Source organism: Streptomyces sp. NPDC001315 (assembly GCF_042896175.1).
In the GTDB taxonomy this organism is placed as follows: Bacteria; Actinomycetota; Actinomycetes; order Streptomycetales; family Streptomycetaceae; genus Streptomyces.
Window position 1 is genome coordinate 227,781 of the sequence record NZ_JBIAWZ010000005.1, and the last position, 55,575, is coordinate 283,355.

52 protein-coding genes and 1 pseudogene (2 of these 53 running past the window's edge) are annotated in these 55,575 nt (G+C 70.4%); 29 read left to right on the top strand and 24 right to left on the bottom strand.

Annotated elements, in window-relative coordinates; translation table 11 throughout:
* On the bottom strand, positions 1–192 hold the 5' portion of the coding sequence (locus tag ACFY16_RS17115; RefSeq protein ID WP_390647927.1) for a LacI family DNA-binding transcriptional regulator. It extends 846 nt beyond the left edge of the window; 192 of the gene's 1,038 nt are visible here — the first part of the coding sequence; its start codon is at positions 190–192; its stop codon lies off the left edge, out of view.
* 198 nt (positions 193–390) lie between these two features.
* Positions 391–1,458, bottom strand: a complete 1,068-nt coding sequence (gene ligD, locus ACFY16_RS17120; protein WP_390647928.1) for a non-homologous end-joining DNA ligase — start codon at positions 1,456–1,458, stop codon at positions 391–393.
* Positions 1,459–1,531: 73 nt separating this feature from the next.
* Here ligD and ACFY16_RS17125 point away from each other — a divergent pair, with 73 nt between their 5' ends.
* Positions 1,532–2,602 (top strand): ATP-dependent DNA ligase, encoded by a 1,071-nt coding sequence (locus ACFY16_RS17125; protein WP_390647929.1) that lies wholly within the window; start codon positions 1,532–1,534, stop codon positions 2,600–2,602.
* 36 nt (positions 2,603–2,638) lie between these two features.
* Here the strand turns inward: ACFY16_RS17125 and ACFY16_RS17130 are convergent, their stop codons facing one another.
* Complete coding sequence (locus ACFY16_RS17130; protein ID WP_390647930.1) at positions 2,639–3,829, bottom strand: zinc-dependent alcohol dehydrogenase; 1,191 nt, start codon at positions 3,827–3,829, stop codon at positions 2,639–2,641.
* A 242-nt stretch (positions 3,830–4,071) separates the two neighbouring features.
* Between ACFY16_RS17130 and ACFY16_RS17135 the strand changes: the two genes are divergently transcribed.
* On the top strand, positions 4,072–5,076 hold the full coding sequence (locus tag ACFY16_RS17135) for a DUF3048 domain-containing protein (RefSeq protein ID WP_390647931.1): 1,005 nt from the start codon (positions 4,072–4,074) through the stop codon (positions 5,074–5,076).
* Here ACFY16_RS17135 and ACFY16_RS17140 read toward each other — a convergent pair whose 3' ends face one another.
* Entirely contained in the window at positions 5,077–5,541 is a 465-nt protein-coding gene (locus ACFY16_RS17140) for a MarR family winged helix-turn-helix transcriptional regulator (protein WP_390647932.1), read from the bottom strand.
* 226 nt (positions 5,542–5,767) lie between these two features.
* Here ACFY16_RS17140 and ACFY16_RS17145 point away from each other — a divergent pair, with 226 nt between their 5' ends.
* The 8 genes from ACFY16_RS17145 to ACFY16_RS17180 all read left to right on the top strand — a co-directional run bounded on the left by ACFY16_RS17145 (position 5,768) and on the right by ACFY16_RS17180 (position 13,079).
* Positions 5,768–6,523 (top strand): CoA transferase subunit A, encoded by a 756-nt coding sequence (locus ACFY16_RS17145; protein ID WP_390647933.1) that lies wholly within the window; start codon positions 5,768–5,770, stop codon positions 6,521–6,523.
* Positions 6,523–7,167 (top strand): CoA transferase subunit B, encoded by a 645-nt coding sequence (locus ACFY16_RS17150; protein WP_390647934.1) that lies wholly within the window; start codon positions 6,523–6,525, stop codon positions 7,165–7,167. Before ACFY16_RS17145 ends, ACFY16_RS17150 begins: the two co-directional genes overlap by 1 nt.
* On the top strand, positions 7,164–8,366 hold the full coding sequence (locus ACFY16_RS17155) for a thiolase family protein (RefSeq protein WP_390647935.1): 1,203 nt from the start codon (positions 7,164–7,166) through the stop codon (positions 8,364–8,366). Before ACFY16_RS17150 ends, ACFY16_RS17155 begins: the two co-directional genes overlap by 4 nt.
* A 19-nt stretch (positions 8,367–8,385) precedes the next feature.
* Positions 8,386–9,159, top strand: coding sequence for a protocatechuate 3,4-dioxygenase subunit beta (gene pcaH, locus ACFY16_RS17160; protein ID WP_390647936.1), 774 nt, complete (start codon positions 8,386–8,388; stop codon positions 9,157–9,159).
* A 6-nt stretch (positions 9,160–9,165) separates the two neighbouring features.
* The gene (gene pcaG / locus ACFY16_RS17165; protein WP_390647937.1) at positions 9,166–9,771 is read left to right on the top strand and encodes a protocatechuate 3,4-dioxygenase subunit alpha; all 606 of its coding nucleotides are present in this window, start codon (positions 9,166–9,168) and stop codon (positions 9,769–9,771) included.
* Positions 9,768–11,099 (top strand): 3-carboxy-cis,cis-muconate cycloisomerase, encoded by a 1,332-nt coding sequence (gene pcaB, locus ACFY16_RS17170; protein WP_390647938.1) that lies wholly within the window; start codon positions 9,768–9,770, stop codon positions 11,097–11,099. Before pcaG ends, pcaB begins: the two co-directional genes overlap by 4 nt.
* Positions 11,096–12,223, top strand: coding sequence for a 3-oxoadipate enol-lactonase (pcaD, locus tag ACFY16_RS17175; protein ID WP_390647939.1), 1,128 nt, complete (start codon positions 11,096–11,098; stop codon positions 12,221–12,223). The genes pcaB and pcaD overlap by 4 nt, the downstream gene beginning before the upstream one ends.
* A gap of 64 nt (positions 12,224–12,287) precedes the next feature.
* A complete protein-coding gene (locus ACFY16_RS17180) occupies positions 12,288–13,079 on the top strand; it encodes an SDR family NAD(P)-dependent oxidoreductase (protein WP_390647940.1) in 792 nt (263 codons plus the stop codon).
* A gap of 12 nt (positions 13,080–13,091) precedes the next feature.
* Here the strand turns inward: ACFY16_RS17180 and ACFY16_RS17185 are convergent, their stop codons facing one another.
* Complete coding sequence (locus ACFY16_RS17185) at positions 13,092–15,773, bottom strand: ATP-binding protein (RefSeq protein WP_390647941.1); 2,682 nt, start codon at positions 15,771–15,773, stop codon at positions 13,092–13,094.
* A 352-nt stretch (positions 15,774–16,125) separates the two neighbouring features.
* On the opposite strand from ACFY16_RS17185, the gene ACFY16_RS17190 reads away from it, so the two are divergent.
* The gene (locus tag ACFY16_RS17190; RefSeq protein ID WP_390647942.1) at positions 16,126–17,169 is read left to right on the top strand and encodes a DUF2510 domain-containing protein; all 1,044 of its coding nucleotides are present in this window, start codon (positions 16,126–16,128) and stop codon (positions 17,167–17,169) included.
* A gap of 153 nt (positions 17,170–17,322) precedes the next feature.
* Here the strand turns inward: ACFY16_RS17190 and ACFY16_RS17195 are convergent, their stop codons facing one another.
* Positions 17,323–17,937, bottom strand: a complete 615-nt coding sequence (locus tag ACFY16_RS17195) for a TetR/AcrR family transcriptional regulator C-terminal ligand-binding domain-containing protein (RefSeq protein ID WP_390647943.1) — start codon at positions 17,935–17,937, stop codon at positions 17,323–17,325.
* Between the two features lie 224 nt (positions 17,938–18,161).
* On the opposite strand from ACFY16_RS17195, the gene ACFY16_RS17200 reads away from it, so the two are divergent.
* Positions 18,162–18,959, top strand: coding sequence for a phosphatase PAP2 family protein (locus ACFY16_RS17200; RefSeq protein ID WP_390647944.1), 798 nt, complete (start codon positions 18,162–18,164; stop codon positions 18,957–18,959).
* The gene (locus tag ACFY16_RS17205; protein ID WP_390647945.1) at positions 18,956–19,909 is read left to right on the top strand and encodes a hypothetical protein; all 954 of its coding nucleotides are present in this window, start codon (positions 18,956–18,958) and stop codon (positions 19,907–19,909) included. Before ACFY16_RS17200 ends, ACFY16_RS17205 begins: the two co-directional genes overlap by 4 nt.
* Before the next feature lie 277 nt (positions 19,910–20,186).
* Here the strand turns inward: ACFY16_RS17205 and ACFY16_RS17210 are convergent, their stop codons facing one another.
* Both ACFY16_RS17210 and ACFY16_RS17215 read right to left on the bottom strand, forming a co-directional pair.
* Positions 20,187–21,023: a phospholipid scramblase-related protein gene (locus ACFY16_RS17210; RefSeq protein WP_390647946.1), complete on the bottom strand. Its 837-nt coding sequence runs from the start codon at positions 21,021–21,023 to the stop codon at positions 20,187–20,189.
* A gap of 76 nt (positions 21,024–21,099) precedes the next feature.
* The gene (locus tag ACFY16_RS17215; protein WP_390647947.1) at positions 21,100–23,154 is read right to left on the bottom strand and encodes a phosphocholine-specific phospholipase C; all 2,055 of its coding nucleotides are present in this window, start codon (positions 23,152–23,154) and stop codon (positions 21,100–21,102) included.
* A gap of 660 nt (positions 23,155–23,814) precedes the next feature.
* Between ACFY16_RS17215 and ACFY16_RS17220 the strand changes: the two genes are divergently transcribed.
* Positions 23,815–24,276, top strand: a complete 462-nt coding sequence (locus ACFY16_RS17220) for a cyclic nucleotide-binding domain-containing protein (RefSeq protein ID WP_390647948.1) — start codon at positions 23,815–23,817, stop codon at positions 24,274–24,276.
* A 157-nt stretch (positions 24,277–24,433) separates the two neighbouring features.
* On the opposite strand, the gene ACFY16_RS17225 is transcribed toward ACFY16_RS17220, so the two are convergent.
* The 3 genes from ACFY16_RS17225 to ACFY16_RS17235 all read right to left on the bottom strand — a co-directional run bounded on the left by ACFY16_RS17225 (position 24,434) and on the right by ACFY16_RS17235 (position 27,640).
* Positions 24,434–25,036: a hypothetical protein gene (locus ACFY16_RS17225; RefSeq protein WP_390647949.1), complete on the bottom strand. Its 603-nt coding sequence runs from the start codon at positions 25,034–25,036 to the stop codon at positions 24,434–24,436.
* 45 nt (positions 25,037–25,081) lie between these two features.
* Positions 25,082–25,786: a CBS domain-containing protein gene (locus ACFY16_RS17230; protein ID WP_390647950.1), complete on the bottom strand. Its 705-nt coding sequence runs from the start codon at positions 25,784–25,786 to the stop codon at positions 25,082–25,084.
* A 135-nt stretch (positions 25,787–25,921) separates the two neighbouring features.
* Positions 25,922–27,640 carry a GAF domain-containing protein gene (locus ACFY16_RS17235; protein WP_390647951.1) on the bottom strand — a complete coding sequence of 573 codons (1,719 nt, stop codon included), beginning with the start codon at positions 27,638–27,640 and terminating at the stop codon, positions 25,922–25,924.
* 426 nt (positions 27,641–28,066) lie between these two features.
* On the opposite strand from ACFY16_RS17235, the gene ACFY16_RS17240 reads away from it, so the two are divergent.
* Entirely contained in the window at positions 28,067–28,789 is a 723-nt protein-coding gene (locus ACFY16_RS17240) for a response regulator (protein ID WP_390647952.1), read from the top strand.
* 399 nt (positions 28,790–29,188) lie between these two features.
* On the opposite strand, the gene ACFY16_RS17245 is transcribed toward ACFY16_RS17240, so the two are convergent.
* Complete coding sequence (locus ACFY16_RS17245) at positions 29,189–30,127, bottom strand: pyridoxamine 5'-phosphate oxidase (protein WP_390647953.1); 939 nt, start codon at positions 30,125–30,127, stop codon at positions 29,189–29,191.
* Positions 30,124–30,762 carry a hemerythrin domain-containing protein gene (locus ACFY16_RS17250; protein ID WP_390647954.1) on the bottom strand — a complete coding sequence of 213 codons (639 nt, stop codon included), beginning with the start codon at positions 30,760–30,762 and terminating at the stop codon, positions 30,124–30,126. Before ACFY16_RS17250 ends, ACFY16_RS17245 begins: the two co-directional genes overlap by 4 nt.
* Positions 30,763–30,952: 190 nt before the next feature.
* Between ACFY16_RS17250 and ACFY16_RS17255 the strand changes: the two genes are divergently transcribed.
* The 6 genes from ACFY16_RS17255 to ACFY16_RS17280 all read left to right on the top strand — a co-directional run bounded on the left by ACFY16_RS17255 (position 30,953) and on the right by ACFY16_RS17280 (position 39,152).
* The gene (locus ACFY16_RS17255; RefSeq protein WP_390647955.1) at positions 30,953–34,297 is read left to right on the top strand and encodes a BTAD domain-containing putative transcriptional regulator; all 3,345 of its coding nucleotides are present in this window, start codon (positions 30,953–30,955) and stop codon (positions 34,295–34,297) included.
* Between the two features lie 613 nt (positions 34,298–34,910).
* The gene (locus ACFY16_RS17260; RefSeq protein WP_390647956.1) at positions 34,911–36,386 is read left to right on the top strand and encodes a MarR family transcriptional regulator; all 1,476 of its coding nucleotides are present in this window, start codon (positions 34,911–34,913) and stop codon (positions 36,384–36,386) included.
* Entirely contained in the window at positions 36,383–36,955 is a 573-nt protein-coding gene (locus ACFY16_RS17265; protein WP_382095688.1) for a helix-turn-helix domain-containing protein, read from the top strand. Before ACFY16_RS17260 ends, ACFY16_RS17265 begins: the two co-directional genes overlap by 4 nt.
* Before the next feature lie 161 nt (positions 36,956–37,116).
* Entirely contained in the window at positions 37,117–37,833 is a 717-nt protein-coding gene (locus tag ACFY16_RS17270; protein WP_390647957.1) for a ParA family protein, read from the top strand.
* On the top strand, positions 37,830–38,714 hold the full coding sequence (locus ACFY16_RS17275; protein ID WP_382095682.1) for a hypothetical protein: 885 nt from the start codon (positions 37,830–37,832) through the stop codon (positions 38,712–38,714). Before ACFY16_RS17270 ends, ACFY16_RS17275 begins: the two co-directional genes overlap by 4 nt.
* 165 nt (positions 38,715–38,879) lie before the next feature.
* The gene (locus ACFY16_RS17280; RefSeq protein WP_351613292.1) at positions 38,880–39,152 is read left to right on the top strand and encodes a hypothetical protein; all 273 of its coding nucleotides are present in this window, start codon (positions 38,880–38,882) and stop codon (positions 39,150–39,152) included.
* A 20-nt stretch (positions 39,153–39,172) separates the two neighbouring features.
* On the opposite strand, the gene ACFY16_RS17285 is transcribed toward ACFY16_RS17280, so the two are convergent.
* The 3 genes from ACFY16_RS17285 to ACFY16_RS17295 all read right to left on the bottom strand — a co-directional run bounded on the left by ACFY16_RS17285 (position 39,173) and on the right by ACFY16_RS17295 (position 41,998).
* Entirely contained in the window at positions 39,173–40,033 is an 861-nt protein-coding gene (locus tag ACFY16_RS17285; protein ID WP_390647958.1) for a tetratricopeptide repeat protein, read from the bottom strand.
* A 108-nt stretch (positions 40,034–40,141) separates the two neighbouring features.
* Positions 40,142–40,606: a MarR family winged helix-turn-helix transcriptional regulator gene (locus ACFY16_RS17290; protein ID WP_382146372.1), complete on the bottom strand. Its 465-nt coding sequence runs from the start codon at positions 40,604–40,606 to the stop codon at positions 40,142–40,144.
* Between the two features lie 165 nt (positions 40,607–40,771).
* Positions 40,772–41,998, bottom strand: a complete 1,227-nt coding sequence (locus ACFY16_RS17295; RefSeq protein ID WP_390647959.1) for an acyl-CoA dehydrogenase family protein — start codon at positions 41,996–41,998, stop codon at positions 40,772–40,774.
* A gap of 63 nt (positions 41,999–42,061) precedes the next feature.
* On the opposite strand from ACFY16_RS17295, the gene ACFY16_RS17300 reads away from it, so the two are divergent.
* Complete coding sequence (locus ACFY16_RS17300) at positions 42,062–42,889, top strand: SDR family oxidoreductase (RefSeq protein WP_390647960.1); 828 nt, start codon at positions 42,062–42,064, stop codon at positions 42,887–42,889.
* A gap of 11 nt (positions 42,890–42,900) precedes the next feature.
* Here ACFY16_RS17300 and ACFY16_RS17305 read toward each other — a convergent pair whose 3' ends face one another.
* The 3 genes from ACFY16_RS17305 to ACFY16_RS17315 all read right to left on the bottom strand — a co-directional run bounded on the left by ACFY16_RS17305 (position 42,901) and on the right by ACFY16_RS17315 (position 46,278).
* On the bottom strand, positions 42,901–43,068 hold the full coding sequence (locus ACFY16_RS17305; protein ID WP_390647961.1) for a hypothetical protein: 168 nt from the start codon (positions 43,066–43,068) through the stop codon (positions 42,901–42,903).
* Between the two features lie 371 nt (positions 43,069–43,439).
* Complete coding sequence (lpdA, locus tag ACFY16_RS17310; protein WP_390647962.1) at positions 43,440–44,852, bottom strand: dihydrolipoyl dehydrogenase; 1,413 nt, start codon at positions 44,850–44,852, stop codon at positions 43,440–43,442.
* Between the two features lie 184 nt (positions 44,853–45,036).
* Positions 45,037–46,278 carry a saccharopine dehydrogenase NADP-binding domain-containing protein gene (locus ACFY16_RS17315; RefSeq protein ID WP_390647963.1) on the bottom strand — a complete coding sequence of 414 codons (1,242 nt, stop codon included), beginning with the start codon at positions 46,276–46,278 and terminating at the stop codon, positions 45,037–45,039.
* Between the two features lie 33 nt (positions 46,279–46,311).
* Here ACFY16_RS17315 and ACFY16_RS17320 point away from each other — a divergent pair, with 33 nt between their 5' ends.
* Entirely contained in the window at positions 46,312–46,941 is a 630-nt protein-coding gene (locus ACFY16_RS17320) for a TetR/AcrR family transcriptional regulator (protein ID WP_388315802.1), read from the top strand.
* Between the two features lie 65 nt (positions 46,942–47,006).
* Here the strand turns inward: ACFY16_RS17320 and ACFY16_RS17325 are convergent, their stop codons facing one another.
* From ACFY16_RS17325 to ACFY16_RS17335, 3 genes are all read right to left on the bottom strand, one after another.
* The gene (locus ACFY16_RS17325; RefSeq protein WP_390647964.1) at positions 47,007–48,068 is read right to left on the bottom strand and encodes an LLM class flavin-dependent oxidoreductase; all 1,062 of its coding nucleotides are present in this window, start codon (positions 48,066–48,068) and stop codon (positions 47,007–47,009) included.
* Positions 48,068–48,601 carry an SRPBCC family protein gene (locus ACFY16_RS17330; RefSeq protein WP_390647965.1) on the bottom strand — a complete coding sequence of 178 codons (534 nt, stop codon included), beginning with the start codon at positions 48,599–48,601 and terminating at the stop codon, positions 48,068–48,070. The genes ACFY16_RS17325 and ACFY16_RS17330 overlap by 1 nt, the downstream gene beginning before the upstream one ends.
* Positions 48,602–48,708: 107 nt before the next feature.
* Positions 48,709–49,206, bottom strand: coding sequence for a winged helix-turn-helix transcriptional regulator (locus tag ACFY16_RS17335; protein WP_390647966.1), 498 nt, complete (start codon positions 49,204–49,206; stop codon positions 48,709–48,711).
* A 107-nt stretch (positions 49,207–49,313) separates the two neighbouring features.
* Here ACFY16_RS17335 and ACFY16_RS17340 point away from each other — a divergent pair, with 107 nt between their 5' ends.
* Positions 49,314–50,210: a short-chain dehydrogenase/reductase gene (locus ACFY16_RS17340; protein ID WP_382095649.1), complete on the top strand. Its 897-nt coding sequence runs from the start codon at positions 49,314–49,316 to the stop codon at positions 50,208–50,210.
* A gap of 38 nt (positions 50,211–50,248) precedes the next feature.
* On the opposite strand, the gene ACFY16_RS17345 is transcribed toward ACFY16_RS17340, so the two are convergent.
* Positions 50,249–50,932 (bottom strand): TetR/AcrR family transcriptional regulator, encoded by a 684-nt coding sequence (locus ACFY16_RS17345; RefSeq protein ID WP_388871039.1) that lies wholly within the window; start codon positions 50,930–50,932, stop codon positions 50,249–50,251.
* Between the two features lie 260 nt (positions 50,933–51,192).
* Here ACFY16_RS17345 and ACFY16_RS17350 point away from each other — a divergent pair, with 260 nt between their 5' ends.
* From ACFY16_RS17350 to ACFY16_RS17370, 5 genes and pseudogenes are all read left to right on the top strand, one after another.
* Positions 51,193–52,161, top strand: coding sequence for an enoyl-CoA hydratase/isomerase family protein (locus ACFY16_RS17350; protein WP_382278918.1), 969 nt, complete (start codon positions 51,193–51,195; stop codon positions 52,159–52,161).
* Between the two features lie 6 nt (positions 52,162–52,167).
* Positions 52,168–53,091 carry an alpha/beta fold hydrolase gene (locus ACFY16_RS17355; RefSeq protein WP_316783493.1) on the top strand — a complete coding sequence of 308 codons (924 nt, stop codon included), beginning with the start codon at positions 52,168–52,170 and terminating at the stop codon, positions 53,089–53,091.
* 35 nt (positions 53,092–53,126) lie between these two features.
* Positions 53,127–54,602, top strand: a complete 1,476-nt coding sequence (locus tag ACFY16_RS17360) for a class I adenylate-forming enzyme family protein (protein WP_390647967.1) — start codon at positions 53,127–53,129, stop codon at positions 54,600–54,602.
* A 28-nt stretch (positions 54,603–54,630) separates the two neighbouring features.
* Positions 54,631–55,107 (top strand): annotated as a pseudogene (locus ACFY16_RS17365) (MFS transporter); the annotation flags it as partial.
* Positions 55,108–55,135: 28 nt separating this feature from the next.
* Positions 55,136–55,384: a CGNR zinc finger domain-containing protein gene (locus ACFY16_RS17370; RefSeq protein WP_390647968.1), complete on the top strand. Its 249-nt coding sequence runs from the start codon at positions 55,136–55,138 to the stop codon at positions 55,382–55,384.
* Between the two features lie 71 nt (positions 55,385–55,455).
* Here ACFY16_RS17370 and ACFY16_RS17375 read toward each other — a convergent pair whose 3' ends face one another.
* Positions 55,456–55,575 carry the 3' portion of a helix-turn-helix domain-containing protein gene (locus ACFY16_RS17375; protein WP_316783501.1) on the bottom strand. It continues 390 nt past the right edge of the window, so the window shows 120 of its 510 coding nt (coding positions 391–510); the start codon falls outside the window, past its right edge; it ends in the stop codon at positions 55,456–55,458.

The window sequence follows — 55,575 nt, forward strand, 5'->3', positions numbered from 1 at the left end:
CCGTTTGGTCACCAGGCTGCGGGCGGCCTGATTGGGGACGTACCCGAGTTCCTCCACCGCCCGCCGGACCCGCTCGACGAGGGGCTCCCGCACTCCGTCACCGCCGTTGACCACACGGGAGACGGTTGCCCGGGACACACCGGCCCGCGCGGCCACGGCCTCCAGCGTGGGACGGGCGGCTGACTCGGTCACTTCGGGGCTCCTCACCAGCGGTTGCGGATCAGGATAGTCCCGGCGCGGGGCGTTCGTGAGAGCGCTCTCGTGCCCTCGGAATCCGATTCCGCGGGGCGTCGAGGGCGGTTTGCCGGGGCGTCACCGAGCAGCAGTCGTCACCGAGCGGCAATCACATGTGGGTGCCCCCTGGCACCCACCCGACGCGGTCGTCCCCGGTCAACGGGCGCGGTCCGGCGGAGAGGGCGGCTGCTCCTCGCTTCCGGCCCGGCTCGGCTCCTCCCGCCTGGCCCGGCTCGGCTGTACCCGCTTGGGCTCTCCCGGCATCTTGGGGTACTCCGGCGGATACGGCAGGTCGGCGAGCCCGTGGTCGCGTTCGTCCCTCGCCGCCAGGTCGAGCAGCGCTTCGAGGGAGAAGGCATGGTCGTCCATGTCGGCGTGGACATCGCCGAGTTCGGCGAAGCGGGCGGGCATCGTCGCGAGGTCGAAGTCCAGGGGGTGCGCGTCGCCGACCTCCTCCCAGCGCAGGGGGGCGGAGACGGGAGCGTGCGGGCGGGGCCGTACGGAGTAGGCGGAGGCGATCGTGCGGTCCCGGGCCGTCTGGTTGTAGTCCAGAAAGATACGTTCGCCCCTTTCCTCCTTCCACCACTTGATCGTCACCCGGTCGGGCATCCGGCGTTCCATCTCCCGGCCTACGGCGATCGCGGCCCGTCTGACCTGGGTGAACGTCCAGCGCGGTGCGATGGGGACGAAAACGTGCAGGCCACGGCCTCCGGAGGTCTTGGGCCAGCCGCGCAGACCGCCGAAGTCGTCGAGGACGGCGCGCAGTTCGTGGGCGGCGCGGACGGCGTCGTCGTAGTCGGTGCCGGGCTGCGGGTCGAGGTCGATGCGGAGTTCGTCGGGGCGGTCGACGTCGTCGCGGCGCACCGGCCAGGGGTGGAAGGTGAGGGTGCCGTACTGGGCGGCCCACAGGACGGCGGCCTCCTCGGTGGGGCACATCTCGTCGGCACTGCGGCCGCTGGGGAAGGTGATGTGGGCGGTCGGGATCCAGTCGGGCATGTTCTTGGGCGCCCGCTTCTGGAAGAAGGACTCGCCGGTCACACCGTCGGGGTAGCGCTCCAGGGTGGTGGGGCGGTCGCGCAGGGCGCGCAGGATGCCGGGGGCGACGGCCCGGTAGTACTGGGCGAGGTCCAGCTTGGTGAAGCCGCGCTCCGGGAAGAAGACCTTGCCGGGACTGGACAGCCGTACGGTCCGGCCGCCCGCCTCCAGTTCCACCGCGTCACCCATGCGGCCACGGTAGGCCCGCCGCCCAGCCCTCGCATACCGGGCATGGCATGAGGGATGCGCGCAGAATCGGAGCATGGATCTGCCCGTCATGCCGCCCGTGAAGCCGATGCTCGCCAAGTCGGTGGCGAGGATCCCGCCGGACATGCAGTACGAGGCGAAGTGGGACGGCTTCCGGGCGATCGTGTTCCGCGACGGGGCCGAGGTCGAGGTCGGCAGCCGTACCGGCAAGCCACTGACCAGGTACTTTCCCGAGCTGGTGACGGCGCTGCGGGAGCGGCTGCCCGAGCGGTGTGTGCTGGACGGGGAGATCGTGATCGCGCGCGAGGGGCGGCTCGACTTCGACGCGCTCACCGAGCGCATCCATCCGGCCGCCTCGCGCGTGCGGACACTCGCCGAACGCACCCCCGCGTCCTTCGTCGCCTTCGACCTGCTGGCACTCGCGGACGAGTCGCTGCTCGACGTGCCGCTGAGCGACCGGCGGGCGCTGCTGACCCGGGCGTTGACCGGAGTGACGGCGCCCGTGCACCTGGCCCCGGCCACCACGGACATCGAGGTGGCGCAGGAGTGGTTCGAGCAGTACGAGGGGGCCGGCCTGGACGGCGTCATCGCCAAGCCGCTCACGCTGCGCTATCTCCAGGACGAGCGGGCGATGTTCAAGATCAAGCACGAGCGTACGGCGGACGTCGTCGTCGCCGGTTACCGCTTCCACAAGAGCGGTCCCGTCGTGGGCTCGCTGCTGCTGGGCCTGTACGACGACCGGGGCGCGCTCCAGCACGTCGGCGTGTCCGCCGCCTTCGCCATGAAACGGCGCGCCGAGCTGGTGGCGGAGCTGGAGCCGCTGCGCATGGCGGACGCCGAGGAGCATCCGTGGGCGGCCTGGTCGGACGAGGCCGCCCACGAGACGGCTCGGCTGCCGGGCGCGCCCAGCCGCTGGTCGGGCAAGAAGGACCTGTCCTGGGTGCCGCTGCGGCCGGAGCGGGTGGCCGAGGTGGCGTACGACCACATGGAGAACGGGGCGCGCTTCCGGCACACGGCCCGCTTCCGGCGCTGGCGCCCGGACCGGACGCCGGAGAGCTGCACGTACGCGCAGCTGGAGGAGCCGGTGCGCTACGACCTCGGCGAGATCCTCGGGCCCCGGCCCTGAGCGGTCAGGGCCCTGGAAGGTCAGGGACCCGGGCGGTCAGGGCTGCATGAGGATCTTGACGGCACCGTCCTGTTTGCGCTGGAACATCTCGTACGCGTGCGGTGCCTCGCTCAGTGGCAGCCGGTGGGTGGCGAAGTCGTCGACGCCGAGCGGGTCCTCGTCCGTCAGGTAGGGCATGATCTCGTCGCTCCAGCGGCGCACGTTGGCCTGGCCCATCCTGAGCTGGATCTGCTTGTCGAACAGCGTGATCATCGGGACCGGGTCGGCCGTGCCGCCGTACACGCCCACGATCGAGATCGTGCCCCCACGACGCACCAGTTCGATGGCGGTGTGGAAGGCCGCGAGCCGGTCCACGCTGAAGCGTTCCGCGAGCGGGCCGCTCAGTTTGCGGGGCAGCAGGGCCGAGGCCCGCTGAGTGAGCCGGGCGGCCGCGCTGCCGTGGGCCTCCGTGCCGACCGCGTCGATGACGGCGTCGGGGCCACGGCCGTCGGTCTCGTCGCGGATCGCGGTGAGGAGTTCCTTCTCGCTGTCGAAGTCCCTGAGGTCGAACGTCGCCACGCCCCTCTCCCGCGCCCGGCGCAGCCGCTCCGTGACGAGGTCCACCCCGAACACCTGCCCGGCGCCGCGCACCTGGGCGACGCGGCAGGCCATGTCGCCGATGGGGCCGAGCCCGAGCACGGCGACGCTGGCGCCCTGTTTGAGGTCGGCGTAGGCGACCGCCTGCCAGGCGGTGGGCAGGACGTCGGACAGATAGACGAACCGGTCGTCGGGCGGCCCCTCCGGGAGCTTGATCGGGCCGAACTGCGCCTGCGGCACCCGCAGGTACTCGGCCTGGGCGCCCGGCACCGCGCCGTACAGGCGGGTGTAGCCGAACAGGGCGGCGCCCATGCCCTCGCCGGTGACCTGCGTGGTCTCGCACTGGGTGGGCAGTCCGTCGAGGCACATCCAGCAGTTGCCGCAGGCGATCTGGAACGGCACCACGACCCGGTCGCCTGCCATCAGGTCCGGCACCCCGGCGCCCACTTCCTCGACGATGCCCATGGGCTCATGACCGAGGATGTCACCCGGTGTCATGAACGGCGTGAGGACCTCGTAGAGGTGCAGGTCGGAGCCGCACAGCCCGGTCGAGGTGATGCGGATGACGGCGTCCGTCGGTTCCTGGATCGTCGGGTCGGGCACGTTCTCCACGCGCACATCCCGCTTGCCCTGCCACGTCACTGCCTTCATCGTGCCGCGCTCCCTTCTGGCCGCTGTGCGTCCGCCTGGCGGTGGCGCCCGGGTACCCGGGTGCCCCGCGCCGAACCACGGGCGGCCCGACGCGCGTGCTCCGGACCGAGGGACCCGAGCGACGCGCGAGGCCTGGACCGAGAAACCCGAGCGACGCATGCAATCAGAACCGAGCGAGTACGGGCATCAATGAACTAATAAGCGCACAATCGATGGCACAGGACTGGGTGGCGAGGGTGGGCATGGGCAGACGAAGAACGCGCACGCGGCGCGCCGCGACGGCAGCGGCGCTGCTGGTCGCCACGGTGACGGTCTCCCTGGCGGCGGGCTGCACGACATCGCACCGCCCGCCCGACGACGGACGGGGCCACCCACAGCAACCGACACAGAACCCGTCGAGCCGACCCGGCCACCCCACCCAGCCGCACAGCGGCAACGGGTCGGTGCTCGCGGTGAAGATCGACAATGTGGGCGCGGCCCGGCCGCAGACGGGCCTGGACTCCGCGGACGTCGTGTACGTCGAGCAGGTCGAGGGCGGGTTGAGCCGGCTGATGGCCGTGTACGCGACCAAGCTGCCGGAGGTCGTCGGTCCGGTGCGCAGCGTCCGCGAGTCCGACCTGGAGCTGCTGGGGCAGTTCCACCGGCCGACGCTCGCGTTCTCCGGTGCGCAGGGCAAGTTGCTGCCGTTGATCGACGACGCGCCGCTGCGCGCCGCACCGCCCGACGAGGTGTCCGGCGCCTACTTCCGCGGCGCCGACCACCTCGCACCCCACAACCTCTACCTACGGCCGGGCAGGCTGATGCCCTCCACACCGGGTACGGACGCGCTGACCACCGGCTTCCACTACGGCGCCGCACCCGCGGGCGGGCAGCCGCGCACCACGCGCACCGTCCACTACCCCGCGGCCCGCTTCACCTTCACCTGGTCGGGGGACCGGCACCGCTGGCTGGTCGCCCAGGACGGGACACCGACGGTGACGAGCGACGGGAAGCCGGTGGCACCCGCGACGGTCGTCGTGCAGTACGTGAAGATCCACAAGTCCGCCTACCACGACGTGCTCGGCAACTACACGCCGTACACCGAGACGGTGGGTTCCGGGAAGGCGGAGGTCCTGCGCGACGGGCGGGCCTACGACGTCCGCTGGGAGCGGGCGGCGGCCACCGACGGTACCGAGTTCACGACCGCGAGCGGCTCGCCGGTGAACTTCGCGCAGGGCCAGGTGTGGGTGGTGTTCGCCCAGGCGTGATCAGTTCTGGGCGGCCAGGGGTTCCGCGGGGTTGCGCAGCCCCTCGGCCGCGTCCGCGACCCGGCGGATCAGGTCGAAGAACAGCGTCTGCTCCTCGGCGGAGAGCGGTGCCAGGAAGACCTGGTTCATCCGTGCCGTGCGCACGGTCAGCTTGCGGTGGGTGCGCAGGCCGTCCTCCGTCAGGCGCAGCAGGGAGCGGCGGCCGTCCTGCGGGTCGCGGACCTTGTCCAGCAGTCCGCGCCGGCCGAGCCGGCTGATCACCTCGGCGATGGTGGACCGGTCCAGCCCCACCCGCTCCCCCACCGTGCGCTGGTCGAGGCCCGGCTCGGCGACGAGCGCGTTGAGGACCGCGAACTGCGGCGAGGTGATCTCCTCCGAGACCATCGTGTTCCACAGCAGGTAGTGCGCCTGCTGCAGCCGCCGGGCCAGGTGCCCGGGGTGGCTGCTGAGGTCCACCGCGGCCATGTGCGCTCCTGTGGTCGTATACGTGCCTGCGTATTCGTTGGTGCACTGAACAATACCCGCCCGAGGCGCGGGCTGTCTCCAGGCGGAGGGGCGCGCTGACCTCCGGGTTAACCGAGGTCTTGACGCCCGAGCTCGCCGATGGCAGCGTGAGGGCAAGCTCGCAGAAATACTCAGTGTGCTGACTAATTCGTCGGTCGCTGCGCTTGGAAGAGATGGGGCTTCTCGGATGGACAAGGTGGTCGCCACGGCCCTGGAGGCGGTGGCCGACGTGCCCGACGGCGCGTCGCTGGCAGTGGGCGGCTTCGGCCTGAGCGGTGTGCCGAACGTGCTGATCCAGGCGTTGTACGAGCGCGGGGTCGGTGCGCTGTCGGTCGTCTCCAACAACTGCGGGGCGATGGAGTCCGGGCTGGCCGTCCTCCTCGCCGCCGGCCGGATCGGCCGCGTGACCGGCTCCTACATCGGGGCGAACAAGGAGTTCGCCCGGCAGTACCTGGCCGGGGAACTGGAGGTGGAGATGATCCCGCAGGGCACGCTGGCCGAGCGGCTGCGGGCCGGCGGCGCCGGGATCCCCGCCTTCTACACCCCCGCGGGCGTCGGAACCCAGGTCGCCGAGGGCGGACTGCCGTGGCGCTACGACGGCTCCGGCGGGGTGGCGCTGGCGTCGCCGCCGAAGGAGGTCCGCGAGTTCGACGGCACCGAGTACGTGCTGGAGCGCAGTATCCGCACGGACTTCGCACTGGTCAGGGCCGCGAGGGGCGACCGGCACGGCAATCTCGTCTTCAACAAGTCCTCCCGCAACTTCAACCCCTTGGCCGCGATGGCCGGAAGGGTGACGATCGCCGAGGTCGAGGAACTCGTCGAGCCCGGCGAGATCGGCCCGGACGCGGTGCACCTGCCGGGCATCTTCGTGCAGCGGGTGGTGGCGCTGACCTCGGAGCAGGCGGCGGACAAGAAGATCGAGAATCGGACGGTGACCTCCTGATGGCCTGGACACGAGAGCAGATGGCCGCGCGTGCCGCACGCGAACTCGAGGACGGACAGTACGTCAATCTCGGCATCGGTCTGCCGACGCTGATCCCCAACTACCTCCCGCCGGGCGTCGAGGTGGTCCTGGAGTCGGAGAACGGCATCCTGGGCACCGGCCCCTACCCCACCGAGGACCAGGTCGACCCGGACCTGATCAACGCCGGCAAGGAGACCGTCACGGTCCTGCCCGGCGCCTCCTTCTTCGACTCGGCACTGTCCTTCGGGATGATCCGCGGCGGGCACATCGACGTCGCGGTGCTCGGCGCCATGCAGGTGTCCGCGAAGGGGGATCTGGCGAACTGGGCGATCCCCGGCAAGATGATCACCGGGATCGGCGGGGCGATGGACCTGGTGCACGGCGCCCGCACCGTCATCGTCGTGATGACCCACACCGCCAAGGACGGCGCGCCCAAGATCCTCGAGGAGTGCGCGCTGCCGCTGACCGGCAAGGCGTGCGTGAACCGGATCATCACCGACCTCGGCGTCCTCGACGTGACCGACGACGGCCTGGTGCTCGTCGAGTGCGCACCCGGCGTGAGCGTCGACGACATCACCGCCCGCACCGACGCCGAGCTGACCGTAGCGGAGGACCTCCGATGAAGAACGTCTACATCGTCGACGCCGTACGCACACCGGTCGGCCGCTACAGCGGCTCCCTGGCCGCCGTCCGGCCGGACGACCTGGCCGCGCACGCGATCCGGGAACTGCTCGCCCGTACCCCGGAGTTGGACCCGTCCCGGATCGAGGACGTGTACTTCGGCAACGCCAACGGAGCCGGCGAGGAGAACCGCAACGTCGGTCGCATGGCCGCGCTCCTGGCCGGACTGCCCACCTCGGTGCCCGGCGTGACGGTCAACCGGTTGTGTGCCTCCGGCCTGGAGGCGGTCATCCAGGCCGCCCGCGCGATCGCCGTGGGCGACGCCTCCATCGCGCTGGCCGGTGGGGTGGAGTCGATGACCCGCGCCCCCTACGTGCTGCCCAAGAGCGACAGGCCCTTCCCGGCCGGGCACACCGAGCTGTACTCGACCACGCTGGGCTGGCGCATGGTCAACCCGAAGATGGATCCGCAGTGGACGATCCCGCTGGGCGAGAGCGCGGAGCTGATCGCCGACAAGCACAAGATCAGCCGTGAGCAGCAGGACGAGTTCGCGCTGAGCAGCCACCGCAAGGCGGCGCAGGCGCAGGCCGAGGGCCTGTTCAACGGTGAGATCGCGCCCGTGGCGATCCCGCAGCGCAAGGGCGACCCGGTCGTCTTCGGCGCCGACGAATGCGTACGACCGGACGCCTCCCTTCAGGCGATGGCGAAGCTCAAGCCGTCCTTCCGTACGGAGAACGGCACGGTCACCGCGGGCAACGCGTCCCCGCTCAACGACGGCGCCGCCGCCCTGCTGCTGGTCGACGAGGAGGGCCTGAAGGCCACCGGCCGCGAGCCGCTGGCACGCGTCAGCGCCACCGGTGTCTCCGCGATCGACCCGCAGTACTTCGGACTCGCCCCCGTCGAGGCGGTCAACCGGGCGCTGGCCAAGGCGGGCAAGGAATTCGGTGACCTGTCGGTGCTCGAACTGAACGAGGCGTTCGCCGCCCAGGTCCTCGGCTGTGTGGCCGAGTGGCCCGAGTTCGACCCGGCCGTCCTCAACCCCCAGGGCGGCGCCATCGCCCTCGGCCACCCCCTCGGCGCCTCCGGGGCCCGCCTCGCCGGCACCGTCGCCCACCAGCTCGCCCGCAAGGGCAGCGGCACCGGCGTCGCCACCCTCTGCATCGGCGTCGGCCAGGGCCTCGCCCTCGTCCTCGAACGCTAAGGAAACACCAGGAACCCCCATGGCTCTCACTCAGCAGGACATCGACCAGGAGATCGCGGCCGAGCACGCCGCGTACGAGAAGCGGGTCGCCGACGGCGCGCCCGTCGAGCACCACCCGCGACGCGACTACGCCCCCTACCGTTCCTCGGTGCTGCGCCACCCCCAGCAGCCGCCGGTCGCCATCGACGTCGCCAAGGACCCGGAGCTGGTGGAGCTGTCCTCCCCCGCGTTCGGCGAGCGCGACATCACCGAGATCGACAACGACCTCACCCGGCACCACCGGGGCGAGCCGATCGGCGAGCGGATCACCGTCTCCGGCCGGCTGCTCGACCGCGACGGGCGCCCGGTGCGCGGCCAGCTGGTGGAGATCTGGCAGGCGAACTCGGCCGGCCGCTACGCCCACCAGCGCGAGCAGCACGACGCCCCGCTGGACCCCAACTTCACCGGCGTGGGCCGCACCCTCACCGACGACTCGGGCTTCTACCGATTCACCACCATCCAGCCTGGCCCGTACCCGTGGCGCAACCACGTCAACGCCTGGCGCCCGGCCCACATCCACTTCTCGGTGTTCGGCTCGGCGTTCACGCAGCGCCTGGTGACGCAGATGTACTTCCCGAACGACCCGCTCTTCCCGTACGACCCGATCCTTCAGTCCGTGACGGACGACGCCGCCCGGCAGCGCCTGGTCGCCACCTACGACCACAGCCTGTCCGTGCCGGAGTTCTCGCTCGGCTACCACTGGGACATGGTCCTCGACGGACCGAACGCCACCTGGATCGAAGAGGGACGCTGACCCGCCATGACGAAGATCGACACGAGCAGGCCGGAGAGCGTCCTGCCCACCCCCTCGCACACCGTCGGCCCGTTCTACGGGTACGCCCTGCCCTTCCCCGGCGGCGGTGACATCGCACCCGTCGGCCACCCCGACACGATCACCCTCCAGGGGTACGTGTACGACGGCGAGGGCAAGCCGCTGCCCGACGCCTTCGTGGAGCTGTGGGGACCCGACCCGGACGGCAATCTGCCGCAGGTGGACGGCTCGATCCGGCGCGATCCCTCGACCGGCGGCTACCTGGGCCGCAACGGCGTGGAGTTCACCGGCTGGGGCCGCATCCAGACCGACGCCAACGGACACTGGTACGCGCGCACCCTGCGCCCCGGTGCGCGCGGGCGCAGCGCGCCGTACCTCAGCGTGTGCGTCTTCGCGCGCGGACTCCTCGTGCACCTCTTCACCCGGGTCTACCTGCCGGGCGACGAGGCGGCACTCGCGGCCGACCCGCTGCTGGCGCGGCTGGACGCGAAGCGCCGCGACACGCTGATCGCCCGGGACGGAGGCGACGGCACGTACCGTTTCGACATCCGCCTTCAGGGCGAAGGCGAGACGGTCTTCCTGGAGTTCCAGTGACACCTGCCGAACCCGACACCGGCCTGCTCGCCCCCGGGTGGGCAGGCTCCCCCGCCGCATCCGCGACCGGCGACACCGCCTATCTGCGGGCGCTGCTGGACGCGGAGGCCGCGCTGACCCGCGCGCAGGCCGCGCTGGGGCTGGCCCCGGCCACGGCGGCGACGGCGGTGACCGAGGCGGCCGACGGCGCCGAATTCGACGTACGGGCCCTGGCGTCGCGCGCCCGCTCCGGCGGGAACCCGGTCATCCCGCTGGTCGCCGACCTGACGAAGGCGGTCGGCAAGGAGTTCGGCCCGTACGTCCACCGGGGTGCGACCAGCCAGGACATCATGGACACGGCGACGATGCTCGTCGCCGTGCGGACGCTCGGCCCGGTCCTCGCCGACCTCGCCCGCACGGAGCGGGCGCTGGCCGAGCTGGCCGCCGCTCACCGCGACACCGCGATGCCGGGGCGGACGCTCACCCAGCACGCCGTGCCGACGACGTTCGGGCTGAAGGCAGCCGGCTGGCGGTCCCTGGTGCTCGACGCCCGGGACCGGCTGACCGTCGTACGGGACGGACTGCCCGCCCAACTCGGGGGTGCCGCAGGAACGTTGGCGGCCTTCTCGGTGTACGGCGCCGACGACGCCCTCGCCCTGCCGGCGGCCTACGCCCGTGAACTCGGGCTCAGGGAACCGCTGTTGCCCTGGCACACACTCCGCACCCCGATCGCCGACCTCGCCGGCGGGCTGGCCTTCGCGGCCGGGGCGCTCGGCAAGGTGGCCACGGACATGCTCACCCTCGCCCGCACCGAGATCGGTGAGGTCGCCGAGGGCAGCGGCGGGGGGTCGTCGGCCATGCCGCACAAGGCGAACCCCGTACGGTCCACGCTGATCGCCGCGGCGGCCCGCCGGGCGCCGCAGCTCGCGGCCACGCTGTACGGGTCGCTGGTCGCTGAGGACGAGCGGCCGGCCGGCGCCTGGCACGCCGAGTGGGAGCCGCTGCGGGAGCTGCTGCGGCTCGTCGGAGGTGCCGCCCGCGACGCCGCCGAACTGACGGAGGGGCTGCGGGTGCGCCCGGACGTCATGCGCCGCCACCTCGGCCTCACCCACGGGCTGATCGTCTCCGAGCGGCTGTCGGCCGAGCTGGCCGGCGCACTCGGCCGGGCCCGCGCCAAGGAGCTGCTCACCGACCTCGCCCGGCGGACGTACACCGAGGGACGCCCGCTGGCCGAACTCCTGGCCGAAGAGCCGGAGCTGAAGGAAACGAACCTCGACGAGCTCACCGACCCCGCCCGTTACACCGGCTCCGCCGGAGCCCTCACCGACCGTGCCCTGGAGCGACGTTGACCACCAAACTCCTCAACCACCGTATCGAGGGGCCCGCTTCCGCTCCCCCGCTGCTGCTCGGGCCGTCACTCGGCACCTCGTACGCCCTGTGGGACAAGGTGGCCCCCGAGCTGTCGATCAGCCACCGGGTGGTCCGCTGGGACCTGCCGGGACACGGCGGCTCCGCGCCGGACCTCATCGGCCCCGGCGCAACCGTCGGGGACCTCGCGGATCTGGTGCTCGCACTCGCCGACTCGCTCGGGATCGAGCGGTTCGCGTACGCCGGGGTGTCGCTCGGCGGCGCGGTGGGCCTGCACCTCGCCCTGCACCACCCCGAGCGGGTCTCGTCCCTCGCCGTCATCTGTTCGTCGGCGCACTTCAACGGCGCGCAGCCGTGGCAGGACCGGGCCGCGCTGGTGCGGCGCGAGGGGCTGGCCGAGCTGGCGCAGAGCGCGGACGCCCGCTGGTTCACCCCCGGGTTCACCGTGCCGCGACTGGTCCAGGACCACCGGGAGGCCGACCCGGAGGCGTACGCGGCCTGCTGTGACGCGCTGGCCGCGTTCGACCTGCGGGAGCGGCTCGGCGAGATCTCCACGCGCACCCTGCTGATCGCCGGCCGCCAGGACCCGGCGACCCCGCCCGCGCATCTGCGGGAGATCGCCGACGCGGTGCCGGGCGCCGCACTCGTCGAGCTCCCCGGCGCCTCGCACCTGGCGCCCGCGCAGTGCCCGGAGGCCGTACTGACGGCGCTGCGGACCCACCTCGACGGCGGTGCCAAGCGCGGGATGGAGGTGCGGCGCGAGGTGCTCGGCGACCCGCACGTGGACCGGGCGCAGGCCCGGCAGACCCCGTTCACCGCGCGCTTCCAGGACTTCATCTCGCGCTACGCGTGGGGCGAGATCTGGACCGACCCGACGCTCAGCCGCCGCGAACGCAGCCTGATCACGCTGACGGCGCTGGTGGCGCACGGCCACTACGACGAGCTGGCCATGCATGTACGGGCGGCACGGCGCAACGGACTCACCCCCGAGGAGATCGGCGCCGTGCTGTTGCAGACGGCCGTGTACTGCGGGGTGCCGGCGGCGAACTCGGCGTTCGCGACGGCGCAGCGGGTGCTGGCCGAGGAGGACGACAGCCGAGGGTGACCCTGCTGGTGGTAGCTTCAGCGGCACCTCGCGGACTCCCCCGCGGCATGCCTACGGTGGAGACATGTCCACCATCCTGATCACCGGTGCCACCTCCGGACTCGGCCGTCACGTCGCCTTCGAGCTGGTCCGCTCCGGACACGTCGTCCTCGCCCACGGCCGCGACCCGGACCGTACGCGGCGGCTCGTGGACGAGTTGCGCGTCGAGGGCGAGGCCGAGGGGTTCGTCGCCGATCTGGCCTCGCTGACGCAGGTGCGCGAGTTGGGTGCGCGGGTCGCCCAGGCACGCCCCGAGCTCGACGTGCTGGTCAACAACGCGGGCGTGGGCGGGGGTCCGCGCGGTTCCGGCCGGGAGACGAGCAGCGACGGCCACGAACTGCGGCTCGCCGTGAACTACCTGGCGCCGGTCGCACTCACCCGCGCACTCCTGCCCGTACTCCGGGCGAACGCCCCCGCCCGGATCGTCAACGTCGGCTCGGTCGGTCAGGAGCCCCTCGACCTCGACGACCCCGAACTCGACCGCGGCTACAGCGGCGTCTCGGCGTACTGCCGCGCCAAGTTCGCGCTCGCGGCCCATACGTTCGCGCTCGCCGAGGAACTGGAAGGCACCGGCGTCGCGGTGAACGTGCTGCATCCGGCGACCTACATGGACACGGCGATGGTCCGCGAGGCGGGCGTCGCGCCCTGGAACTCGGTCGCCGACGGAGCGCCCGGCGTCCTGGCGCTGGCCACCCGGGACCTGGGCACGGGCGGCTACTTCGACGGCACCCGTCCGGCGCGGGCGCACGAGGCCGCCTACGACCCGGAAGTGCGCCGGCGGCTGGCGGCCGTGACCGACCGTCTGCTGGCGAAGTGACCCGGATGTGACCTAGCGCAGCCCCCGTCCCGTGTCCAGCACCTCCCGTGCCTGCGCCACCAGCCCGTCCGCGCCGCACGACCGGGCCAGCGCCAGGCCACGGTTGAGATCGGCGACGGAGCGTGCGGCGATGCCGTATTCGACGCGGGCGGCCGCGTGTTCGTACTGGCAGGGCGAGGATTCGAGGTAGGCGACCGCCTGGCCGGCCAGGCGGACCGCGCGCTGGCCGCTCTCCAGGGCGGCGGCGCAGCGCAGGGCCTCGCCGATGGCGGTGTCCGTGCCGAAGCGTTCGGCCTGGCGGCGGGCGTCGGCGGCGAGCCGGGCGGCACGGGCCGGATCCTCGACGGCCAGGGCCCTGGCGAGGTCGACGGTCCACGGCGCGAGGACCGGGTTGTGACCGCCGCGGGCGGCAGCCGCCTTCTCGGCGGCCTCCAGTTCGTTGATGCCCTCCTTGGTGCGGCCGACGGCGAGCAGCAGGCGGCCGCGCACGGAGCGGGTGTCGGGCAGCACGATGGTGGACGGGTAGGGCGGCGCGAAGCCGTACTGCTCGGCGACGGACCAGGCCTCCTCGACATGGCCGCGGGCCAGCAGCGTGTCGACGAGTCCGCAGGTCGCCGACCAGTACAGGGGCAGGCCGCGGCCGACCCGTTCGGCCAGGCGCAGCGACTCGCGCAGGATGGTCTCCGCGTCCCTGAGGCGGCCCTGCCTGCGGTAGGCGAGACCGAGGAAGGCGTTGGCCAGGGCGAGATGGCCGCCGCTCCAGCCGGCGAGGGTGTAGGCGCGCAGTGCCTCGGCGAACAGGCTCTCGGCACGGTCGAGGCGGTCGGCGTAGGCGTACGAGTTGCCCAGCATCATGAGCAATTCGCTGCCCCACTCGGTGTCGGTCCAGCCGAGGCCCGGGGCGAGGCGGCCGTTGACGAGGGCGCGGTCGGCGACCTCGACGACCTCCTCGGCGTTCTCGCCGTGCGCCATGGAGTCGAAGGCGCGCAGGATGAGCAGGGCGCGCTCGGAGTTGTCGCGGCCGGTGCAGGTGCGGGCGAGCTCCGCGAGGCGTTCCGAGCGGCCGGGTGAGGTCGCCTCGCCGTATATGCCCTCCCACATGTACTGCACGGCCTGCAGCCGCATCCGGGAGGGTCCGGCCCGGTGCCGGGCGGCCTCCGCCTCGACGGTGCGGACGGCCTCCTCCAGTTGGTCGTTATGGAGCAGGGCCTGGGACAGGCGGAAGACGGCGTCGACGCGTTCGCCGCCGTCGAGGCCCGGCATGGCGAGCGCGGTCCGTAGATGGCCGATCGTCCGGGCGGGCGCGGTCAGCAGGGTGGCGCAGCCGAGCTCGTAGAGCACGCGCGCGTGGGCCTCGGGCCGGGGCGGTTCCAGCAGGGCGCGTTCGAGACAGTGGCGGGCCGCGTCGGGGGCGCCGACGGCGATGTGTTCGCGGGCGGCCTCGCGCAGCTGCTCGACGAGCTCCTCGTCGTCGTCCGGGTGGACCTGGAGGAGGTGGCGCGCGGCGGCAGCCGCACCCAGGCCGGAGTCGTTGACGACCTGGGCGGCGATGCCGTGCATGGCGGTGCACAGGGCGTCCGGGATGGAGTTGTAGACGGCGGAGGCGATCAGCGGGTGGAGGAACTGGAGGTCGCCCTCCTTCGCGGGGCCCGCCGTGGGGTCGGGTTCGGTCAGAATGCGGGCGCTGCGCAGCAGTTCGGCGCAGCGCTCGGCATCGTCACGGCCCATCGTGGCGAGCCTGGCCACCAGGTCGACGGAGATGCCGGTGCCGAGGATGGCGGCGGCCCAGGCGAAGCGGGTGGCGTCGATGCCGAGCTGTTCCAGGCGGGCGACGAGGCCGCCGCCGCGGGCCGAGCGGTTCAGGGCGCGCAGCTCACCGGCCGAGGACTCGGCGGGCTCGAGCTCGCTGTCCCGCACCTTGGCGAGGAGTTCGTTGGTCTCGTACGGGTTGCCGCCGGTGACGGCCCACACCTCGCGGCAGAACGGGGCGTCGGCGTGGGTACCGAGCGTGGCGCGGGTGAGGCCGGCGACCGCGTCCGGGGTGAGGGCGCTGATGTTGGTGACGGGGCCGCCCGCGGAGGCGGCGACGCTGTCCAGGTAGCGGGCGCTCTCGCCGCTGACCTCACCGGGGCGGCGGGCCACGACGACGAGGACGGACAGGTCGTCGAGACGTTCGGCGAACGCGCTGAGCCAGCGCAGGCTCTCCTGGTCCGCCCAGTGGGCGTCGTCGACGAGCAGCACGAGCGGCCAGTCCCGCTTGGCCAGCCGGCGCACGGCGGCGACGAGACCGTCGCACACGCCCTGGGGGTCGGCGCGCAGTTCGCTCGGTTCTGTTATGCCGAGGGCGGGGCCCGCGATGTCGTACCAGTCGCCGAGGTACTCGCGGGCCTCCTCGGGCAGCAGCGACATCAGGGCGGGCTGCAACAACTGCCGTACGACATTGAAGGGGACGGACCTCAGGGTCTCGCCGCCGCGGGTGGACCACACGGTGCAGCCACGGGCCTCGGCGATGCGATGTGTCTCGGCCAGCAGCGCGGTCTTGCCGAGTCCCGCCTCGCCCCGGAACACCAGCAGGCTGCCCGGGGACGACCGGTCGGCACACAGGGTGTCCACCGCCCGTTCGATGGCGGCGACTTCCCTGTCGCGCTCCCACAGGGAAGCCGAGGCGGCCGCCGTGGGCCTGGCCTCCGTCATCCCGCTACCTCCCCAAGTCGCCCGAACGACGTACAGACCTCGAGCGTAGCCGTCCGACCCGCGAAGCGGAGGCCGGTCCGCGCACCCGTTGCCGTGAAGGGTGACGCGGATGCGCCGGGACGACGCGGAAGGCCTGCGCGGGGCGCATCGAGCGTCAACGTCGGTTGCCAGGCGACGGATTGACGGCGGGATCACGCCAGTGGGGCGGGGTCCCCGGGGGACGCGGGGTCACCGGCTTCCCCGCCTCCGTCCGCGCCTCGTCCCCGCCTGCGTCCGCGCCGGAGCGGCCCCCGCCGAACCGAAGGCGGGGTCCTCTCATCCCCCTTTCACCGACGCCTCATACGGTGGGGCCATGACGCAGGTGACTCCTCCCGGGTGGTACCCCGACCCCGGGCAGAAAAGTGACGGTCCCGCCACCGAGCGCTGGTGGGACGGCAAGACGTGGACGGACCAGACCCGCCCCGCGGGAGAGGCCGCCGTATGGGGTCCCCCGACGCAGCCGGTGGCCGACGGGGCATACCCGGATGCTCCGCCCTATCCGGCGTATCCCGCCCAGCCTCCGGCGGGCGGACAGCGGCGAGGGCTGCGCACCGGCATAGCCGTCGCCGTCGCCGTCGCGGTGCTCGCGAGCATCGGTGTCGGCGTGTACGCGCTGACCAAGGACGACGGCGGCGGCAGCGACAACGGCGCTCAGCAGGGCCAGGGCGCGCCCGGCGGGCAGAACGGCTCCGGCGGCCAGGGCGGCCCCTTCGGCGAGTCGGGCGGCCAGGGCGGTCAGGGCGGCCCTGGTGGTTCCGGCGGCACCGGTGGTTCCGGCGGCACCGGCGGCCAGTCGCCGGCGCCCGACCAGTCCGAGGCACCGAAGATCGAGAGCGGCTCGGTGACCGACGCGGTGAGCGGGATCAGCATCCCCATCCCGGACGACTGGTACGGCCAGGAGATCAGCGTGGGCGCGCAGGTCACGTCGAACGACTCCTACGACTGCCCCGGCGACACCTCCAAGTCCTGCACCAAGGGCGGCGCCTACTCGGCGCCCGCTCTGGCGCTGGGCACCAGCGGCTCCACGGCCGAGGCGGTCGCCAAGGCGGACATCTCCGCGAACGCCGAGGAGTCCTACGGCGGCACCACCTACGGCAAGATCACCTCTCACCAGGTGCTGGCCTCCAAGGCGGTGACGGTGGCCGGCCAGAAGGGCTACCTGGTCCGCTGGAAGGCGGTCACGAGCAAGGGCGCCGACGGCTACGTCGAGTCGCTGGCGTTCCCCTCCCCGGCGAACTCCTCGCAGATCGTCGTGGTCCGCTTCGGCATCGACGCCGACCAGAAGGTGTCGGTGATCGACGAGATCACCAAGGGCATCAAGGTGTCGACCGGAAGCGGCAGCGGCCAGGACGTCTGACGCTGATCGGCCCCGAAACGCCAGTCGGCCGGGTGGGGCGCCTCTCCGCTCAAGAGGAACCCCACCCGGCCGGGGGGTGCGCGCCGCCCCCGTCCCCACGGTGCGGCGCGAGCAGGTCACCGTCCAGTCATCCCGTGGACGGCGGCCTGGGTCTCAGGTGAGGCCGAGTGCCGGCAGCACCGCGGCCTCCACGAAACGGACGAGGTAGTCCGAGTCGGCGTACTCGCCCGTCAGGATGGGGCGCACGCGCAGGATGCCGAACATCATGGCGGGCACGTACTCCAGCGCCGGCTGGTCGGCGGCGACCTCGCCGCGCTCCACAGCGCGCCGGAGGATCTCGTGGAGCGCACAGACCTCCGGCTCGACGAGCGCCTCGCGCAGCGCCTGCTGGAGCTCCCTGTCCTGCGTGACCGCGTGGGCGAGCGCCTGGAGCAGCTTGGTGTCCTTGCCCGACCAGTCGCCCGCGGCCCGCGCCACCTCGCGCAGGTCGTCGGCGAGCGATCCGGTGTCGATGCCGACGAAGCGTACCTGGCGGTTGGCACGCAGCGCCGCGGCCACGAACTGGGGCTTGGTCTTCCACTGACGGTAGAGCGTGGACTTGCTGCACCGGGTGCTCGTGGCTACGCCGTCCATGGTGAGGGAGTCGTAGCCGCACTCGCGGATCTGTTCCAGTACGGCGTCGAAGAACTCCTGCTCGCGCTCGGGCGTGAGCTTGGAGCGGCGCGAGGCGACGACCGTCTCCGGTCCGTCCGCGGCCTGCGACGTCATCGGCACTTCTCCTCGCTGGTGTCCGGCGGGCCCCCCGAGGGCCCCACTCAAGTGTGTCGCATGTCAATCGATACGCCAGTGTACCGGTACTCGAACGTATCGGTACACTGACGTATCGGTACGACGCCGTATCGATGCCATGTACAGATCCGCGTACGCAGAAAGACGAGCCCGAAGCTCGCCCGCACCAGCACACGCACCACCGTCAGCAAAGGGGCCGGGGGATGAATGCCCGAACCGAGCCTGCAGAGGCGGAGCCCGACGCGATAGCGCGGCCACCGCTCGTCCGTGAGCTCCTGCTCGTCGCAGGACTCTTCCTCGTCTACAAGTTCGGCCGGCAACTGGCGACGGGTCACACCGGCGAGGCCTTCCACAACGCACACCGCGTGTGGGACCTGGAACGAGCGGTCCACCTGCCCGGCGAGGGCTCAGTGCAGGCCGTACTGCTGCACGGCGACACCCTGGTGCACATCGCCAACACCTACTACGCGACCGTCCACTTCCCCATCACCGTGGGCTTCCTCGTCTGGCTCTACCTGCGCCGCCCCACCCACTACGTCTGGGCCCGCCGGATCCTGGCCGCGCTCACCACGGCGGCCCTGGTGCTGCATCTCACGTTCCCGCTCGCCCCGCCGCGAATGCTCGCGGTGACGGGCCTCGTCGACACCGCGCAGCTGTACGGGCCGTCGGTGTACGGGCCACCGGAGAGCGACCATCTGTCGAACCAGTTCGCCGCGATGCCGTCACTGCACTTCGGCTGGGCGCTGATGGTGGCCATCGGCCTGATCGCCGCGACCCGGTCCCGGTGGCGCTGGCTGTGGCTGCTGCATCCGCTGGTGACCCTGCTGGTGATCGTCGGCACGGCGAACCACTACTGGCTGGACGCGATCGCAGCCGGTGCCCTGCTCGGCCTCGCGCTCGCGGTGATCCACCTGCCGCACCGCACCGTCACGACCGCCGGACGCGCCCACGACGACCTCGCACCGGCCGAGGAGCCCGTACTGGCGGGGGCGGCCCGATGAGCGCCACCCTGGTCTCCGTCGTCCTCTCCCTGTTCTCCTCCGTCGCCTACGCGGCCGCGGCCGTCGCACAGGAACGTCTGGCCTCCCGTTCCTCCGGTTCGGGCACGCTCGGGCTGCTGGGCAGCGGCGCGTGGTGGAGCTCGGTGGGACTGAACGCCTCCGGCGCCCTGCTGCACGTCGTGGCCCTGAAATACGGCCCCCTCACCGTGGTGCAGCCGCTCGGTGCGCTCACCCTGGTCGCGGCGGTGCCGTTGGGGGCCCGCATCGCGGGACGCCGGGTCAGCGCGACCGAATGGCGGGGCACCGCCTACACCCTGGCCGGACTGAGCGCGATCCTGGTCACCGCGTCGGGCTCCGCACCCGACGAGGTGCTGAGCGTGCCCGAGGCGCTGACGGTCGCCGCGGCGACGGCAGCGGTCATCGGCCTGCTGTCACGGCCGGGCGCACGACCCGGTCTGCGTCACGCGGCCGCCTCCGGTTTCGCCTCCGGAGTCGCCTCGGCGCTCACACAGACCGTGACGGTGGCCGCGACCGACCGCTCGGGCCCGGTGCTCAGCGTGCAGGTGATCGGAGTGGCACTGCTCGTCGCAGCCTTCGCCACGGGCGGGCTGCTGCTGTCACAGACCGCCTACCGGGGCGGACTGGGCGCGCCGCTGGCGGTCGTGACGCTGGCGAATCCGATGGCCGCCGCGGCGATCGGCCTCGTACTGCTGGGCGAACGCCTGCAGGGCGGCGCGGCGGGAGTGCTGCTCGCGCTCGCGGGAGCGGGACTGGCATCGTGGGGCGTCGTGCTGCTCTCACGCACCGCACCGGATCGGCCCGAACTGCCCGATCCGCTGGAGGAGGAGCACCCCGTGGCCGCGGTACTGGCCCTGAAGTCGGAAACGGCGTCGACCGAACCGGCGTTGATGCCCCGGCAGTCGGATCCGGGGCATCTGACTCCGCTGTGAGGGCGTGAGTGGGCGAGTGCGCATGCGGGGATCCGGGATGCCGTACACACGCGTGGATGCGGTGTACGGGATACCGGAAACCAGGTGAATACGGTGTACAGGACACCGGATACCGCCCGCGTACGGCATGCGGGATACCGGATACCACCCGCGTACGACATGCGGGATACCGCATACCTCGCGCGCACCGCATACGAGATACCGGCCACCTCGCGCCTACGGTATGCAGGATCCCCCCTCCTGGCCCGCCCACCTGAGCCGTCCCCCGTCACCGGCGTCAGCCCAGGCCCCGCGAGTCCTGCTTCAGGGCCGTGTCCACGGTCAGGGCCGTCGCCACCACGAGGCTCAGCAGCGGCTCGGGCAGCTGGTAGTGGATCTGCAGGACGTAGTTGTCCGCGGTCGTGAACAGGGTCTTGGCGAGGCCTTCCCAGGTCTTGGTGATCCGGGCGACCTCGTTGTCCGCGTGGTCGACGATCGCGAAGTTCCATGCCCGCCAGTTCTCCGCCTTGATGGCACCGACCTTCTGGCCGTTGGCGTTGATGGCGAAGTTGATCTTCCCGAAGACGTTCTGCTGGACGATCTCGCCGACCGGCTGACCGCCCGGGCGCTCCACGATCACCCGCGACTTGAATATCTTGCGCGGGCGCGTGAGCAGCAGGACGGGCTGGCCGTAGGCGTCGCGGATCTCCAGCTTGTGCGTGAGGAACTGGTCGATGCTGGCGACGAAGCGCAGGATCTTCTTCAGCGCGCTCTGGCCGACCTGGACGACCGAGCCGAGCGAGTTGCCGTTCTGATCCATGACCTTGTACTCGTTGGTCAGCTCGATCAGCTTGGCCTTCTGGTTCACCACCAGGACCGGCTCGGAGAACAGCGTGCCGCCGCCGGCGCCGCTCGGGGCGACGCCGGCTTCCTGCCGGACCTGCTGCTGCACGCGCGGGTCGGGACCTGCCTGCTGCTGCGGCACCTGCTGTGCCGCCTGGGCGTTGCCCGCACCCTGCTGCTGGTCGGGGTTGGTGTGCTGGGTCCACTGCACGCCGTCCCAGTAACGGAGCGTCTGGGGCGCCCCGTGCGGATCGGGATACCAGCCTGCAGGAGTGTTCGATTGCGTGGTCACCGGGGCACACTATCGCGCGCGCACGGGGACCTGGCCAGTCCCCAGGATGCGCTGTTCATCGCCCTTTTACACCTTGTTACCCGGTGACGATGGCGGGGTCGCTGACGCCGGGCCGGCCGTTCTCGACATGTCCGGCAAACCGTCGCAGGTAGGTCGCGTCGGCGGCGGAGGTGACGGTGAGGTCGTACCAACGCCCGCTCGCCGTCAGGTCGACGGTGTGCCGGACGGTGGCGCCGGGCCGCACTCGGACGGTTCGCGCGCGGCCGCCGTAGCCGTTCGCCACTTTCAGTTCCACTGTGGCGGAGCCGTTGTTGGTGAGGGTCAGTTCGATGTCGTCGCCGCTGTGCCGCGCGGTGACCTCGGGGCCGGCCGTCGCCTTGCCGGGGCCCTTGAAGGCGCGCAGGAAGCCGTTCGGGCCGTGCACGGTCAGGTCGTACGAGCCGCCGGAGTACGTGGTGTTCCAGGTGTCGGAGAGGGACTTGCCGGCCTCGGTGGTGTAGGTCCAGGGTCCGTCCGTGCGGTTGCCGGCAGTGACGAGGAAGGCCGCGCCGGCGTGGGCGCCGGAGGTGAAAGTGAGCGTGAACTTCCCGGTGGCCGGGTCCGCCGAACCGTCCACCACCGGAACGTACCCGAGCGGTCGGGTGGGCCGTGAGCCTCGCTCCTGCCGGGGCAGGACGGGGTGGGTGGGCGGGGTGGGCACGTAGTCGGGGTGGCGGTCGCCGTCCGGGGGCCGGTAGCCGTCGGTGTCCGGGAGGGCGACCGGCTTGGTGTCCGTGCGGGAGAAGTCGAACGCGGAGGTGAGGTCGCCGCAGATGGCGCGCCGCCAGGGCGAGATGTTCGGCTCGTGCACGCCGAAGCGGCGTTCCACGAACCGGATGATCGAGGTGTGGTCGAGGGTTTCGGAGCAGACGTAACCTCCCTTGCTCCAGGGGGAGATGACGAGCATCGGCACGCGCTGGCCAAGGCCGTAGGGGCCGGCGACGTGACCGCTGTCGCCCTTGAACAGGTCGGGACCTACGTCGACGGTGGACTTGCCCTGTGTGGCGGAGGCCGGCGGGAACGGCGGAATCAGGTGGTCGAAGAAGCCGTCGTTCTCGTCGTAGGTGATGAACAGGGCCGTCTTCGCCCAGACGGCCGGGTCCGCGGTGAGCGCGTCCAGGACCTGGGCGACGTACCAGGCACCATAGTTGGCGGGCCAGTTGGGGTGTTCGGTGAACGCCTCGGGGGCGACGATCCAGGAGACCTGCGGCAGTTTGCCGCCCTTCACGTCGGCCGTGAGCTGGTCGAAGAAACCCTGGCCCGTGCGGGCGTCGGTGCCGGTGCGGGCCTTGTCGTAGAGGGGGTCGCCGGGCTTGGCGTCGCGGTACTGGTTGAAGTAGAGGAGCGAGTTGTCGCCGTAGTTGCCGCGGTAGGCGTCGGGGATCCAGCCCCAGCTGCCGGCCGCGTCGAGGCCGTCGCCGACGTCCTGGTAGATCTTCCAGGAGACGCCGGCCTGCTCGAGGCGCTCGGGGTAGGTCGTCCAGCCGTAGCCGTTCTCGTCGTTGCCGAGGACGGGGCCGCCGCCCTGGCCGTCGTTGCCGGTGTAGCCGGTCCACATGTAGTAACGGTTGGGGTCGGTGGAGCCGATGAAGGAGCAGTGGTAGGCGTCGCAGATGGTGAAGGCGTCGGCGAGCGCGTAGTGGAACGGGATGTCGTCGCGGGTCAGGTAGGCCATCGTGGTCGCCGACTTCGCGGGCACCCACTTGTCGTACTTGCCCGCGTTGAAGGCGGCGTGTCCGTCGTTCCAGCCGTGCGGGAGGTCCTGGAGGAACGCCAGCCCGAGGTCGTCGGCGTCGGGATGGAAGGGCAGGATGTCCTTGGTGCCGTCGGACTGGTGCCAGACCGGCCTGCCGGGCGTGGGCGACGCCGGGCGCGGGTCGCCGAAGCCGCGGACGCCGCGCAGCGAGCCGAAGTAGTGGTCGAAGGAGCGGTTCTCCTGCATCAGGACGACGATGTGCTCGACGTCCTGGATCGACCCCGTTCGGTGGTTGGCCGGGAGCGCGGCGGCACGCTCGATGCTGTTCGACAGTGCCGTGAACGCCGTGGTGGCTCCCGCGAGTTGGAGGAAGCGGCGCCGGTTGACCTCGGACATGGGTGAGGGACCCTTCTCGTCGTGGCGTGCGCGACTGGCCGGAACGTGACGGAATGTGCGCGCAAGGAGTGTTCCAAGGGCATCGAACGGCAAGGAAGGGTCCGATGGCGTCGATGTGAAAGTCATCGGTACGTGAGGTGTGCGGTGCGCCAGGACCTGGCCAAGGCACTCCCCCGGCACGGGCTTCACCGGCTGCAGTCCGGCCGCGGCCGTCGGCAGCACCCCCTTGTTCGGGCACCGGCCCGGCGAACCTCGGCACCATCGTTCCGCCCGGCCGGAGCCGGACCGTCACCGACCCTCCGGCGACGCCGGGCCCGGACCAGCACTGCGGGCCCTTGCACGCACCTGATGCTGAAGAAGCTGGAGCTCGGGGTGTGGCGCCGGGCCTGCCAGTAGATCACCCGGACCCGTCCGTCCTGGAGGCCGCCGTAGCCGCTGTGGCCGCCGTCCAGGACGCGGAGCGGGGAGAAGCGGTCGTCGCCCACGTCCGGCCCCGACCGGGGGTCACGGCCGATCCGGCAGCGTCGCGACGTGGCCACCCCGGCCGCGATGCCGTCGCCAGGTGGGCCGAAGGGCCCGGGGTCGGGCCCGAGCGGCCCGTGGTGCCGAACCCGCAGGAGGCACACGCTGGGATCAGGCATCACGAAGGGAGCCGGTGCGATGACCTCCGCCACCACCACCATGAACGCGGCGCTCCCCGCCGAGCACCGCGAACAGCTGATGCGGGTCGCCCGCGAGGTCTCCTTCGAGGCCGGCACCCGCCTGTTCGAGGAGGGCCGGCGCGCCGACCGCTTCTGGATCGTCCGAACCGGCACCGTCGCCCTCGACCTGCACGTGCCCGGCCGCCGCCCCGTGGTCATCGAGTCGCTCGGTCAGGGCGAACTGGTCGGCTGGTCCTGGCACTTCCCGCCGCACGTCTGGCACCTGGGCGCCGATGCGATGAGCCCGGTGCGGGCCTGGGAGTTCGACGCCGGGACGGTCCGGGCGATGTGCGCCGAAGACCCCGAGTTCGGCCGGGCGATCGCGGTCTGGGTCGGGCGCGTGGTCGCCCAACGGCTGCACGCCTCCCGGATCCGGCTGCTCGACCTGTACGCCCCCTACGGCAGCGGTGGCCTGTCGTGACCACCCGCCACCGTGAGGAGGACAGCGGGCGGAGCGGCCCGCACCGGTGAACGACGTGCTGACGCGGGCCGTCGGAACAACCCGGCGGCCCGGGTTCCTACGGGCTCCGGGCTCCCGCTCGGGCGCCGCGGCGCTCAGCCCCGGCCCCCGCTGGCGCTCAGCCCCGGCCCCCGCTGAAGTTCTCCCACCCGGGCCCGACGCGCTTCCACTCCTCGTCCCATTCGGCCAGGCGCCGGCGCACGAGCCCGGTGCGGACCAGCCATCCGCCGGCCCAGACCGTCGCGCCGGTCAGCGAGGCGACGAGGATGCCGGTCAGGGCCGCCTGCAGGGTCGCCTCCGCCGTACTGGCGGGCTGGGCGACCACCCGGCCGGTCGGGTCGGTCCACACCGTGAGTCGGGTTCCGGCCGGGGCACCCGGGACGACCGTCGCCCGGCCCTGGTGCACCGAGCCGTCCGCGTCCGTCCAGCGCACCGTGGCCCACACCCTGCCGTCGTCGTATCCGGTCCCGGCGGGCGGGGTCCTCGCCGCGTCGTCCGTGAGTACGGCGGACACGGCGTGCACCTGGGCCCGCCGCGCGGCGAAGGCCGAGTCCACGGCCTGTGCTGCCGTCAGACCCGCGAACGCTCCGCCGACGAGGACCAGGATCCAGGTCCCGAGCACGATCCAGGCCTCGACGACGTCGCTGTGCCGTCTGAGGGGATTGCGCCGCCAACGCCACAGCCGCACACGTGCCACGGTCGTGGGAGGTGTCTTCCGCATCGGTCGCCCGCCTCCTCTCGCGCGAGCACATGCCCTCGGCCGCCGTCAGACGGAGGCCCTCGGTTTCTTCGGGGCCTGCAGGCCGTCGCCGAGGTCCGGGTGGCGGCGCCGGCCGGCCAGCGCGCATCGCACGTCGACCACGCCCGGTACCGACCGCGCCAACAGGACCGCGATCGGTACGAGCACGGTGTCGTGGACCCGGCCGGAGAGCGTGACCACTCCATCGTGCACCTCGACCCGGACCGGCGCCGCCCGCGTGCCGAAGAGCCGTACGCCGACCTCACGGCCGACGTCCTCGGCGATGTCCTCGTCGTCCCGCAGGAACACCTTCAAGAGATCGGACCGGCTGACGATGCCCTTCAGGACCCCATCAGGGCCGACGACCGGCAGCCGCTTGACCCTGTTGCGGGCCATGATGCGCGCGGCGTGGGCGAGGGTGGCGTCGGGCGCCACAGTGACGGCCGGAGCGGTCATCAACTCCTCGGCGGTCACGCCATCCGCCTTGCGGAGCTCGGCGAGGTCCCTCAGCTGTCCGTACCGGCCCACGTCGACCTCGCGATACTCCTCCTTGGGCAGCAGATCGGCCTCGGAGACGACACCGACGACGCGTTCGCCGTCGTCCAGCACCGGCAGCGCGCTCACGCGCCACTCCTGCATGGTCTGCACGATGTGCTTGAAGGCCACTCCTGTACGCAGGGCGACGACCGTGCCGGTCATCACGTCGTTCACGACGGTCGGGGTGCCGTGCATGGCGTCCTCCAGGGCTCTCGGATGCCGTCTACGACACCTTCAGCCTGCGGCCGCGAACGCGGTCGCGACATGGGCCGAGTGGCCTGTCCCGGGGGCCGATACGCCACGCTCGCGCCACCCGACCGGTTCGAACGCCTACGTCGCGGGCAGCGGAACCCGCCACTCCAGCAGGGCGCCGCCGCCGTCGGGGCTGGACACCCGAAGGTGGCCGCCCAGCTGTTCCGCCCGCTCGGCCATGTTGCGCAGCCCGCTGCGGCGGCCCTCGGGCGCGATGCCCACGCCGTTGTCCGAGACCGTCAGGGACACCTCATGACCGTCGGTTGTCAGGACGACCTGCGCCCGGCCGGCATGGGCGTGCCGGGCGATGTTGGTGAGCGCCTCGGAGAGCACGGCCACGACGTGGTCGGCGATCTCGCGCGGCACGTCGGTGTCGACCAGGCCCTCCATGCGCACGCTGGGCGCGAAGCCCAGCGCCGGGGCGGCCCCGCCGACCACACGCACGACTCCGGCCCGCAGTCCGCTCCCGGCGGCACCCTCGCGTGCCCGCAGCCCGAAGATCGTCGACCTGATGATCTTGATGGTTTCGTCCAGGTCGTCGACGGCCCGCAGCACCCGCTCGGAAGCCTCCGGGTGCTCGATGAAGCGGCCCGCGCTCTGCAGTGTCATCCCGGTGGCGAACAGTCGCTGGATGGCCAGGTCGTGCAGGTCGCGGGCGATCCGGTCGCGGTCCTGGAGCACGGCGATCTGCTCGGCGTCCTGTCGGCGTTCGGCCAGTTCCATCGCGATCGCGGCCTGCGCGGCGAAGCCCTGCAGCATCTCGGTCTCCTTTTCCGAGAACACCGGCCGCCCGGCCTCGCGCGCCAGCAGGACCACGCCCCTGGTGCCGCCCTCTCCCGTGCCGATGGGGACGGCGACGGCGGGGCCGAGTCCGTCGAAGCGCGGGGGTTCCGGGGAGATCCGCGTGTCGTGGATGACGTCGTCGCTGGCCACCGGAGCGGCGGCAGTATAGGCCAGTCCCATCAGGCTCGCCTGCACGGGCAGCACCAGCCCCCGGTGTGCCTCGGCATCCACGCCGACGGCGATCTCCACGGTGAGCGACTCGGTGTCCTCCATCGGCATCGCGACCGCCGCCAGAGCCGAGCCCGCGATTTCCCGGGCCCGTTCGGCGATCAGGCCCAGGGCCTCGGCGCGTGCGCTGCCCGACATCAGGCGGTGGGTGATTTCCGCGTTCGCCCGCAGCCAGCGCTCGCGCAGCCGGGAGTCCTCGTACAGGCGGGCGTTGTCGATGGCCACGCCGGCGGCCACGGCCAGCGTGGCCAGCACCGACTCGTCCTCGTCGTCGAACTGGGCGCCGCCGCGTTTCTCGGTCAGGTACAGGTTGCCGAAGACCTGGTCGCGGACCCTGATCGGGACGCCTAGGAAGCTGTTCATCGGCGGGTGGTTCGGCGGGAAGCCGTACGAGGCCGGGTGCTCGGAGATCTTCGCCAGCCGTAGCGGCTCCGGGTGACGGATCAACTCGCCGAGGATGCCGTGCCCTTTCGGGAAGGGGCCGATCTCGGCGATCTCGGCCTCGGTCACGCCCACCGTGTAGAAGGCGGACAGCCGTGTGCCGTCGGGTCCGATGACTCCGAGGGCCGCGTATTCCGCGTCCACGAGCGCCGCGGCCGCGTCCACGATGGAGTGCAGGGCCTGCTCCAGGTCCAGCTCACGGCCGACGGCGAGCACCGCCTCCAGCAGGCTGTGGACCCGGTCGCGGGTACCCCGGGCCGCGTCGAGCCGGGCCTGCAGCTCCTCCAGCAACTCGTCGAGCTTGAGCTGCGGCAGTCGTACGCGGGGCTCTTCGGGGCTTGCCACCACGCTCCTCCAGATCCCTTCGGCGGGCAAACCCGGACCGGCTGGGTCCCTCCCACGGTATCCGTCCTCGGCGAGGGCTGGTACGACATCGCGGTCGGCGCCGGCCCCCGCCGCTCTCGAAGCCGGTCGACCCACCTCAGGGGGACCGAGAGCACCTCCCCCGCCGGCCTGTCCCGTCGGACGCCGGAGCCGTACGAGACCGCAGAGCCGAGGAGAGGCGGGGGCCGACCGGCCTCCGGAACAAGGTCCTCGACGGCGGCCGCGGGGGCGGGGGCGGGGGCGGGGGCGGGGGCGGTTCGACCTGGCGGACGAGGACCACGGATCGAGTGGGGCCGGTCGGCCCTAGTGCGTCCGGTGCAGAAGAGGTGAGGATCGGCCTCATGGACAGCCCGTAGTCTGTCCTTACCCGGGAACGGAAGGGTCGTCATGGCCGAGACACGCACCTTCACGGAACAGGATCCGATCCGCGTGTTCCTGCTGGACGACCACGAAGTCGTACGACGCGGACTGACCGACCTGCTCGACGCCGAACCGGACATCCACGTGGTCGGTGACGCGGACACCGCCGAGCACGCCCTCGTCCGCGGCCCCGCCCTGCGCCCGCACGTCGCCGTGCTCGACGTACGCCTCCCCGACGGCGACGGCATCTCGGTCTGCCGTGAGCTCCGCAGCCGGATGCCGGAGCTGGCCTGTCTGATGCTGACCTCGTTCGACGACGAGGACGCCCTGCTGGACGCCATCATGGCCGGGGCCTCCGGGTACGTCCTGAAGCAGATCAAGGGCTCCGACCTCGTCTCGGCCGTGCGTACCGTCGCCTCGGGCCAGTCGATGCTGGACCCTGCGACGACCGCCCGCCTCATGCGCTCCCTGCGGGCCGGCCCCGCCGAGGCCGCCGCGCTGCCGCCCGAGCTGGCGAGCCTGTCGCCGCGTGAACGGGACATCCTCGCCCTGATCGGCGACGGTCTGACCAACCGCGAGATCGGCAAGAAGCTCTACCTGTCCGAGAAGACCGTCAAGAACCACATCTCCCGCCTGCTGGCGAAGCTGGGCGTGCAGCGCCGGGTCCAGGCGGCAGTCCTCGCCTCCCACCTCGAGCAACACGGCTTCGGAGCGAATCCGGCGCGACAGCACAGCCAGCGGTGCTCGTGACGTCGGACATGATCGCGACATCGCCGAGTACATCCGGGTCAAGCGCGCCGAGTTCGGCGCGATCGTGGTCGACGCCGGCGGCGGCAGCGCCCGCATCTTCCACGAGGCCGTCACCGAAGCGACCTGCTGCTCGTGCCGGTCGCCCCCACCAAGATCGAGCGCCGCAAACTCGTGGCCACCTTCGACGAGGGCGAGCGCGCCGCCGCACGCAACGAGCACGGCGTCACCGCCCACGTCGTCATGGTCAAGGCCGACGACCGCACCAGCCTGCCCAGTCGGGCCAAGGACCAGCTCCGTCGCGGTCCTGGCCGATGCCCTCGGGGGCGTGGCGGCTGGGCTCGGGGGTCGGCAGCGCACCGCCGAGTGGCGGAGTCAGCCGCCGCGCCCGTTGTTGCTCCGTCAGCTGCCCACTCCCTTCGGCTTGGGCGTGGCCAGTGCCCGAAACGCCTCCCACTGCACGGGAGGCCGTGGCAGGCCACGCCGTTGCAAATAGCGTGCGGTGGCCCGCTTCGTTCGGCGCAGCACGCGCAATGCGTCGAGGGCGCGTCCGGAGCCCATGGGTTCCACCACCGTGCCGGGCACCAACAGCCAGCCTTCCCCGTCCTGTCGCAGTTCTCCGCGGACGAGCGTGTTCTCCATGTGGTTGAGCCGTTCGTCGTGCCGGTGCACCAGCAGTGCAGCGGGACCCTCCGTCACGCCGCAGTCAGAGGGCACCCCCACCGCGAAGCCCGCATCCGTCGCCACAGGCCGGGTCCGGGCGAGGACAGGTGCTCCCGTCTTGTCGCATGCCGCCAGCACCGCCGTCGGATAGCGGCCGAGCTGCGTGGCCCCGAGCAGAAGCGAAGCGGGCCCTTCTCCGTTGGCGGGCTGCGACGGGGGCAGGGACGCCAATGGAGGGCGCACGACGACCTGTTCCGGAGTGACCGTGATGAGCAGGCGCAGGTAGTACCACTCCATCAGCCGTCTCACGCCGGGGGCGAGGTAGGAGCGACTGTGCGGCTGCCGCTCGAACAGCATCCGCCAGTAGTCCTCAGCGCCTTCGGGCCCCGTCATGATGTCGTCCGGGCATACGGCCCGACCGCCGACGTAGATCTGGGGTGGATGGTCGAGACCGCTGCCGGTGGGGTCGGAGTAGAGCAGGGCCACGCGCCCGTCACGGCGCACGTTCAACGCCTTCTGCGCGAACGCGAGGGACGTGGTCAGCAAGAGCGTTCCGTCGGCCCGGCGTCGAACTACCGCCGGCCAAACCACCGGTGCGCCGTCGCGGGCGAGCGTCACGAACTCGCAGGTCCGATAGGCGTCCAGGACGTCGAGGGAGGCGGCATCGAGCACGGTCACCGGCGCGCCTCCTCGAGCAGCCCCCCACGCACGGCACGGCACCAGTTGGCGTACTGGCGTCGACCGACGATCTTCCACAGCAGACGGCCGAGAAGCGGTGCCCTGCCGAGGAAGTAGGCGCGTTCCTCCGCCGTTGCGTCCTCGAGGATCGCGCCGAGTGCCAGCAGCACCTTGTTCTTGGGCAGCCCGTCCATACCGCGTTGGCCGACCAGGTCCCACTCGGCGACGGTCAGATGCTCGGCGACCAGAGGCAGTGCCAACCGCTCCTCGTCGTCGAGGTGCTCGACCAGCGCCGTCCGGTGCTCGGTCAGGGCGAGGGCCAGTTCCTCACGGGCGATGTGGTTCGCCTCCCGCCGCCACGCGGGGAGCCATTCGGCGACGGCAGCCAGGGTCAGGTCGATGCGCTGGTGTTGCTTCTCCATCCGGTCGACCAGCCCGCCGTCCGCGCTCCGGGCATGCAGCAGGGGCCAGACCAACTCGTCCTCGAGGGAATGGTGATGATGCAGCCCCATCACGTAGTCGTCCAGGTGGGCCGCTATCTGCGCCGCGCGTGTCGTGTCGCCGTCCGGCACGGCCCGTACCAGACGGGGTGCCAGCGCCGACTCGCGTCGGAAGACCCGATGGACGACCACCATCTCGTGTGTATAGGGGGGAAAACTACTGCGAGACACGCCTGGTCACTCCAAGAATGAGGCACCGGTAAGAAGTCGCCACTGTTTCGCAGCCGACTTGGCGTCCGCTTGGGACCGTACTTGCGAAGCCGTTGACCAGCATGTTTAGCGTGTGTTCACGGTCTGTGACACCACTGGGGTAGATTCGCGTGGCGTGCTGCGAATTCGAGTCCTGGGTTCTCTGGGCGCCGTTGTCGGGGGGAAACCGGTCGAACTGGGGGCCCCGCGGCAGCGGACCGTTCTCGCGCTGCTGGTCGCTGCCCGCCAGCAGGTGGTGTCCGTCGACCGTATGGCCGACGCGCTGTGGCGCGGTGTGCCCCCGGCCAAGGCCGTCGTGTCTCTGCACGCCTATGTGTCAAACCTGCGCCGCCTGCTGGAGCCGGATCGGCTTCCACGTACTCCCGCGACCGTCCTGGTCACCTCCCCTCCGGGCTACGCTCTGCGGCTGCCTCCCGAGGCCGTGGACGCCTGGCAATTCGAGGCCCAGGTGGCCCGAGCCCGCAGCGCCCCGCCGGACAACGCACGCCAACTGCTCACGGAAGCGCTCGGATGGTGGCAGGGACCACCCTTCCTCGAGCACAGTGACGAGTCGTGGGCCACGTCGGAGGTGGCCCGGCTGACGGAACTGTGCGCGCAGGCCCGGGAGCTGTCCGTCGCGGCCGACCTGCGCACCGGCCACGCGGCCGAGGCGGTGCTGGCGGCCGAAGTCCTGGTGCGGCAGAGCCCGTTGCGAGAGGAGGGTTGGCGGCTGCTCGCTCTCGCCCAGTGGGCCGGCGGCCGCCAGGCCGACGCCCTGTCCACTCTGCGCCGCGCCACCGCGATTCTGCGGGAGGAACTCGGTTGCGATCCCGGGCCGGCCCTGGCCGAACTCGAACACGCCGTGCTCGCCCAGCGGCTGGACGTGCTGCGCGCTGCCGGACCGGAAACGGCACTCGCGATCGCCGTCCCGGGAACCGCTCCCGTTGATGCGCGGGAGGCCGACGGCCGCCTCTTCGTCGGCAGGGAAGCCGAAGTGAGTGCCGTGGAGGCCGCCGCACGGGAGGCCCGTCGCGCGGGCGGCGTGGTCCTGGTCACCGGCGAGCCCGGAGGGGGCAAGTCCGCACTGCTCGACCATCTCGTCGGGCGGCTGGGGGCGACAGGGTGGACGGTGGTGATCGGGCGCTGCCCCGAGTACGACGGGGCGCCGCCGGCGTGGTCCTGGGTTGAGGCACTGGAAGCTCTCGCCCGTTTCGTGCCACCGCCGCACCCCGAGGAGCTTGCCGTCCTGCTGCACGAGTCGGAGGCCGTGGCCGCCATGACACGCGACGAGGCCACCGCGGGACGCTTTCGAATGCACCGTGCCTTCGCCGCCTGGCTGCGGACCGCGGCTGCCGGACAACCGCTGGCCATCCTCCTGGAGGATCTGCACCGTGCCGACAGCGAGACGCTGGCGCTCCTGGAGGCGGCCGCGCAGATCACCGGCGTTCCTCTCCTCATCGTCGCCAGTTACCGTCCGGCCGAGGTGGGCGAAGAGCTCGGCAAGACCCTCGCCCACCTCGCACCCGGCGCCCCGCGACGCATCGCGCTCGGCGGCCTCTCGCCCCAGGACGTCGCGACCGTGGTCACCGCTGTCTGCGGCGAAACCGTCGACGAGACCACGGTGACGGCACTCGCCGAACGCACCGGCGGCAACCCCTTCTACGTCCTGGAGAGTGCCCGCCTGCTGGTCAGCGAGGGCGCTCTGGTGGCCGTGTCGGAAGTCCCTCAGGGCGTACGAGATGTGCTGCGCAGGCGTCTGGCGCTGCTGCCGGCCGAAGCCCGCTCATCTGTGCAGTTGGCTGCCGTCGCGGGGCTGGAGGCCGAAGTCGCCCTCCTGGTCGACGCGGCCGACGCCGACGAGGACACGGTGCTGGAAGGGCTCGACGCCGCGGTGGCCGCGGATCTGCTGACCGAGCCCGCTGTGGGACAGGTCCGCTTCGTGCACGCGCTGGTCCACAACACCGTCTACACCGATCTGTCCGGGGTGCGGCGGGCCCGACTGCACAACCGCATCGCGCAAGGACTGCGGCGCCACCGCCCGCACGATCTCGCGGCCCTCGCGTTCCATTTCGCCCGCTCAGGCAGAACCGCCGACGCGCCCCTGGCCATCGACTATGCGCTGCGGGCGGCCGAGCTCGCCGAGCGGCGGTATGCCCACGACATGGCCATCGAGCTGATCGAGCAGGCCGTCGAGGCGCACCAGGCGTCCGCGGCCTACCACGACGCCGACCCGCAGGACACTGTGGCTCTCCTGGTACGCCTGTTGGGGGCACAGGTGCGGGCCGGAGCGACGGACGCCGCCCGGCACACCCGGCAGCGGGCGGTCGACCTCGCGGTACGGGCAGGCCGGGACGACCTGGTCGCCGCGGTCTACGGCGCCTGGACGGAGCCCTCGCCCTGGCGCAGCCGGCTGGAGGGTCTCTTCGACCGCGCCGGCCTGGCCCGTCTGGAACGGCTCGCCGACGACCGCACCCTCGACGGCCCCACTCGCGCCCGGGTCCTCCAGGTCCTCGTCGACGCCCTGGCTGCCGAGCAGGCACCCCGCGCCTTGGAGGCGGCGAACACGCAACTGGCGCTGGCCCGAGCCGAGGGAGAACCGCGCCTGCTGGCCTCGGCGTTGATGACGTCCGCCAAGCTACTGCCTCATGAGGCACAGGGTACCGTCCGAACGCCGCTCGTCGCGGAACTGCGGCAGCTGGCGCAGACGCACGACCTCCCGGCCTACCTCTGGGTGTGCGAGCACCTCGACGGCATGACCGCCGCGACCCGCAACGATCCCGCCGGGCTGCGCCGGCATAATGCCGTCGGACTGGAACTGGCACGCCGCTACCGCATGCTGTGGGCACAGGCCATCGCCGCCGCGACCTCGGCCATGCTGGCCACGGTTTCCGGCCGCTTCGACGAGGCAGAGGCCCGATACGCCGCAGCCGATGGGCTGTTTCAACGCGTCGGGGCGCACCATGCCACGGGCTCGCGCCTGCTGGGGATGATCACCATTCGCCTCGCTCAGGACCGTACCGCCGACCTCGAGTCGGTCGTCCGCGACCTGTACGAGGCGATCGGCACCCCCGTCGCGGTGGCCCAGGCCCTCGTCCTGGCTCGCCTGGGACGGCTGGACGAAGCGGCGGCGGTGCCCTTGTCACCGCGACCGGTGACGGACCACCTCTACGGTGTGGAGTTGGACTACCGCTGCGAAGTGGCCGTACTGCTCCGGGACACGGACGCGGCGGTCATGCTGATCGAGCATCTGTTGCCCATCCGCGACCAGTTCGCCGGGACGGCCGGCGCGGCTTACGCGACCCGCCCGCTCGCCCACGCCCTCGCCGACCTGTACCGGCTCCTCGGGGAGGATCAGGCCGCGGCCGACAACTACGCACTGGCCGAACGCGTCGCGCTCGCCTGGGACTCGCCGCACCGCGTCGCCGAGGCACGCCGGGCATCCGCGCGCCTGGCCGCGGAACGGAAGCCTGGACGTACGTGATGAACTGGATCGCGGGACTGACCGAACAGCGCTCTGACCAGCCTCTTTGCGGAAGTCCTTCCGTCTGACAGAAGCCGTCTTGCGGAGCCACCGCCAGCGTCAGGACGCTGACTCCGACCACGGCACGCGGGGCGACGGCGCCCCGCCGACAGGGACGGGAACTGCCATGCCGCACATGACCGCTTTTGCCAGGAACCAGTGGTACAGCTAGCGCATCTTTCTGACCTGCGCTTGTGTGGGGGCGATGAGGCTGTGACCTGCTAGGACGGGTTGCAGAGGCGATCGGAGGCAGTCAGAGGAAACCGCTCTGATTCGACCCCGGTTCGACCCGGGTCGCTCGGAGGCAGTCAGAGGCATCAGCCCCTGAAACTGGCCTGTGAGGGACCTGAGTTGTCCGGTGTGGATCAGGCGTGAGCGACTCTGGCGGTGCTCTGATTCGATCTCGGTCGAGCTGCGATGGGGACGCCTGCCTCCGCTCGGGGCCGGGCTTACGAGGGTTTCCAGGACGGCCATTCTGGAGACCTTGCTGGCGCCGATGGAGGTCGGTTCCGGACACCACCCGTGGTTTTAGCGGGCCTGGGTGGCGTCCACGTCTTTGCGAGACGACCCCACCGTGACAGACAGCACACATCATGCCCTCTCTCAACGAAACTCCACCGAATTCCGCGGACCTCTCAGCCCCGTCCAGCTTCCGTCGGCCGCGACCGATCTCATTCTGCTCGGAGACCTCACCGGCCGCTACGCCACCGGCAGTTACAGCAGGCTCGCCTCCGACGGCCGAAGTCTGGTCCTGCGTGAAAACCGCGCGGGCGCTGCCGAGCACGGGCACCGGATCACCGCGGCCATCGCCTGCCACGTGGCCCGTGCCGGTGGCACCGTCGACCAGCTGACGCAGCTCCTGCTGCACCCGGAGCATGAGGGCGGCAGGCACGCCCGGAGCATCGCGCTGCGTTCCGGGCAGTCGCGTGCCTTGGGCTACATCCGCCGGGTGTGGGCCAGTGCTTCGGAAGCGGTCAGCACCACCAGGCTTCTCAGGTCCCGGCACGAGGTATACGAGGTTCTCGCGGCGCTGCGCGACCGTATCGAGACGACGCCCTGGCGCGGGGAGCGGGGACGTACCGCGCTGCGGGTGCTGCGGGCGCATCTGAACTTCGCCGAGATCGCGGGCGGCCCGCTGCACCACGCTAGCGAACGGCAGACCGCCGAAGAGGCAGGCATCTCCCGCACGACGCTGCGGGCCGTCTACGAGAAGGTCCTCAAGCCGCAGGGCTGGCTGCGCCGGCTGCGGGTCGGCCACGGTCACGAAGGCTCGATCTGGTACCTGGACGCTCGGCCGTCTCGTTTCCGGACCACTCAGTACCCCCCCGACCCGGCACTTGAGGAGTGGCCCACCCCTGAGACGGCCACGACGGCCGACATCGACTCCACCGTCCTCGGCCAACTCATGGGCCACGACGCCTTCGCCCACCACGGCCTCGGCAGCGCCGCCCTCATGATCATCAGCGCCCTGCACCAGCACCCCAACCAGACCGTTGCCGAACTCGTCGGTACGTCCTCGGTCTCCCGCGCCACCACCTACCGGACCCTGAAACGCCTCGCCGACCACGGCCTCATCCAGCACACCGGGGAGACCTGGACCCTCGCACCACGTGCCCTGGAGGGCTTCGGCATCCGCCTCCCGAACACCGACAACGACCACACCGCAACGCCGGCACAGGGCTGGACCAAGGTCGCCGAGCAACACGGCACCTGGGGCATCGCGGCCCGGCGCAAGGCCCTTCACACGGCGGAGCGGGCGGCCTACCAGGAGGCACTGGACCGGCTTGCGGAGCACCGCAGCAGGGCTCTCGTGATCGTCCGCGACGGCCGTCAGGTCCTGGTACCCGTGCCACGCCCGGACGAGATCCCGCCCGCGTGGCACGCCCCGGACGGGCGGGTCCTCGACCCGGCCACAGGACGTCCGGCCGCCGACTGGCGGGTCGCCACCGACGGCCGCCTGATCCTCATCACCCCATCCGACCAGCGCAGTTACGACGAGCTGGCCGCCGCCCATGCCGAAGCCCTCAGCGAATGGGAGTCCGTCGCATGAACCCACATCCCCCGGCCACCTCCGACGCGAGCAAGGCGGTGACACCCCAGGCCCTGCGCACGCAGTACGAGTCCGGTGCCACGGTCGACGAACTCGTCACCACCAGCGGCCTGTCCTACGGCACCGTCCTCAACCGACTGCACGACGCCGGGACCGTCATGCGCACCTCCTGGCAGACCCGCCGGATCCGGCAGAACCCACAAGCCCGACAACGACTCGCGGCCCACCTGCGCACCCTGTACGAGCAGCACGGCGCAACCCTCACCGAACTCGCCGCGGCAGCGGGAGAGACGAGGCGTGCTGCCCGGCGCCTGCTGATCGAGGCCGGCGGCACCGTGCGCACCACCCAGCAGACCGTACGCACGCGCGCCGCAGCGCGGGCCGCCGAACGGTACAAGGTCGCGCTGTCCCTGCGCGCACGGTACGAGGCCGGTGCCACGGTGCCGGAACTCGCCCGGGAGCACAGCTACTCCGTCGCCACCGTCTATCGGCTCCTGCACCAAGCAGGCACCCGGATGCGGCCCCAGCACACCCACGGACCGGCCCACGACCCGAGGAAGCGGCCATGAGCCACCACACCTTCGTGGGTGTTCCCCACCCTGCCTGGCAGACCGCGAAGGCGGCCGTGCGCCATTCCGGCCGCCGCAGGGCAGCACGGGCGCCCCCGTCGTCGGCCCGCTCGCCGAAGCGCGCACCACACCCCTTCCCCTTTTCAGGAGATCAAGCACACGTGAACGAGAACACCCGTCACAAGACCCTGGCCGCAGCCACAGACCACGTCTGGGACGCGTTCGTGATCGTCGTCGGCATGCTCAAAGGCGGCACCGGCAAGACCACCTCGGCCTGGTTCATCGCCCTCTACTACGCCGTCGTCCTCGGCCTGCCCACGTTGCTGCTGGACGCCGACGCCACCAGCCAGTCCGCCTACGACTGGTTCAAGGTCGCCCAGGCCGCCGGCTTCGACGTTCCCGAGAACCTGATTGTCGAGCGGTACCCGTTCGACGACATCGCCGAGTACATCCGGGTCAAGCGCGCCGAGTTCGGCGCGATCGTGGTCGACGCCGGCGGCGGCAGCGCCCGCATCTTCCACGAGGCTGTTACCGAGGCGAACCTGCTGCTCGTGCCGGTCGCCCCTACAAAGATCGAGCGCCGCAAGCTCGTGGCGACCTTCGACGAGGCCGAGCGCGCCGCCGCACGCAACGAGCACGGCGTCACCGCCCATGTGGTCATGGTCAAGGCCGACGACCGCACCAGCCTGCCCAGCCGGGCCAAGGAGCAACTGCTGGAGCCCGCCGAGGGCGAGGGCATCGGCCCGGACCGCGACGAGGCGTTCCCGCTCGCCGAGACCACCATCCACTCCTGGGTGCACTACATGGAGGCCTTCGGCGAGATCCCCACCGAACTCAGCGAATACGCCAACCTGATGAAGGAGCTGACCGAGGCATGAGCGACAAGAACGACAGGCCGAAGCCGCCGACCCGCCGCACCGGCGGTCGCGCCCTGGGCGGGGCCAAGAAGACGACCCCGCCGCCCCCTCCCCCGGTCGCCGAGCTCACGCCCGAACAGTTCGCCGCCGAACAGGCCGCCGCCCAGGGCGAAGGCCGTCCCGCTGCCAGCGAGCCGCAGGCTCAGCCCGCTGTATCCATCGGGGTATCGACGCAGGACCTGACCGAGATGATGGCCGAGGTGGCGCAGGAGCCCGCGGCACCGCCCGCCCATCCGCGCGTCGAGGCCGCGCCGGGCAGCCCGGTGCAGGACCCTGCTGCCAGTCAGCCAGCCCGCCCAGCCGTCGTCGCCTCCGAGGCCGGAACAGAATCTCCTGTGGCGTCGATGGAGTGGCAGGCGCTTGGGCAGACCGTGGCCCCGGCTGCACAGCCTTCAGCACCTGCGGCTCAGCCCACGCCATTGGCCGAGCACGTCTCGCAGCAGGGGGCGTCTCAAGACACGGGAGCTGCTCCGGGTGTGGCGCACACCGCTGAGGTGGCGATTCACTCGACAGTTCTTCCCGTTATGGGAGCCGCTGCGTTCCCTGTGAGTGCTGGCGCAGCGAATCCTCAGCACGAGCAGCAAGCCGGTTCGGATACGGCGCCCAGTAACGGGACTTCATGGGAGCACGGGTCGGGGCGCCCGAAAGACATCCCGGAAGCGGCGGTCGTCCTCAATCAGCGCATCATCGCGCGCGAGAGCCTCGACTCCTCGGTCCCCGCCGCGCTGAAGCTGAAAAGGCGCATCAAGCGCTTCGCGCTGGACAACGAACTCGACCACCTGCCCATGGGCGACATCGTCTCGGTTGCACTGGACGAATGGCTCACCACCCGCGGCTTCTGACACGCCGTACGGCACAGGGGGCGGCCGCCAGCTCGCTGAGTGCGCGGCCGCCCCTTCCGCCGACTATTCCAATAGCCCAATAGGCGGCTAACTAGCCGCCTAGCCAGACTGATCGGAGCAGCCTTCGTGCCCGACCTCTCCCACCACGCCCGTCGGCTACGCGACATGGCCGACACACTCGAAGCCCAGTCCGAGCCCGCCGACGATCCACTCGCCCCTCATCCAGACACTCTCGCGGTCATCGGCAACCGCAACATCAAACGCGGACAGCTCAACTACGCCGTCCCCGACATCCTGCAACTCCAGCGACGAATCCGCCGCTACAACGCCGACCACGACGTTCCCCACGGCGACATCGTCGTGCTGGCCCTCGACACCTGGCTTCGTGCAAAGGGCTACCCACCCGACCTCACCCGGCCCCAGGCAAAGGCGCAATGAGTAGGGCGCCAGACCAATGGTTAGGTTTGGAGGGCGGCGAGCAGATCGCCAATTTGCCCTGCTTCCTCCATGAGGCCGAGGTCTTCGAACATGCGCTCCGCGCGCACGAAGTAGGTGACGGCCTGGTCTCTGTCACCCGACGTGGTCAATGCCATGCCGATACCGCACAACGCATGGGCGTGGAGGTCGCGGGCGTTGGCTTGCTTGCAGGCCGCTTCTGCCTGCAAGCAGTAGGCGATCTGTTGCTGTGGTGAGAGGTCGTCCAGCTGAGTACAGGTCAGTAGAATCGCCGCCTCAACGAGCGGGCTCCCCACGGCACGGCTGGCCTCGACGGCGCGTTGGCAAGCAGCCTGTGCCGCCTCAGGCCGTCCCGAGGCTTGCAGCGCGAAAGCCGCCGCGCACAGTGCATTCGCTTCATTCGTGGGGTCGCCGAGACGTTGAAAAAGGGAGGCGGCCTCTTCTGCTGTTGCACACGCCTCTGCGTAGTTCTCGAGCTCCTGATGGTCCAGGGAAAGGTTGTTCAGCACCGCGGCCTGTTCGCACAGATCCCCTACGGCTCGCTGGATGGCGAGAGCCTCTTGGTGGATTAGCAACGCCTCTGCAGGTTTCCCGGAGTCGTGCAGGGCAGAGCCCTTCCCATTGAGTGCCTTACCCCGTTCGTTGTGATCGTCGAGTGAAGCAAAAAGTGCGAGGGCCCGCTCGTAGGCGGCGAGAGCTTCGGCATAGCGTGAGGCACCGTTCAGTGCGATGCCGAGGTTGTTCCATGCGCCTGCCTCTGCGGCGATTGCTCCTGCCTGGTGGGCGATGGCGCAGGCGGTCGTTGTGACGGCGATCAGGTCGTCGAAGTACCCACGCCAGACGAGGTAGTCGTAGCGGACCACCGGAAGCTTGATGGCGATGTCTTGCTGCGCGACCTCGGCGGCCGCCCTTCCGGGACTTCGCCAGAACCGGGGCGTACCGCCGCACCCAGGTGCGATCCCCTCAAGCCGCTACGCCCGTCTCGCTCCATTCTGCTCCCGGGCGGCGTCGAACAGGGAGGTCAGAGTGGGACTTCCCGCGAGGCTGCCCAGCAGGGCGTGAAGCGAGTCTCGTTCCGTGGCACCCAGGTCTGCGAGGACTTCACCGTCGAGACCGACGAGTGTGCGGTTGAGGTCGGCAAGAACCTTGCGGCCTTCGGCGGTGATGTCCACGGCGTAGCGGCGACGATCCTGCGGATCTCGCTTCCGCTCGGCGTATCCGGTGCGCTCCAGGTCATCGAGAGTCGTCACCATCGTCGCCGGGTCGATGCGCAGGAATGAACCAAGTGCCAATTGCGGCATGGCGCCGTTGTCCGCAAGGGCTTGCAGGACGCTGTAGTGCCGCACCCGCAGACCGGTCCCGCCGATACCGTCCTCAGCGAGCCTGAACGCCACCTGCCCGAGCTTGATCAGCAGGCAGATGGTGTGTTCGGCCACTGTCCCTGGTACCAGCGGAGCCTCGGACATCGTTTATCCCGCCCATGGTTAGTCATACGTATGGTCCTGTCCATCGTACGAGAATGCCCGAGGCGGCGGGACCGCTGCAGGCCGACGGGAAGCCCCACTGTCCGTCGGCTTACTGCACCGGCGCGTCCTGGGCGATCAGCCGACGATGGCCCGACCGAAGATCTGCCGGGCTATGACCCACTTCTGGATCTCATTGGTCCCCTCATAGATCTCGCCGATCTTGCTGTCCCGGTAGATCGCCTCGACGGGGCCGGGGCTGCCGTCGGCACCCAGTTCGCGCGCGAAGCCGAGGCCTCCGAAGGCCTGGACGGCGTCGCGCGCCATGTCCACGGACAGCTTGGTGGCGTAGTACTTCGCCATCGCGGCCTCGGGCTCCGGGGACGGGTTGCCCGCGTCCAGGCGCAGGGCGGCCTTGGTGTAGAGGGTGCGGGCGTTCTCGATCTCGGTGGCCCGTTCGGCGAGCAGGAACTGCCAGTGCTGATTGGCGGCCACCGGCTTGCCGAAGGCGTGTCGCGTCGACAGGTGGGCCACGGTGTGGTCGAAGGCGGCCTGCGCCATGCCGACCCCGGCGGCCGCGATGCCGATCCGGCCATAGGTCAGAGTGGACAGCGCATGGCGCAGTCCCTGTCCCTCGGCGCCACCGAGGAGGTCGTCGTCGGTCAGGTGCACATCCGTGAAGCGGATGTCCGCGGTGAGCTGGCCGCGGTTGCCCATCTTGCGGTCGGGAAGGCCGACTTCCACTCCGGGAAGTGCCGTGTCGACGATGAACATGCTCAGCCGGGTGCCGGTGCGGGCGAGAACCACCACGAACCCGGCAACGGGCGAGTTGGAGATCCACCGCTTGTGGCCGTTCAGCACCCAGCCGGCCTCGGTGCGTATCGCCTCGGTCTGAACCGCCTGCGGGGACAGGTCACTTGAGGCGTCCGGCTCAGTGGTGGCGAAGGCACCGACCACTGAGCCCTCCGCGACTTTTCGCAGCCATCGCTGCTGCTGCTCCTCGGTGCCCTGCCGCAGGGCGTTGCCCGCCAGGATGCAGTGCACATCGAAGACGGCCGCGACGCTGCTGGAGTAGTAGGCCAGTTCCTCGATGGCCGCGGCGGTGGCGGTCGCCGGGTGGGTCAGACCGTCGCCGCCGACCTCGCTGGGGAAGGGGATCCGGAAGACCCCCGCCGACGCAAGCCCGTCAAACACCTGCCGGGGGAAGCCGTCCGTGCGCTCGTCGCCCCCCGCGATCGCCACGGCGTGCGGAGCCACTTCGTGCTCTGCGATCCGGCGCACGGCAGCGCGAACGGACTGTGTCTCTTTGGGGGCCAGGAGCTCGTGGTAGAGCCGGTCGATCTGGCGTGTGGGAGTCGAAGTCATACGTGGAAGATACCATTAGCATCGCATATCATTCGCCCTACAATCTATTTTGGAGGTTCAGTCATGACTCAGACGCTGGCCGGCAAGACCGTCCTGATGTCGGGAGGCAGCCGCGGCATCGGACTCGCCATCGCCCTGCGCGCGGCCCGCGACGGTGCGAACGTGGTGATGCTCGCCAAGACCGCAGTGCCGCATCCAAAGCTCGAAGGCACGGTCCACACCGCCGTCGACGAGGTTGAGCGCGCGGGCGGCAAGGGGCTGGCCGTAGTCGGCGACGTCCGCGAAGAGGACGATGTGCGCACCGCCGTCAACGCGGCGGTCAGCGCCTTCGGCGGCATCGACATCGTGGTCAACAACGCCAGCGCGATCGACCTGTCGTCGTCGGAGCAGCTGGAGATGAAGCGGTACGACCTGATGCAGGACATCAACACGCGTGGCACGTTCCTGCTGAGCAAGGCAGCGATCCCGCATCTGCGCGAGGCGAGTAACCCGCACATCCTCACGCTCTCCCCGCCGTTGAACCTCGCGCCGCACTGGGTGGGGAAGCATCTCGGTTACACCCTGTCGAAGTACGGCATGAGTCTGTGCACCATCGGGCTCGCCGAGGAGCTCGCCGCCGACGGCATCGCCGCCAACTCGCTATGGCCGCGGACCCTGATCAACACAGCCGCCGTGCGCAACGTGGTCGGCGGCGCCGGACAAGCCCGTAGTCCGCGGATCATGGCTGACGCCGCGTACGCCATCGTCACGCGTGACGCGCGGAAGTGCACCGCCAACCTGTTCATCGACGACAAGGTCCTCTCGGAGGAGGGCGTCACCGACCTGTCCGCCTACAGCCCTGTCGGCTTTGAGGGTGATCTCGCGCTCGACATATTCGTCGATCCGGCCTGATCCCGCACCGCTCAGCACATGAACGCGAGGGCGTTCTCAAGGACCTCGTCGGCGAGCTTCGAGCCGAAGGCAACGCGGGACAGTTGCAGCGACCCCGCCATCATCGCGAAGAGTCCGAGGGCCTTGGCGCATGCGGGCTTGGGATCCTCGGGCGTCAGATGGCCAACGATCTCGTCCACGATGGCCCGCGCGCCGTCGCTGCCGACCCGATTGACCGCGCCCGGGCAGCGGCTGACTCCTCGAGTAAGGCGACGGAAGGACATCCGACGCCGCACTGGTACCGGAGCCACCGACACCGTCCCGTCTGGAGCGCCAGCCGACGTGGCTAATGCCGGAGGCGGCACGAAGCCGTCCACTTCCCGGCCCAACAGCGCGGCGAACTCGATGGTGGTGAGATCGCCCCCGCTGGGGCCCATGGCCTGAAGACCGACGGGCAGCCGCTCCTGCCCTTGCTCACCATCTCCTCTGTCTGACTGCCTCGCGCGCAGGTCGGCAACGCGGCAGACCCCCGATGCATCCCCACACCGCATTTCGAGGGGACGGCGCCCTGCTACATGTTGATCATGTGGCCCGCGAGTCCGTGGACGGCTTCCTTGACCGCTTCGCCCAGGGTCGGGTGGGCGTGGACGTTGCGGGCGACCTCGTGGACGGTGAGGTCCCACTGCTGGGCCAGGGTCAGCTCGGGGAGCAGTTCGGTGACGTCCGGGCCGATGAGGTGGGCGCCGAGGAGCTCGCCATACCTGGCGTCGCTGATCAGCTTCACGAAGCCGGTCGCATCACCGAGGCCGTGCGCCTTGGCATTCGCGGTGAACGGGAACTTCGCCACCTGGACGTCGTACCCCTTCTCCCTCGCCTGCGCCTCGGTGTAGCCGAAACTGGCGATCTGGGGCTGGCAGTAGGTGGCGCGCGGGATCATCGCGTAGTCCAGCTCCATGGTCTCCGCGTCCACGAGGGTCTCGGCGGCGATCACGCCCATCGCCTCGGCGGCGTGCGCGAGCATCAGCTTCGCGGTGACGTCGCCGATGGCGTAGATGTGCGGCACCGAGGTGCGGCAGCGGCCGTCGACGTCGATCGCGCCGCGCTCGGTGACGCGCACGCCGGTGTTCTCCAGGCCGTAGCCGGTGACGTTCGGCGCGAATCCGATCGCCTGGAGGACCTTGTCGGCCTCCAGGACCTGCTGGGCGCCGTCCTTGCCGGTGACCGTGACACGGACCTGCGCGCCGGACTCGTCGATCGACTCGACACGGGTCGAGGTGAGGACGTCGATCCCCAACTTCCGGTACTGCTTGGCCAGCTCGGCGGAGACCTCCTCGTCCTCCAGCGGCGCGACCCGGTCCAGGAACTCGACGATGGTGACCTTCACGCCGTAGTTGTTCAGGACGTAGGCGAACTCGATGCCGATCGCGCCGGCGCCGGCGATCACGATGGACTGCGGCAGGTCCTCGGCGAGGATCTGTTCCTCGAACGTCACCACTCGGGAGGTACGGCGGGTGCCCGGTAGCAGCTTGGGGGTGGCGCCGGTGGCGATGATGCAGTCGTCGAAGCCGATGGTGCGGGTGTTGCCGTCGTAGTCGGCGACCTGGAGCGTGTGCGGGTCCAGGAACGTGCCGCGGCCGCTGATTTCCGTGATCTTGTTCTTCTTCATCAGGTAGTGGACGCCCTTGACCCGGCCGTCCGCGACCTTCCGGCTGCGGCGGAAGGCTTCCCCGTAGTCGAAGGAGACCTGCCCGTCGACCTTGATTCCGAAGGTCTTCGCCTCGCGCGTGAAGATGTGTGCGAGCTCGGCGTTGCGCAGCAGGGCCTTGGTGGGGATGCAGCCCACGTTCAGGCAGACGCCGCCCCAGTACTTCTCCTCGACGACCGCAACGCGCTTGCCCAGTTGGGCGGCCCGGATGGCGGCGACGTATCCGCCGGGGCCCGCACCAAGTACGACGACGTCGAAGCGCTCGCCCTGCTCGTCCATGGAAGGTTCCTTTCCGCTGGGGTGGTCGGCTCCTCGCGAGGGACCGGCCGGCTCCCGATCGAACAACGTGTTCATCAACTCATTAGTGGCAGCTTCAGCCACCGCCTGCCTCAGGGAAAGCGCAGGCAGTCCCCGATGCGTCCATCTCAGCGCCCCGACGCCATGATCTATGCCCGGGCAGCGATCAGCGGCGGCGCGCCGACACCTCATCGACTTCCTGCACTCCGGCCTCGGCTGCACCGCGCCTGAGGGTGTCGAGCCCGAAGGCCGCGACCGGTCCGTGCGCGCCAGGTTCGAGGACCGCATCCGGCGCCGCTGCCTGCACCGCGCCCCACGCCAGAAGAGATCCCGTCATCTCGTACGGATCCGGCCCGGTGCGGGTTGTCGTGACCAGGGGCCGGCCCTGTCCGTCACGGGCGACAGCGATCACCAGGGAACGGCCGTCGAGATCCGGTTCACGGCGGGATCCCGGGAGCCGCTCGGACCATCGCGCCAACGCGGCCCGCACCTTCGCCGACCGCAGCAATGGCGCCTGCAGGGTGGCGGCGATCTGTATCGGCCGGGTCCACCGTCCGAGCCAGCCCAGGCCTACCTCGACACTCTCCAACTGGGGGAAAACCGCCGGGAGTCCGAGATGCTCCGTGCCCGGGACGGTCATGGCCGAACGCTTCACACCGGCGTAGCAAAATGTGCGGACCCTCTTGGCGGCACGTTCGTCGATCAGCCGGGAAGGCTGCCCGGGACGTGCAGGACGGTAAGCGAAGCCGTCCTCGGCCGCCGCGGCAACGAGTGTCTGCCGCGTACCTGCCGTGGTCAGGGTGTAGGAGTCGCGCAGAGTGGTGCGGTAGAGCAGTTCGTCCCCGTGTCCCGAGCGGGTGATGAAGTAGCCGATCTCGACATGTCGTGCCCGCTCGCCTGCCGTGTCCAGAGCCAGCGCGCCGGCGAGGTTGCCCGGCACGTAGTCATAGCCGAACGACGGCACGAGAGTCGCTCCCCGGGCGGCGGCCACGGAGTCCAGCTCATCGCGGACACGGCGAGCGAAGGGCCCCTCCCCCGCGGAGTCGAAGTAGTGGGCCCCTGTCCGCGCGGCGGCCGTGACCGGGACCATACCGACGTGGGTGAACGGCCCGACGGTAGAGAGGACCACGTCGCTGGGCTCCAGGAGGCGCGCGAAGTCGGACGCCGACGTGGCGTCCACCTCGAACACCGGAAGCTCTGCCTCGAAGGTGTCAGCCAGAGCCAGCATCCTGGTTCGGCTACGCCCGGCCAAGGTCGGCTTCTCGCCTCGTGCGAGCAGTTCCCGGAGCACTCGCTGTCCGGTGTATCCCGTCGCCCCAGCAACACGATCCTGCGCTTTCCCACGGCTCCGCCTGCCTTCCCGGAGGGCATTGTCATGACGACCATCGACCGACCGTGAGTCATTCATTGACTTTGGGTCATTGAATATACGATGGCACACATGAGAGGGCCAAACCGACGCCAGATGTACGCGGAGCAGACCCAGGCGGACCTGGTGGCGACCGCGCGCAAACTGTTCGTCGACAACGGCTTCGCGGGCACGTCGGTCGAGGCCATCACCGGGGCGGCGCTGGTGAGCAAGGGCACCTTCTATCACCACTTCGCGAACAAGAAGGCGATGTTCGCCGAGCTGTACACGGAACTCATTCAGCAGGTCGGGGCTCTGGGAGACGCGACGTCCGAGGCGGTCCGGGCCACGCCGGACGAGCCTGCCATGACCGCGGTGGCCAACCTCACGCACGCCTTCCTGCGGCGGACCATCGACGACCCCCTGCACCGTGAGCTGATGGCCCAGGCACCCGCGGTCCTGGGCGAGCAGTACCGGCACATCAACGAAACCGTCGCCCAACCGCCGATCGAACGGCTCCTGACCGTTCTAGCCGAACGCGGCGACCTGAAACCGGATGTACCTGTCGCCACCGTCGCCCGGCTGCTCTTGGCAGGCCTGTGCGAGGGCAACCAGATCATCGCCGCCGCGGCGGATCGGGAAGATGCCCTGGCCAGGACGTTCCGCGCGATCACCCTGCTGATCTCGGGCCTGGCCGCCGACGACATCAGCGCCCGCGGTTGACCTGACCGGGACCCCGTCGACGGCGCTGACGCCGAGCGGCCCTCGTTGACCGGCGTGACCCGTCGCTACCGTGCCGCCTCGTCCTCGATGTCGCGGACCATGTCGATGGCCCGGCCCAGGGTCGCGAGTCGGGCGGCGAGGGTCTCCCCGGCGGGATAGAAACGAACGGTGTCGACACCGGTGTCGCGCCACACGCGCAGCCGCTCGCGCACCATGTCCTCGGTTCCGATCAGCGTGGTCGCCAGCACCATCTCGTCGGTGACCAGGCCGACCGCGCCGTCCCGGTCCCCCGCCTGCCAACGTGTCCGGACCTCGGCCGCCACCTCGGCCCAACCCTGGCGGCTGTAGGCGTTGTTGTAGAAGTTCGTGGTCGCCGAGCCCATGCCGCCGAGGCTGAAGGCAAGCTCCTTCTTGCGCCCGGCGACCATTGCGCGCAGCGCGTCCTCGTCTTCGGCGAAGGCAACCTCGGCGCCCTGGCAGATGTCCAGGTCCGAGCGGCTGCGACCAGCGGCAGCCAGGCCCTGGTCCAGGTGGTCGAAGTACGCCTCCTTGGCACCCTCGGGTACGAAACTGGTGCCCAGCCAGCCGTCCGCGATCTCACCGGTCAAGTGCAGCATCTTCGGGGAGAGGGTCGCCAGGTAGACCGGGATGTCGTACTCGGCGCGCATCGACAGCCGCATGGGCTTGGCTTCCCCGCCCGGCAGGGGGATCTGGAACTCCCGCCCGGAGTAGGCGACTTTCTCCCCCGACGCGGCCCGCCGCACGATCTCGACGGTCTCTCGCATCCGTGACAGCGGACGGTCGAAGGGCACTCCGTGCAGCCCTTCGATCACCTGCGGCCCGGAGGGTCCGAGTCCGAGAAGGAAACGCCCGTCGGAAATCCGGGACAGCGTGATCGCGGCGCGGGCGATGGCCATCGGCGTGCGGGTGCCGAGCTGGATGATTCCCGATCCGAGCAGCATGCGCTCGGTCCTCGCGGCGAGGTAGCCCAGCGGCGAGGGCGCCTCGGAGCCCCACGCCTCCGCCACCCAGCAGATGTCCAGACCGAGCTTCTCCGCCTCGGTGACGTAGTCGACGATCTCCTGCCAATCGGCGCCGGAGGCTTCGATCGTGGTAGAGGTGCGCATCAGAGAGTCGCCTCGCCAGAGGCCCCGGCGCCCTCAGCCAGCTTCTTGATCCCCTCGACAGTGGCGATCATGTTGGCCTCGAACTCCCGCATGCGCACGAAGACGATCTTCTGCTCCTTCTCCGGCATACGGTCGATGGCGAAGGAGAGACCCGAGCGAGCGGGCCCCATCTGCATCCATTCGCGCAGCAGAGTGCCGCCGTCCTGCGGCTCCAACAAGAACCGCCAGATCGCAGTCGGGTTCAACGGGTCCTCCACCGCCCAAGCGAACCTCCTCGACGGCTCACACTCGACGATGTGGGACGTGGTGGCCCACTCCCCCAAGGACTCATGACTGCTCCGGCCGATGAATCGGGCCCCCAGGGCAGGGCCGCCTCCGCCATCCAGCCACTCGACCGATTGCAGCTCGGGACTCAGGCGCGGCATCAGCTCGATGTCAGACACCAGCGTCCACACCTCTGTCGGTGGGGCGGCGATCCAGGTGTGGACTTCAACCGTCGGCTTGTCCGCATAGCGCGCGCCCGTCCACTCCATGATCCCGCAACCTCTCGCTAAAGACACCCACGTGAGCTTTTGACCTGTAAAGTTGCGTAGATAGACTTACCTGTCAAGAGTGAGTGCGGATCTGCGGAACCGCTGAGTCAGCCCGCGAAACGCTCCCGCACATCCGGCCGCCCGGCCAGATGCGGTGGATAGCCGGGGCCCATCCGGGGACGGGTGTTGTCCGCGGTCATCGGCTCACCACAGACGGCGCAGACCACCTCGGCATAGGTCTCCTGACCGCACACGTCGTGACGCATGGCCACCGGCGGGCCCGCTTCACCGGCCAGCCAACGGTCCCCCCAGCGATTCATCACCAGCAGCACACCGTAGAAGTCGCGCCCCTTCTCGGTGAGCACGTAGTCGTAGCGAACCGGCTCCGCCTGGTACGGCCGCTTCTCCAGCAGCCCCTCCTCCACCAGCCGGCGTAGCCGGTCCGTGAGCGTGTTGCGCGCGATCCCCAGCGACTCCTGGAACGCGTCGAACCGCCGGATCCCGTAGAACGCCTCACGCAGCACCAAGGGCGTCCACCAGTCCCCGAGCAGGTCCATGGTCCGCGCGATCGAGCAGGGCCACTGAGCAAAGGATGTCCGCCTCATGACAGCCAGCATAGGTTCGTCCAGTCATGAGACCTAGCAGGTACAGCGAGTACGGAACCTGCGCGCGATGCCTTGTGTTCCATAAATAACGAAGTTATGTTGCCGCCATGAAACGTGACTTGCTGGGCAGAAAGCTGGTTGTCACCGGAGCGGCACGCGGGATCGGCGAGAAGGTGGCCCGCCTGGCCGCCGCCCGAGGGGCTCGTGTGGCCCTGATCGGCCTGGAGTCCGATCGGCTGCGCGCCCTCGCCGATGATCTAGGACCCGCCGCCTCATGGTCTGAGGCCGATGTGCGTGACGGTGCCGCCCTCCGGTCAGCGATCGACGGGGCCGCGGAGGTCATGGGCGGCGTCGACCTCGTCGTCGCCAATGCCGGCGTCGTGGCGTACGGAACGGTGCGGCAGACAGATGAGGCGTCGTTCGAGCGGGTCCTGGACGTCAATTTGAACGGGGTGTTCCGCACCCTTAAGTACGCGACGCCCCATCTGGAGCGCAGCCGGGGCCATGTACTGGTCGTGGCGTCCGCGCTCTCCTTCATGCCGCTGGCCGCGATGGCCTCGTACGGCGCGAGCAAGGCCGCGGCCGAGATGCTCGCCCTGACCTACCGCCAGGAGGTGGCACACCTCGGGATCACGGTCGGCCTCGTGCACCCCTCCTGGATCGACACGGACCTCGTCCGGGGGGCCGAGGCAGACCTCCCCTCGTTCCAGGGGCTGCGCCGACGGCTGCCCTATCCGGGCAATGTCACCACGAGCGCCGACCGGGCTGCCGCTGCGATCGTCGACGGGCTCGTGCGCCGACGCAGCCGCGTGTACGTCCCGCGCGCCGTCGCCGTGGCCAACTGGGCCAAGGGGGCACTGAACTCGCCGCTGACCTGGCCCTGGGCTCGGCGTTTCGCGGCCCGCGCGGTTCCGTCCCTGGAACGGGAGGTCGAGGCATTGGGGAGGCATGACCAACTCACGCCGGGTACCAACAGCCCCACCGTGGAGACCAGGTCGCCCTAGCGTGGAGCGCAAGGGGCGGCACCCGGCCGCCCCCCTTCTCACAGGCCTTGGATGATGGATTCGTACAAGCGCGCGCCGGCCTCGTGCGAGGCCTCGGCACGTTCACGCCTGTCACCCAAGCCGACAGAGAAGTTCACACCCATCGGTAGAAGCACCTGCATCACCGCGTCGTCGAACTCGACGAAGTGCTCGGCCAGTTCAAGGGTGATGTAGCCGTGTACAAAGCTCCACAACTGAGCGGCTATGACCTCGGGTCGCTGCTGCCGGCCCCTGCCGGAGCGCACGAGCCGTTCGCACGCCGCGACGACATGGGCGTGGGCTTCTCGAAATCCCGGTGAGCGCCCACTCAGGCGAAGGTCCGCGTCCGACAGCGGCCGGTATGTCGCGCGAGTGGACAGGCCGAACATCAGGTCGTAGAGGTGAGGGTTCTCGTGGGCCATTCGACGACACGTCAAGGCCATGGCGAAGAGTTCCGCGATCGGATCCTCAGTCACCGGCACCTGGGCAAAAGCTCTACCGAGTTCCTTGAACCCATGGTCGGCAACGGCGCTCATCAGCTCAGGGATCCCGCCGAAGTGGCTGTAGACCACCATGGTCGACAGTCCGCTCGCGGAAGCCACCGTGCGCGCCTTGATGGCCGACGGCCCCTGCTCGGCCAGCAGACCGATGGCCGCCTGGACAAGTCGCTCCTGCGCGTCTCCGACCCTCGCCCGCCCTGCCATGTCTCGCCCGCCTCCACCGTTGACACATTGAAAATAACTTGGTTATCTAACTCTTCACGGCAATGTTACACATTGTGGGCGACATGTCGTCACGGGCACGGCGTACGTCTCTGGACCCGTCGTCACGCGCTGCCCAGTCTCATGCCGCCTGCGCGGACACAACCCCCGGGGCGAACACGACCCCATCACTGCCACACGCGGCCGCAACTGTCCCACGCACTTTCCCACCCCTCCATGAACTCAGCACGGGAGCAGACTTCATGCCGTACACAGACAAGGGCCATCTCAAGATCGAGGACCGGGGAGCCGTCCTGGTCGTCCGTGTCGACGGTGGCCCGCACCAGGAGTTCGGCCTCGACATCTCCACCCAGCTGGACAAACTGGTGGACCGGGCCGACCGCGATCCGAACATTCGTGCCGTCGTCTTCACCGGGGCGCATCCCGAACGGTTCGTCAGCCATGCCGCGGTCCGATGGCTTCAAGAAGAGGGCGCAGCCAGCCCTACCGTCGGCCGCCGTGGAGCCGCCGCCGTCGTGCGCATGGCAAAGCACGTGGACCGATCTCGTCTCCTGGGCACCTTGATGCGCAAGACTCCGATGCGAGGTGCCCTCCAACTGGAGCGCCTGCACACGACGTTCCTCCGGATGAACCGCAGCGGTGTCCTCTTCGTCGCTGCCCTCAACGGTTCGGCTCTCGGCCTCGGCGCGGAGTTCGCCTGGGCCTGCGATCTGCGGGTCATGGCTGACGGAGACTTCTTCATCGGCCAGCCAGAAGTCCTCCTCGGCATCATTCCCGGCGGAGGCGGCACCCAGCGGTTGACTCGCCTGATCGGTACCCACCGGTCCTTGGCAGCGATCCTCGAAGGCAAGCCCTTCACACCTGCGGAGGCTCTCGCCAATGGAGCGGTCGACCAGGTCGTTCCGCAGGACCAGGTGGTCACACAGGCGATAGAACTCGCTGAACGCCTCGGCAAGCGTTCGAAGGGATCGGTCGCGGCTGCCAAGAGGTCGGTGTACTTCGGCGGCTCCATGTCACTGGAGGACGGTCTGCACGTCGAACGCGCCGAGTTCTTCACCAGGGTGATGTCGCAGGAAGGTCAGGAATTGATGCTCGGCTACCTGAATGCGACAGACGTGATCGGCGAACTCCCGCTCTACAGGCCTGACACCTACACGCAGGCACTCGCCTCGGGCAGCGTGCCCCGGCGCCGCTCGACGAATGAACGGTGACTCGACATGACAGCACCACAGCCCTTCATCCGGCACAACGTCACCTTCCCCTCCGGCGACAGTACCTGCGCCGGCTGGCTCTACCTGCCCACGGGTGTCACCTCCCCGCCCGTCGTCGTTCTCGGACACGGCCTGGGCGCCACCCGCGAGATGCGCCTCGACGCCTTCGCCGAGCGTTTCGCACAGGCCGGCATCGCCTCCCTTGCCTTCACGTACCGACACTTCGGGGACAGCGGCGGCCACCCTCGCCAGCTCCTGTCGATCAAGCGCCAGCTGGCCGACTGGGACTCCGCCCTCGCCTACGTCAAGACACGCCATGATGTCGACCGCGCACGCGTCGCGGTGTGGGGCAGCTCCTTCGGCGGCGGCCACGCCATCACGGTGGCCTCTCGACATCCGGAACTACGCGCGGCCGTGGCCCAGTGCCCGTTCACCGACGGTCTCGCCTCCGCGCTCGCGCTCGGCCCGGTCGCCTCGCTCAGAATGACCCCCGTACTTGCCCGGGATCTGACAGCCAGAGTGCGTGGTAAGGCACCCGCGATGGTTCCCATCGCCGCCGCCCCTGGCTCCCCGGCCCTCATGAACGCTCCGGACGCCCTCCCCGGATACCAGGCGCTGCAGCCACCCGGGAAGACGTTCCGCAACGAGGTCGCGGCACGCGTGATCCCGACCATCGCCGGCTACCGGCCCGGGCGGGCCGCGAAGAAGGTCGCCATGCCGATCCTCTTCTGCGTCAGCAACACCGACTCCGTCACCCCTCCCGCCCAGACTCTGCGGTACGCGCGCACCGCGCCCCAGGGAGAGATCAAGCGGTACGACGCCGGTCACTTCGACTTCTACACCGGCGAGACGTTCGAGGAACTGGTACGCGACCAGATCGAGTTCCTCGCCCGCCAGCTGCACCCGGCACCCGCCGCATCGACGACTTGACCGGATCGCATCACACCGAGACAGGTATGCCCGCCATGAATTTCGCTTCTCTGCCCGATCGCCGAGCCGAGGTCGACCCCCAGGGGGCCGCGGTCTCGGACGGGCGGCAGTCCCTCACCAACGCCCAGCTATTGAGCCGCGTCCGACGGACAGCACGTCAGCTCCACGATCTCGGAATCGGTCCCGGTGACGTCGTCGCCCTCAAGCTGACGAACCGCGTCGAGTTCGTCCTTCTGCTGTTCGCCGCCTGGCGGCTCGGCGCCACCATCACGCCGGTCAACCCGAGCATGACCGATGTCGAAGTGGTCCGGCAGCTCAAGGACTCCGGTGCGCGCCTGCTCGTGGTCGAGGACGGTTCGGAAACCACGGCAGGCCTGGCCACACTCACCGTCGGTGAACTGCGCGAACATCAGGCGCCGGAGTGGGATCATGCACCGCGTCTGGACTCGTCCGCGCTGGCTCTCCTCATCTACACCAGCGGCACGACCGGGGTACCCAAGGGCGTGATGCTCGACCACGCCAACATCGACGCCATGGTGGAGATGGGACGCCAGGCTCTCGAGCTGGGGCCGAGCGACCGCTGCCTGCTGATCCTGCCGCTCTTCCACGTGAACGGCATCGTGGTCAGCATCCTGACGCCGCTTCTTGCCGGCGCCAGTGTCGTCATCACGGGCCGCCGGTTCGACCCCCACCACTTCTTCGACCTCGTCGAACAGGAGCGCCCCACCTTCTTCAGCGCCGTCCCGACGATCTACAGCATGCTCGCAGCACTCCCTGACGACGTTCGGCCCGACACATCGTCGGTGAGGTTCGCGGTCTGCGGCGCCGCACCTGCCTCCGACGAGTTGCTGACCCGGTTCGAGGCCCGGTACGGGTTTCCCCTCGTCGAGGGGTACGGGCTCTCCGAAGGAACCTGCGGCTCCACCATCAACCCCGTCGGGGGACCCCGTCGCGCAGGAACCGTGGGGCTTCCCTTCCCCGGCCAGGAGATCCGGATCCTCGACGCCGACGGTACGGAGGTGGCGCCGGGCACGGACGGTGAGGTCGTCGTGAGGGGCCCCAACGTCATGCGTGGCTATCTCGGCCGCCCGGACGAAACGGCCCGGGTCGTCGTCGACGGCTGGTTGCACACGGGCGACGTGGGTCACGTCGACGCCGAGGGCTATCTGACCCTGGTCGGGCGCTCGAAAGACATGATCATCCGTGGTGGGGAGAACATCTACCCCAAGGAGATCGAGGACGTGCTCGCGAGCGACCCGTCGGTCCTCGAGGCCGCAGTGATCGGCGTACCCGACGAGAAGTGGGGCGAGGTGGTGGTCGCCTACGTTCAGCCCCGGCCTGGTTCGACCGTCGACGCCGCGGCGCTCAAAGCGCTTTGCGCGCGCAGCCTGACCGGCTTCAAGCGCCCGGCCTCATACGTCGTGGTGGAAGCCATCCCGAAGAACGCGGTAGGCAAGATCGACAAAGGCTCCTTGCGGGCAGGCCACACTGCCGTCCCTGCAGGGTCCTGATCAGCACAGTTGAGGTTATGAGCCGCACCTGTCCGACCGCATCGGCGGCGCTCCCGTTGTCACAGCCGGCATGGCCCTGAACACGGCGGGCCTGGGGCTCTGGGCGCTGGCCGTCGAGCCGCAGGTGTCGTACACCTCGCTTCTGCCGGCGCTGATCGTCTGCGGAATCGGCATGGGTGTGTTCTTCGCTCCCAGCGCGAACCTCGTCATGAGCACGGTCCGCCCGGAGGAGCAGGGCAGAGCCTCCGGTGCCAACAACGCGATCCGCGAGGTCGGCGGTGCCATGGGCGTCGCATCGCTGGCGGCGGTGTTCTCCGCGCAGGGCGGCTACGAATCGGCCTCACTGGTCGTGGACGGGCTGGTGCCGGCGCTCTGGGTCGGTGCCGGTGCGGTCGGCCCGGCGGCGGCCCTGGCTCTCCTGATGCCCCGGCGGCACGGGGCTGACGGCCCAGCTGCCGGCCTTGCCACGGAAGACGCTCCGGCCGGCGCATCGGTCGCAATCTGAGCTCCACGCCGGGGGGTGGCCCAGCCTGTTGCAGCTGGGCCACCCCCCGGCGCTCCCGTCCTTCACGCTCGTCGCTCAGGATGCCGTCGATCTACTTCTGTCCGCCGAGATCCGGCGCGTACGCGTCTGCGGCGCGGACACCTGCGCCCTGCGCTTCTTGGACCGCTCCCCTGCCCACAACCGCCGCTGGTGCTCCATGGCGCGCTGCGGCAACCGCACCAAGGTCCGCCTCCACCAGGCCCGGGCCAGAGGGAGCGAGCACACCCCGAGAGGCTGAGGCCCTCCGCCCGGCACCCTCGTCTACAGCCAGCGACGTCGCGCCGATCGCCCGACGCAACCGCGTTCAGCTCACTCGGCGGCCTTCATGCGAAAAGCGGGCCCAGGAACGCTCTCGATGTCTTCCTCCCGCACGGAGTGGCCTTGTTCGCAGCGGACGTGGACGTTTACGTGCGCGCCGCACCCACGGTG

Excerpts from the sequence above, each read along its gene's own strand:
- ligD (WP_390647928.1), bottom strand. The coding sequence starts at position 1,458 with ATGGGTGACGCGGTGGAACTGGAGGCGGGCGGCCGGACCGTACGGCTG.
- ACFY16_RS17125 (WP_390647929.1), top strand. The coding sequence starts at position 1,532 with ATGGATCTGCCCGTCATGCCGCCCGTGAAGCCGATGCTCGCCAAGTCG.
- ACFY16_RS17130 (WP_390647930.1), bottom strand. The coding sequence starts at position 3,829 with ATGAAGGCAGTGACGTGGCAGGGCAAGCGGGATGTGCGCGTGGAGAAC.
- ACFY16_RS17135 (WP_390647931.1), top strand. The coding sequence starts at position 4,072 with ATGGGCAGACGAAGAACGCGCACGCGGCGCGCCGCGACGGCAGCGGCG.
- ACFY16_RS17140 (WP_390647932.1), bottom strand. The coding sequence starts at position 5,541 with ATGGCCGCGGTGGACCTCAGCAGCCACCCCGGGCACCTGGCCCGGCGG.
- ACFY16_RS17145 (WP_390647933.1), top strand. The coding sequence starts at position 5,768 with ATGGACAAGGTGGTCGCCACGGCCCTGGAGGCGGTGGCCGACGTGCCC.
- ACFY16_RS17150 (WP_390647934.1), top strand. The coding sequence starts at position 6,523 with ATGGCCTGGACACGAGAGCAGATGGCCGCGCGTGCCGCACGCGAACTC.
- ACFY16_RS17155 (WP_390647935.1), top strand. The coding sequence starts at position 7,164 with ATGAAGAACGTCTACATCGTCGACGCCGTACGCACACCGGTCGGCCGC.
- pcaH (WP_390647936.1), top strand. The coding sequence starts at position 8,386 with ATGGCTCTCACTCAGCAGGACATCGACCAGGAGATCGCGGCCGAGCAC.
- pcaG (WP_390647937.1), top strand. The coding sequence starts at position 9,166 with ATGACGAAGATCGACACGAGCAGGCCGGAGAGCGTCCTGCCCACCCCC.
- ACFY16_RS17180 (WP_390647940.1), top strand. The coding sequence starts at position 12,288 with ATGTCCACCATCCTGATCACCGGTGCCACCTCCGGACTCGGCCGTCAC.
- ACFY16_RS17185 (WP_390647941.1), bottom strand. The coding sequence starts at position 15,773 with ATGACGGAGGCCAGGCCCACGGCGGCCGCCTCGGCTTCCCTGTGGGAG.
- ACFY16_RS17190 (WP_390647942.1), top strand. The coding sequence starts at position 16,126 with ATGACGCAGGTGACTCCTCCCGGGTGGTACCCCGACCCCGGGCAGAAA.
- ACFY16_RS17195 (WP_390647943.1), bottom strand. The coding sequence starts at position 17,937 with ATGACGTCGCAGGCCGCGGACGGACCGGAGACGGTCGTCGCCTCGCGC.
- ACFY16_RS17200 (WP_390647944.1), top strand. The coding sequence starts at position 18,162 with ATGAATGCCCGAACCGAGCCTGCAGAGGCGGAGCCCGACGCGATAGCG.
- ACFY16_RS17205 (WP_390647945.1), top strand. The coding sequence starts at position 18,956 with ATGAGCGCCACCCTGGTCTCCGTCGTCCTCTCCCTGTTCTCCTCCGTC.
- ACFY16_RS17215 (WP_390647947.1), bottom strand. The coding sequence starts at position 23,154 with ATGTCCGAGGTCAACCGGCGCCGCTTCCTCCAACTCGCGGGAGCCACC.
- ACFY16_RS17220 (WP_390647948.1), top strand. The coding sequence starts at position 23,815 with ATGACCTCCGCCACCACCACCATGAACGCGGCGCTCCCCGCCGAGCAC.
- ACFY16_RS17225 (WP_390647949.1), bottom strand. The coding sequence starts at position 25,036 with ATGCGGAAGACACCTCCCACGACCGTGGCACGTGTGCGGCTGTGGCGT.
- ACFY16_RS17230 (WP_390647950.1), bottom strand. The coding sequence starts at position 25,786 with ATGCACGGCACCCCGACCGTCGTGAACGACGTGATGACCGGCACGGTC.
- ACFY16_RS17240 (WP_390647952.1), top strand. The coding sequence starts at position 28,067 with ATGGCCGAGACACGCACCTTCACGGAACAGGATCCGATCCGCGTGTTC.
- ACFY16_RS17250 (WP_390647954.1), bottom strand. The coding sequence starts at position 30,762 with ATGGTGGTCGTCCATCGGGTCTTCCGACGCGAGTCGGCGCTGGCACCC.
- ACFY16_RS17265 (WP_382095688.1), top strand. The coding sequence starts at position 36,383 with ATGAACCCACATCCCCCGGCCACCTCCGACGCGAGCAAGGCGGTGACA.
- ACFY16_RS17275 (WP_382095682.1), top strand. The coding sequence starts at position 37,830 with ATGAGCGACAAGAACGACAGGCCGAAGCCGCCGACCCGCCGCACCGGC.
- ACFY16_RS17280 (WP_351613292.1), top strand. The coding sequence starts at position 38,880 with ATGGCCGACACACTCGAAGCCCAGTCCGAGCCCGCCGACGATCCACTC.
- ACFY16_RS17295 (WP_390647959.1), bottom strand. The coding sequence starts at position 41,998 with ATGACTTCGACTCCCACACGCCAGATCGACCGGCTCTACCACGAGCTC.
- ACFY16_RS17300 (WP_390647960.1), top strand. The coding sequence starts at position 42,062 with ATGACTCAGACGCTGGCCGGCAAGACCGTCCTGATGTCGGGAGGCAGC.
- lpdA (WP_390647962.1), bottom strand. The coding sequence starts at position 44,852 with ATGGACGAGCAGGGCGAGCGCTTCGACGTCGTCGTACTTGGTGCGGGC.
- ACFY16_RS17315 (WP_390647963.1), bottom strand. The coding sequence starts at position 46,278 with ATGAATGACTCACGGTCGGTCGATGGTCGTCATGACAATGCCCTCCGG.
- ACFY16_RS17320 (WP_388315802.1), top strand. The coding sequence starts at position 46,312 with ATGAGAGGGCCAAACCGACGCCAGATGTACGCGGAGCAGACCCAGGCG.
- ACFY16_RS17325 (WP_390647964.1), bottom strand. The coding sequence starts at position 48,068 with ATGCGCACCTCTACCACGATCGAAGCCTCCGGCGCCGATTGGCAGGAG.
- ACFY16_RS17330 (WP_390647965.1), bottom strand. The coding sequence starts at position 48,601 with ATGGAGTGGACGGGCGCGCGCTATGCGGACAAGCCGACGGTTGAAGTC.
- ACFY16_RS17335 (WP_390647966.1), bottom strand. The coding sequence starts at position 49,206 with ATGAGGCGGACATCCTTTGCTCAGTGGCCCTGCTCGATCGCGCGGACC.
- ACFY16_RS17340 (WP_382095649.1), top strand. The coding sequence starts at position 49,314 with ATGAAACGTGACTTGCTGGGCAGAAAGCTGGTTGTCACCGGAGCGGCA.
- ACFY16_RS17345 (WP_388871039.1), bottom strand. The coding sequence starts at position 50,932 with ATGGCAGGGCGGGCGAGGGTCGGAGACGCGCAGGAGCGACTTGTCCAG.
- ACFY16_RS17350 (WP_382278918.1), top strand. The coding sequence starts at position 51,193 with ATGCCGTACACAGACAAGGGCCATCTCAAGATCGAGGACCGGGGAGCC.
- ACFY16_RS17355 (WP_316783493.1), top strand. The coding sequence starts at position 52,168 with ATGACAGCACCACAGCCCTTCATCCGGCACAACGTCACCTTCCCCTCC.
- ACFY16_RS17360 (WP_390647967.1), top strand. The coding sequence starts at position 53,127 with ATGAATTTCGCTTCTCTGCCCGATCGCCGAGCCGAGGTCGACCCCCAG.